This is a genomic window from Aeromonas sp. ASNIH1 (assembly GCF_002934285.1).
Taxonomy (GTDB): domain Bacteria; phylum Pseudomonadota; class Gammaproteobacteria; order Enterobacterales; family Aeromonadaceae; genus Aeromonas; species Aeromonas caviae.
Map to the genome: position 1 here is coordinate 2,234,561 of NZ_CP026228.1, position 56,579 is coordinate 2,291,139.

Consider the following 56,579-nt stretch of genomic DNA (forward strand, 5'->3'; position numbering starts at 1 on the left):
TGCGCCAGCAGCATCCCGATGCAAAAGTGGTGTTTGGCATCATCATGGGCACCGGGGTCGGGGCCGGCATCGTCATCAACGGCCAGATCCTCAACGGTCACCACGGCATCGCCGGGGAGTGGGGGCACAACGTCCTGTTGCCGGAGGGGCCAGAGTGCTACTGCGGCAAGCGCGGCTGCGTCGAAACCCTCATCAGCGGCCCGGCGCTGGAGGCCTGGTACGAGGCCAGGACCAAACGCCGTCTCTCGCTCGCCCAGATTGCTGCGGCCAGTGCCCATGATCATGTCGCCAGGCTCACCATGGACAGGTTGCACCTGCTGTTCGGCCAGGCCCTCGCCAACGTGATCAATATTCTCGATCCGGACGTCATCGTCATCGGTGGCGGCGTGGGCAATGTGCAGAGCCTCTATCGCGCCGGGCGCGAAACGGTATTGCCCTTCCTGTTCAACCCCCGTTTCGCCACCCCCATGATAGCGCCGGCCCTGGGGGACAGCGCCGGGGTATTCGGTGCCGCACTGCTGGCCCGCGGCGTCTTTCGCGAGGCACTGCTCTCGTGAGTCGCCCCTTCCTCCCATCCCTTTGTCGCAGCTAAGGACACAACGTTTCCATGATCAAGATTGCCATCAACGGCTATGGCCGCATCGGCCGCAACGTGCTGCGGGCCCTCTACGAGAGCGGCCGCGACAAGACCATCAAGATAGTGGCCATCAACGAGCTGGCGGCCCCCGAGGCCATGGTGCACCTGACCCGCTTCGACACCAGCCACGGCCGCTTCCGCTATCCGGTGCAGCTGGCGGGCAACAGCATGCAGGTGGGGGAGGATCTCATCGCCCTGTTTGCCGAGCGGGATCCGTCGAACTTGCCGTGGCGGGCGCTGGGGGTGGACGTGGTGCTGGACTGCACCGGGGTGTTTGGCTCCCGGGCCGATGCCGAGCTGCATCTGGGGGCGGGAGCGGGCAAGGTGCTCTTCTCCCATCCGGCGGACGCGGATGTGGACGCCACCATCGTCTACGGGGTCAACCACCAGGTGCTGACCGGGCGGGAGCGGATCGTCTCCAACGCCTCCTGCACCACCAACTGCGTGGTCCCCGTCATCGAAACATTGCATCGAGAATTCGAGATAAATTGTGGTACTATTACGACAATTCATTCGGCCATGCACGATCAGCAAGTCATCGATGCCTATCACGGCGACTTGCGTCGAACCCGGGCCGCCAGCCAGTCCATCATCCCGGTGGATACCAAGCTGGCCAAGGGGTTGGAGCGGATTCTGCCGCACTTTGCCGGCAAGTTCGAGGCGATCGCGGTGCGTGTTCCTACCATCAATGTAACCGCCATGGATCTGAGCATTACTGTTCGTAAAAAAGTGACAGTTAGTGACGTAAATCAAGCCCTGCAACGGGCATCCAGAGGTACATTACACGGTATTCTGGACTACACGGAAGAGCCACTGGTCTCCGTAGACTTTAATCATGATGCACACTCCTGCATCATTGATGGTACCCAGACCCGGGTCAGCGATGCCAACCTCGTCAAGATGTTGATGTGGTGCGATAACGAATGGGGCTTCGCCAACCGGATGCTGGATACCACCCGGGCCATGATGGCCGCAGGCTGAGAGCCTGCACGGGTGCAAGGTTACTGTTTTTTTAACATTACCTGAAAATATAGAGGACTGAATATGTCTGTTATCAAGATGACCGACCTGGATCTGGCGGGCAAACGCGTTCTGATCCGTGCTGACCTGAACGTGCCGGTAAAAGACGGCAAGGTCACTTCCGATGCACGTATCGTCGCCACCCTGCCGACCATCAAGCTGGCTCTGGAAAAGGGCGCCAAGCTGATGATCACCTCCCACCTGGGTCGTCCGACCGAAGGTGAATACAACGAAGAATTCTCCCTGGCTCCGGTTGTCAACTATCTGAAAGACGCACTGTCCTGCCCGGTTCGTCTGGCCAAAGACTACCTGGATGGCGTAGACGTCGCCGCCGGTGAGCTGGTCGTGCTGGAAAACTGCCGCTTCAACAAGGGCGAGAAGAAGAACACCATCGATCTGGCCAAAAAATACGCCGCCCTGTGTGACGTCTTTGTAATGGATGCGTTCGGTACTGCTCACCGCGCCGAAGGTTCTACCTACGGTGTGGCCCAGTTCGCGCCGGTTGCCTGTGCAGGCCCCCTGCTGGCCGGTGAACTGGAAGCCCTGGGCAAAGCCATGCTGAAGCCCGAGCGCCCCATGGTTGCCATCGTGGGTGGCTCCAAGGTCTCCACCAAGCTGACCGTACTCGAATCCCTCTCCAAGATCGCTGACCAGCTGGTGGTCGGTGGTGGCATCGCCAACACCTTCATCGCTGCTGCCGGTCACAACGTCGGCAAGTCCCTGTGCGAGCACGACCTGATCGACACCGCCAAGAAGCTGGCTGCCGAAACCAACATTCCGGTGACCACCGACGTGGTTGTGGGTAGCGAATTCTCCGAATCCACCCCGGCCACCATCAAGTCCGTGTCCGACGTGACTGACGGCGACATGATCTTCGACATCGGTCCGGATTCCGCCAAGGCCCTGGCCGACATCATCATGAACGCCAAGACCATCCTGTGGAACGGCCCGGTCGGCGTGTTCGAGTTCGACCAGTTCGCTGAAGGCACCAAGGTGATCGCCGAAGCCATCGCCGCTTCCCCGGCCTTCTCCATCGCTGGCGGTGGTGACACCCTGGCTGCCATCGACAAGTTCGGCATCGCCGACAAGGTCTCCTACATCTCCACCGGCGGCGGCGCCTTCCTGGAGTTCGTAGAAGGCAAGGTACTGCCGGCTGTCGCGATTCTCGAAGAGCGCGCCAAAGCCTAATTGACCCGGGACGGGGGGCAAAAGCCTCCCGTTTCGTTTATCATGTGGCCGCTGTGCCGGTTCATGATGAACCCCCCACTTTTTATTAACGGCATACGAGACAGGACGATTAAACATGTCTAAGAAAATTTTCGACTTCGTAAAACCCGGCGTGATCACTGGTGATGACGTTCAGAAAGTGTTCGCCATCGCCAAGGAAAACGGCTTCGCTCTGCCGGCCGTCAACTGCGTCGGTACCGACTCCGTGAACGCCGTGCTGGAAGCTGCTGCCAAGGTCAAAGCCCCGGTTATCGTACAGTTCTCCAACGGTGGTGCCGTGTTCACCGCCGGCAAGGGTCTGAAGCTGGAAGGCCAGCAAGCTGCCATCCTGGGTGCCATCTCCGGTGCCAAGCACGTGCACGCCGTTGCCGAAGCCTACGGTGTACCGGTGATCCTGCACACCGACCACGCCGCCAAGAAGCTGCTGCCGTGGATCGACGGTCTGCTGGACGCGGGCGAGAAGCACTTTGCCGAAACCGGCAAGCCGCTGTTCTCCTCCCACATGCTGGATCTGTCCGAAGAGTCTCTGGAAGAGAACATCGACATCTGCTGCGAGTACCTGACCCGCATGGCCAAGATGAACATGACTCTGGAGCTGGAACTGGGCTGCACCGGCGGTGAAGAAGACGGCGTGGACAACAGCCACCTGGACCAATCCTCCCTGTACACCCAGCCGGAAGACGTGGCCTACGCCTACGAGCGTCTGTCCAAGATCAGCCCGCGCTTCACCATCGCTGCCTCCTTCGGCAACGTGCACGGTGTGTACAAGCCGGGTAACGTCAAGCTGACTCCGAAGATCCTGGACAACTCCCAGAAGTACGTCTCCGAGAAGTTCGGTCTGCCTGCCAAGTCCCTGGACTTCGTGTTCCACGGTGGCTCCGGCTCTACCCTGGAAGAGATCCGCGAATCCATCTCCTACGGCGTGGTGAAGATGAACATCGACACCGACACCCAGTGGGCGACCTGGGAAGGCGTGCTGAACTTCTACAAGTCCAATGAAGCCTACCTGCAAGGCCAGCTGGGCAACCCGGAAGGTGCCGACAAGCCGAACAAGAAGTTCTACGATCCGCGCGTATGGCTGCGTGCCGGTCAGACTTCCATGATCGCGCGTCTGGAGAAGGCCTTCTCCGACCTGAATGCCATCGACGTACTGTAATTCGCAGCACCTTGATTGCATGAAAAGGCGCTCTTCGGGGCGCCTTTTGCATTTCTGTGATCCTGACGGGCTGGATTGGGGATGGGGGGCTGGGTATTATCGATGACACCCGTTTAATTTAGTAAACGAATGCAACCAGGCAGGATGCTGAGCATGCAGACAGGAAGACAGGGACATCAGGAACACACGGCCTCCTATTACGCGGCCACTCGCAACGACCATCGGCAGTGGCCCGAGCTCAGTGGTGAGCTGGATGCGGACGTTTGCGTCATTGGTGGCGGTTTCACCGGCCTCAACACCACCATCAACCTGGCCGATGCCGGTTACAAGGTGGTGCTGCTGGAGGCGAACCGCATCGGCTGGGGAGCGTCGGGACGCAACGGCGGCCAGCTGATCCGCGGCATCGGCCACGATACCAGCCAGTTTTCCCGCTGGATTGGCGAGGCGGGCGTGCGGGAGCTGGATCTGATGGGGATCGAAGCGGTGCAGCTGGTGCGCGAGCGGGTCGAGCGTTTCAATATCGAGTGCGATCTCACCTGGGGCTATTGCGATCTCGCCACCAAGGCGCGCCACCTGAAGGGGTTCGAGGAGGATGCCGAGCACCTGGCTAGCCTGGGTTACCGGCACGCACTGAAAATGGTGGCACGGGAGGAGATGCACACCGTGGTCGGGTCGGATCGCTATATCGGCGGGATGATCGACATGGGCTCCGGTCACCTGCATCCTCTCAACCTTGCCCTCGGCGAAGCGCGTGCGGCAGCCAGTCTCGGGGTCTCCCTGTTCGAACACTCAAGGGTGACCCACATCGATTACGGCGAGCGGGTCGAGGTGACCACGGCCCACGGCCGGGTCAGCGCGGACTACCTGGTGATCGGCTGCAACGCTTATCTGGGCGACCTCCAGCCCGATCTCGGGGGTAAGGTGCTGCCGGCGGGTTCCTACATTCTCGCTACCCAGGTACTGGAGAAGCGCCTGCGCCAACGCTTGCTGCCACAGAATATGGCGGTGTGTGATCAGAATGTGGCGCTCGACTACTATCGGCTGTCGGCGGACGGTCGCCTGCTGTTTGGCGGGGCCTGCAACTATTCGGGCCGTGACCCCCGCGATATCAAGGCCTTCATGCTGCCCAAGCTGCTGCGGGTTTTCCCCGAGCTCGCGGGTACCGCCATCGAGTTCCAGTGGGGGGGCATGATAGGCATAGGCGCCAACCGGCTGCCCCAGATAGGCCGCCTCGAGCAGCATCCCAACGTCTTCTATGCCCAGGCCTATTCGGGCCATGGCCTCAATGCCACCCACATGGCGGGCAAGCTGGTGGCGGAGGCGATCAAGGGGGAGAGCCGGGGCTTCGATCTCTTCAGCCGCGTCCCCCACATGACCTTCCCGGGTGGCCCGGCGCTGCGCTCTCCGTTGCTGGCGCTCGGGATGCTCTGGTATCGGCTGAAGGATCTGCTCTAGGGGGAGGGGGGCTCGGGATTATCCCTGCTGCGTCGCGTCTGGCTCGGCCAGGCGCCAGCCCTGCTCCGTCTTCATCATCCAGACCTGGGTCTCCTGCGCCAGGGCCTGGCCTGCCTCGAAGTCGCCATATTTGCGCTCGAGCTCCATCAGCCCCATCTCCTGCTGGAAGGGGCCGACCCTGTCATAGACGAGATCCTCGTCGTGCAGCACCTGCAACTGATCCAGTCCCTGCTTGAAGTGGAGCTGGTAGCTCACCTTGACCAGATAGACCCCCTCCATCCGCTCCTCCTTGCCGAGCACGGCGAAGTCGCGGATGTCGAACAGGTCAGCATCCGTGCCCGCCTGCAACCTGGCGGTGACCTGGCTCTGGATGGTCTCTTCACCGGGACCTGCGTTGCAGCCATAAAGCCAGAGGGCCAGCAGGGGGATGAACCACTTTTTCATCAAAACTCCGGATGATGCGAGACAGGAGGGGCAAAGTTTGCCACGGTACGGGCCAGATACAAGGGATAGCCAGAAAAATCAGCAGTCTATGGCAGGTCCGAGGTAAGGGGACGGCGAACGATGCAGGTCATGATCAGGGTATCGCCGCTGAACCCGGCGATCTGTTTGCGATCTACTTGCTGGAAGCCGTGCTTGGTCCAAAAATGCAGGGCTGGCAGGTTGGTTTCTATGACCCCGAGCCGCATGTTGGTGCAACCCCAGTTTGCCGCCATCTCCATGAGCCGTAGGACGACTTGGCTGCCGATGCCACGGCCTTGCCTGCACTCCTTCAACAGCAGCAGACCGAGATAGGCGGTATCCGGTGTGGGATAGCCACGGATGAGATCGACGCAGCCAAGCAATTCTTCCCCCTCCAGCACGGCCAGCACAAACTTGTCCTCTTGCCCCATCCCCGGTGGACAGACCTTGAGTATCTCTTCGGCATCCGCAGGGACAGGCCCCTTGCTTTCGGTCAGCCAGCTGTAGGCTGGGGCTGCCATGACAACTTCCTCCAGCCAGCCCCTGTGCTCTGGGTGAAACGCTGACAGACGCCGGAGCTCCATCTAGCGCAGCTTGTCCAGCTGGCCGAGAAATTCGACAGGCCCCATGAAGCCGGTCACCCGCTGGCCGTTCACCTCGTTGCCATCGCGATCGAAGAAGATGAGGGTCGGCAATCCCAGCACGTTGAGGCCGTTGAGCAGATCCACGTCGGCGTCGTCGTTGGCGGTGACGTCCGCCTGCAGCAGCACCATCTCGCTGAAGCGCGCCTGCACATCGGGGTCGCTGAAGGTCTTGTGCTCGAACTCCTTGCAGGCCACGCACCAGTCGGCGTAGAGATCCAGCAGCACCGGCTTGCCGCGGGCGGCGGCAAGCTGCACCTTGAGATCGTCAAGGGTCTTGATGCGGATGAATCGGGGGGCCTGGGTCTGGGCGGCGGCATTGGCCCCCTCGGGTGGCAGCAGCAGATCCTTGCCCACCACCACGAGGCCCATCATCGCCAGCAACAGGACGAAGCCGCCAAGGCTCTTGCCCACCGAATGGGCGCGATGCTGGTTGTGGTGATAGAGATAACCGCACAGCACCAGCCCCCAGCCGAGCCAGAGCAGGGTGGCCACCTGATCGCTCAGGAGCCTTGAGAGCAGCAGGATGGGTACCGCCAGCAGCGCAAACCCGAAGAGTTGCTTGATCACATCCATCCAGGCGCCGGCCCTGGGCAGCAGCTTGCCGCCAGAGGTGCCGAGCAAGAGCAGCGGCAGCCCCATGCCCAGGGAGAGGGCATAGAGGGCCGCACCGCCGAGCCAGAGGTCGCCACTCTGGGCCACGTAGATAAGGGCCCCGGAGAGCGGCGCCGTGGTGCAGGGGGAGCAGACCAGTCCCGAGATCATGCCCATGATGGCGACGCCGGCCACGGATCCGCCCTGCTGGCGGTTGGAGAAGCCCGAGAGACGGGTTTGCAGGCTGCTCGGCAGTTGCAGGGTGTAGAGCCCGAACATGGAGAGGGCGAGCAGCACGAACATCACCGAGAGGCCGATGAGCACATAGGGGTGCTGCAGGGCCGCCTGGAATTGCAGGCCCGCCGAGGCAACGACGAGCCCGAGCAGGGTATAGGTGACCGCCATCCCCTGCACATAGACAAAGGAGAGCAGGAAGGCGCGACGGGTGGAGAGGCGATGCCCGGCCCCGGCGATGATCCCGGTCAGGATGGGATACATGGGGAAGACGCAGGGGGTGAAGGCGAGGCCGAGACCCAGGGCGAAGAAGGCGGCGACGCTGATCCAGAACCCCTGGCTGCCGAGGGCGGCCGCCAGCCTGTCCTGCTGGCTGCCCGGCACGTCGGTGCCCTGAAGGGGGGCCACCGCTTCCGCCTGGGCGGGGGCGGTGAGGGGCTCGACGGCGATCCGCTTGTCGGTGGGTGGGTAGCAGAGTCCCTCGGTACAGCCCTGGTAACTCAGGGTGAGGCTCGCCGTGTCCCCGACCCGGGTCAGTGCCACGGGGATCTGCACCTCCTGGTAATAGACCCGGCTCTTGCCGAAGAAGTCATCCTCGTGCTCGGTGCCGGGGGGCAGGACGGGCTCGTCAAAGGCGAGGTTCTCTCCCTTCACACGGATGCTGTGGCGATAGAGGTAGTAGCCGTCGGCGATGCGTATCCGGAGCAGCAGCCGATCACCCTGTTGTTCGCTCTCGAGGGCGAAGGCCTGATCCACCTTGAGGAATCTTGGCTGGGTCTCGATGCCGAGGCTGCCGAGCAGATCCTGGCTGCTGGCCCGGGCGGGGGCCATCGTCAGGACGCAGAGCAGGCCCAGCAGCATCAGCAGGAAGGAGAGGGGGCGAGAGGCGGTCATGAAGTCTCCTGTGTCAACCAGTCGAGATAGGCAGGGTGGCCCTGGCTTGCCGGGAGCGCCAGGATCTCCGGTACCTCGTAGGGATGGTGGGCGAGAATGCACTGGCGCAGGGGCTCGAACAGAGTGGCCCGACTCTTGATGACGAGCTGGATCTCCCGGGTTCGCTCCGTCTTGCCCTGCCAGCGATAGACGGAGGTGACCCCGGGCAGCTGGTTGATGCAGGCGGCGAGGCGCTGGTCGAGCAGTTGCTCGCAGAGGCGGTCTGCACTGGTCTCGTCGGGGCAGGTGCAGAGCACCAGAATGGCGTCGGTCATAGGGATGGACGGTCTCGGCAACGGGGCGCACGGGCCCCCTGGATCAGCCGTTACTATACCGGGCCGGGGGGCAAATAGCACCCGGCCCCCCGCACCCGGAATAAGTCATGCGCCCGAGATGGACGCTGTGAAAAGGACAGGGCAGAATGAGCGGGCTTGTTCCAATTCTACGTAAGGAAATGTATGACCCAACAGAATGAGCAGCAGAGAAACCGCATGTTGAGCCTGTTGCGTGAAGGGGAGCGCCGCATGCTGGTGCAACTGGCCGGTCTGCTGCGTACCAGTGTCGACGAGATCAATGCGGAGCTGGAAAAAGAGGAGCTGTTGTCGGCGTTGGAGCAACCCATCACGGTGGAGTACCTCAACGGCGTGGTGCAGCATCATCTGTTCGAGCGCCTGCACAAGGGGGACATGGTGGCGGCCCAGCGTATGCTGAACCAGTACCAGAGCGACCTCGAAGCCATGATGCGCCAGGAAACCAGGCAGGACGATACCCCGCCGGAAGAGGTCAAGGCCCAGGCCTGACCCCGCGAGGCCCTCTTCAGCACCATCATGCCATCGCATGATGGTGCCTCGCCCTTACCCCTCGAATCGCTTATCCCAGCGCCTTGTGCACCTGTCCCATGGGAATGGGGAACACCTTGTCGTAGCTCCAGTTGTAGACGAAGGCATAGACCAGGTAGAAGAGCACGAAGCCCATATCCAGCACCAGCGCCTCCAGCAGGCCGATGTCGAGCCACCAGGACATCACCGGCAGGGCCACGATCAGCAGGCCCCCCTCGAACCCCAGGGTATGCAGCACCCGCTGCCACAGCGCCTTGTGGGTGTGGCCCTGATAGCGCAGCAGCAGCTTGTCCACCCCGATGTTGTAGACATAGTTCCAGACGGTGGCGACCACCGAGAAGAACAGGGCCAGGGGGCCCATGTGGTTGAGCCCGACGCCGGTCACCCAGCTGGCCAGCGGGGCGGCGATCAGCAGGCCAATCAATTCGAAGCCGATGGCGTGGCGCAGGCGGTCACGGGTCGTACGCATGGTCTGTCTCTCTCTTTGGTCAGGGAATGGCGGCAATGTATCGCCAAAACCGGATAGATTCACGTTGGTATCTATCGCTAAAATAGATAGATGTGACGACACAACAGCACGGCGGAGCAGGCTCATGACCCCTTCACTGGAACACTTCAAGGCATTGCTGGCGACGGCCGAGACCGGGTCGTTCTCGGCGGCGGCGCGCAGGCTGGGCAAGGCCCAGTCGGTGGTGAGTGCCGCCATCGCCAACCTGGAGATCGATCTCGGCCTTGCGCTGTTCGATCGCAGCGGCCGCTATCCCGTGCTGACCGAGGCGGGTGCCCGCATCTGTCAGGAGGCGGGGGTGCTGCTGGCCCAGAGCGAGCGACTGCAGGCCATCGCCGGCGAGCTGGCCAACGGCGTCGAGTCGCGCCTCACCCTGGCCATCGACGATGACTCCCACCTGCCCTGGCTTGGCTCCCTGCTGGAGGAGTTCGCCAGCCGCTACCCGGCGGTGGAGCTGGAGCTGTTGTTCCCGCTGATGGAGGACGTGACCGAGCTGCTCAAGAGCGGCCGTGCCCAGCTCGGCATCAGCTATCAGAAGGCGCACCCCGAGCGGGAGCTGGTCTCCCGCTCCCTGGGGACGGTCACCATGCCCCTGGTGGTCTCTCCGGATCACCCCCTGGCCCACAAGACGCCGTTGAAGGAGAGTGACCTGCAAGGGGCACGCCAGTTGATGGTGACCGGACGGCGGGAGGGGACGGAGCGCCATCGCTTCCGCCTCTCGGCGCAAGTGTGGTGGGTGGAGGGGGATCTCGGGATCCTGGAGCTGGTGAAACTGGGGCTGGGATGGGCGGCGGTGCCCGAGTTTCTGCTGCACCGGCCCCTGGCGCGGGGGGAGCTGGTGGTGCTCAAGCCGGATTTCATCGCCGAGGCGGAACTGGCGCTGGAGTTGCAATGGTATCGCGCCCGCCCGCTCGGGCAGGCGGGGCGCTGGTTGCAGGAGGCACTGCTGGCGCGGGTGCCTCGCTAGGGGGATTCAGTCGATCAACGCATAGGGCAGGGGCTGCAGACTGAGGCTGGAGCCCTCTTCCAGCTTGAGGCGGAAGCGGGCGTCGGCCTCGGTGTCCTTGGGCAGCACGGCGGTGAGCCACACCTGACCCTGCTGCTGCCAGGCGTTGAGCACCAGACCGCTGCGGCGCCAGTTGTCACCGAGCTGGATCTCCAGGGTGTCACCGCTGGCCACCTGCGTTGCGGCAGTGCCGCTCAGCACGAAGAGGGCGCGGTTGTTGGCGCCGCGATACTTGGCGCGTGCCACTGTCTCCTGCCCCATGTAGCAGCCCTTGTTGAAGCTGATGCCATCAAGGGCTTGCAGGTTCAGCATCTGGGGGATGTATTCCCCCTGATGGACCGCTTCCAGATGGGGGAGACCGGCTTTGATTTCCAGCCCCCACCAGAGTCCTTCGTCGCCCACCGGCAGGTTCAGGGCCTGCGGGGATGTGCTCGCCAGCAGCCAGCGGTCCGCCTCCACCCTGACTGCCATGCCGCCCTCCACCAGACCGGTGCCGGTCAGCGCGAAGTGCTGTGCCATCCAGTCGTCCGTCCCCTGACCGGCCAGTCCGGTCAGGCTGCCCTGAAACTCGCCAATCTCGACCTTGGCAAAGATCGCAAACTTCTTGAGCTCCGGCAGCTGGCGTGCCAGCACTGACGGCTTGGTCAGCATCAGCAGGCTGTCTTCCAGGCAGAGCAGGCGAAAATCGCTCCACAGCTTGCCCTTGGGATCGCAGTGGCCGCCGAGGGTGCTCTGGCCCGGTTGCAGGGCATTGACGTCGCAGGTGACCTGACCTTGCAGATACTTGGCGCGATCCGGGCCGCCGAGGCGGGTGATGGCCAGGTTGGTCAGGGAAAACAGGGTCGGCTCGGCAGGAAGAAGAGGGGTCGGCAGGCTCACGATGGGATTCCAGAGACAGAAAGTATGTGACCTGCATGGTAAAGACGTAAGGAATGTTTGTCAGCCGGAAAATCCTGCTGCTACCATTCCCCGGTCTTTGTAAGGAGAGTTCCATGTTGAACCCAAGTGAGAAGTCCCGCCTGAAGTGGGCCTGCCGTCGCGGCATGCTCGAGCTGGATGTGATCTTTATGCCCTTCTTTGAGCACGAGTTCGATGGCCTCGGCGAGGCCGAACAGCTCACCTTCATCCGCCTGCTGGAGTGCGAGGATCCCGAGCTGTTCCGCTGGTGCATGGGTCACGGCGTGCCCGAGGATCCCGCTTTTGCCGCCATGATCCCCCTGATCCTCGAGCGCAACCAGGCCCGCCACGACAGCCTGCGCTGAGCCCGACTCGCGACCGCCACCCCTCATGGCCAGCCTCGCGTCTTCCCAGCGGGTAGTGATGCCCGTGATCGCCTCCCGCCAGCAGCGTCTGCTGCTGTGCATCCTGTTTCTGTTGCTGCTCTTGCCCGTCGCCAGCCTGATCCAGGGCTGGCAATGGGGGCTGTTCCTCCCAGTCTGGGGGCTGAGTCTGTGGCGCGCGTTGCGCCGCCATCCGGCGGCGAGCGGCGTGCTCGTCTGGGATGGGGAGTGGCTCGAGTGGCAAGGGGGGCGCCATCGGCTGGATCCCCGCAGCCGCATCCTGCCCGGGGTGCTCTGGTTGCGGCTGAAGACGGTGGAGGGCTCCGAGGGGCAGCTCTGGCTCTTCTCCGATGCCCTGGCCCCTGCACACTACCGCGCCCTGGCCCGCGCCATCCACCTCGCTGTCCGCTAGGGGCGTCTCTCTCTACCTGCCACATCTGCCGCTCATAGCAGATGACCCCGCCTGGGCGGGGTCATCTGGGAGAGGGCATACGCCCGAATCGAACGCAACGACCTTATTCCTGATCCGGCGTCATTCCCGATCCGGGGTCAGCACGGTTGGCTTGGAGTCCGGCTGCATGTCCGGATAATCCAGGTTGTAGTGCAGACCGCGTGACTCCTTGCGCTCCAAGGCGCAGTTGACGATGAGCTCGGCCACCTGCAACAGGTTGCGCAGCTCCAGCAGGTTGTTGGAGACCCGGAAGTTGGCGTAGTACTCCTGCACCTCCTGCTTGAGCAGATCGATGCGACGCTTGGCCCGGGCCAGGCGCTTGTTGGTGCGCACTATGCCCACGTAGTCCCACATCATCAGCCGCAGCTCGTGCCAGTTGTGCTGGATCACCACCTGCTCGTCCGAGTCATCCACCTGGCTCTCGTCCCAGGCCGGCAGGCTGGGGGGCGCCACGCTGGTGGGCAGCTTGGCCAGGATGTCGGCTCCCGCCTGGTGGGCATAGACCACGCATTCGAGCAGGGAGTTGGAGGCCATGCGATTGGCGCCGTGCAACCCGGTATAGGTCACCTCGCCGATGGCGTAGAGGCCGGGGATGTCGGTCTGACCGTTGTTGTCGATCATCACGCCGCCACAGGTGTAGTGGGCCGCCGGGACGATGGGCATCGCCTCCCTGGTGATGTCGATACCGACCGCGAGGCAGCGCTCATAAATGGTCGGGAAGTGCTTGATGATGAAATCCGCCGGCTTGTGGCTGATGTCCAGATACATGCAATCCGCCCCGAGGCGCTTCATCTCGTGGTCGATGGCGCGGGCGACGATGTCCCGCGGGGCCAGCTCGGCCCGCTCGTCAAACTCCGGCATGAAGCGGCTGCCGTCGGGACGGCGCAGGTAGGCCCCTTCGCCGCGCAGCGCCTCGGTCAGCAGGAAGTTGGGGTCGTCCGGGTGGAACAGGCTGGTGGGGTGGAACTGGTTGAACTCCAGATTTGCCACCCGGCAGCCGGCCCGCCATGCCATGGCGATGCCGTCGCCAGAGCTCACGTCCGGGTTGGAGGTGTACTGGTACACCTTGGAGGCCCCGCCGGTGGCCAGCGCCACGAAGCGGGCGCGGATCACCTCGACCTGCTCGGCGTTGCGATTCCAGACATAGGCTCCCAGTACCTTGTTGCCCGGCAGACCCAGCTTGCGGGTGGTGATGAGATCGACCGCGTTGAAGCGCTCCATCAGCTGGATGTTGGGGTGGGCGCGCACCTGGTCGATCAGGGTGAGCTGCACCGCCTTGCCGGTGGCGTCGGCCGCGTGGAAGATGCGGCGATGGCTGTGGCCCCCTTCCCGGGTCAGGTGATAGTGGGATTCCCCCTCGGCATCCTCTTCCTGATCGAAGGGGACCCCCTGCTGAATGAGCCACTGGATGGAGTCGCGGGCGTTGCGGGCGGTGAACTCCACCACTGCCGGGTCGCACAACCCGGCGCCGGCGTTGAGCGTGTCGCTCACGTGGGATTCGATGCTGTCGGTCTCGTCGAACACGGCAGCGATGCCTCCTTGCGCATAGAGAGTGGCCCCCTCACTGATGGGCCCCTTGCTCAGAACCAGGACTTTGGCCTGGTCTGCCAATCGCAACGCGAGGGACAGACCGGCGGCACCGCTGCCAATGATGAGTACGTCGCAAAGGTATTCAACACTTGCTTTCATAAGTATCATTGGCCTGGATTAAGAACTGGCCCCATGGTAGCCCAAGGGGGGTTGTGATGCAGCCCGCATCACATTTTTTTCAATGCAAGCGAACTTTCCCTGATTCCTCCTGTCTGAACTTGTGCGCTTAGAAGGGGCCGGAAAAGAAAAACGATAACCTGATGGGGGTTTTACGGCTCTGATGAGCGACCAGAATCTACTGGACGAACAGCTGGTTGAACGGGTCCAGCGTGGCGATAAAAATGCATTCAACCTGTTGGTACGCAAGTACCAGCACAAGGTGGTCAACCTGGTGGCCAGGTATGTCAACAATCCGGGCGATGTACCGGATGTGGCGCAGGAGGCATTCATCAAGGCCTACCGTGCGTTGCCGACATTCCGTGGCGAGAGCGCGTTTTACACCTGGTTGTACCGGATCGCCGTCAACACGGCCAAAAACTACCTGACGTCACAGGGGCGCAGACCGCCCAGCAGTGATGTCGAAGCGGACGAGGCTGAATATTATGGTGGTGGTGAAGCCCTGCAAGAGGTGGCCACCCCGGAAAACCTGGCGCTGACCGACGAGATCAAGCGCACCGTGTTTACCGCCATAGAAGCCTTGCCAGAAGATTTGAGAACGGCGATCACCCTTCGTGAAATGGAAGGGCTGAGCTACGAGGAGATTGCGGAGATCATGGATTGCCCGGTGGGTACGGTGAGATCCCGCATCTTCCGGGCGAGGGAAGCAATCGATAAAAAGCTGCAACCTCTGATCGAGCATTAACTGGGGAAAGACAGGCAAACTTATGGCAAATAAAGAGCAACTTTCAGCCCTGATGGATGGCGACCTCAGCGAAATCGAGGTACTGAACGAGCTGGGAACGGATCCCGCTCTGCAGGATACCTGGTCGCGTTACCATCTGATCGGTGATGCCATGCGGGGTGACCTGCCGGTCAATCTGCAACTGGATCTCAGCGACAGCATCATGCTGGCGCTGGAGGATGAACCCGCCATACTGGCGCCCAAGCCGGCACAGCCTGCTGCGCCCCAGGTGCAGCCCGCCGGCAAGGTGATCCCCTTCGTTCGCCGCTTTGGCCAGCAAGTGGGGCAGTATGCCATTGCCGCCTCCGTGGCTGCCGCCGTCATCTTCGGCGTGCAGCAGTACCAGGGCAAGGATGGTGTGCCGACCAGCCCGGTGCTCAATACCATACCCGTGGGTGGCAGTGCTGCGCCGGTGAGCGTGCACTATCCCCAGGATGGCAGCCGGACCGGTGTGCGTCAGCAAGGTCTGAGCGAGCAGCAGATGCAGGAGCAGCGCGAGCGCATCAATGCCTTCCTGCGCGACCATCAACTGCAACAGCGTCTGCTGCAAGACAAGCAGATTCAGGAATAACGCATTTTTAGGGATCAGATCGTGCGCCAGTCCAGCCGTATCCTGCTGGCCTCTCTCCTGTTGATTTGTGCCAAGGCCTCGGCCGACGATCTGTCGGCCGAGGCCTTGTTGCAGCAGATGCAGAGTGCCGTTTCGCAACAAAACTTCGAATTGTCCATGGTCAAGGCCCGCCAGGGGCGCCTCGAGCCTATCCGTTTCAGCCACGGGATCATCGATGGCAAGGAGGTGGCTCACCTGAGCTATCTCGACGGCAAGGCCGTGGAGTTCCTGCAACGCCAGAACGAATACACCTTCTTCGAAAACACCCATGAACCCTACACCCTCAAGGGGGCGCGTTTCCCCGGGGTCTGGTCGAGCCTGGTGAGGATGCCGCTGCCCCGGGTGATGGAGAGCTATGACCCCGTGCTGGCGGGCCGCAGCCGGGTGGCCGGCCTGGTGGCACAAGTGGTGCGGCTGGTGCCCAAGGAGGCGGACAAGTACGGCTTCGTGCTCTGGATTGACGAACAGAGCCATCTGCTGCTGCGGGTGGACATGGTGGATCGAGAGGGCAATCTGGTGGAGCAGGTGCTGGGGGTGGATCTGGACAGGCAATCTGCGCCGGCCCCCTGGCTGGTCACCCTGGCACGCAGCAAGCTGCCGGATGCGCTGGCGCTGGAAGATGCCTATCCCGCTCCCCAGCAGACCCTCAACTGGCACCTGACCTGGTTGCCCGATGGCTTCAAGGTGCTCTCTCAGGATCGGCATCAGCTGGTCAGCACCAGTCTGCCGGTGGATTACATGATGCTCTCCGACGGGCTGGTGGATCTCTCCGTCTACGTCTCCCGGGTCGATCCCAAGCAGGCGGTGCGCCAGCAGTTGATTCGCCAGGGGGCTACCTCGCTGGTGAGCTTCGTCAACGAGGTCGGGGTGGAGATCACCGTGGTGGGCGAGGTGCCCGCCGAAACCGCCAAGCGCATCGCCGAGGCAGTGCAGCCCCTGGCCCGCAACGAGGCGGTGCAGTGAGTCTTTGCCGTGAGACTTGCCCTGAGGGTGCCGCCGTGTTGAGATCCGGAGCATCCACCGTCCCCTGTGAGGTGTCATCAGGTGAGTAACATGAGTGAAGAGCTGGCCACAGTAGTGGCCATCGACGGCAATCACGCCTGGGTGGAGTGCGAGCGGCGATCCGCCTGCAGCGGTTGCCACCAACAATCCAGCTGCGGGACCGGCACCGTCGCCAAGGCCTTTCCCATGAAGGCGCAGCGGCTGCGGGTCGCCCTCACCGGCGACGTGGCGGTGGGTCAGCAGATCCGCCTGGGCATCCCTCAGGCCAGCATCCTGCGCGGTGCGGCTCTGGTGTACGTGCTGCCGCTCTTCTGTCTGCTGCTGGGCGCCCTGCTCGGCCAGCTCTGGCTGGCGCCGCTCTTGTCGGCGGGAGAGGGGGTGACCATCCTCTGCTGTCTGCTGGGCGGCGCCATCGGATTTTTACTGGTTCGTTACTTTTCTGACCGGCTCGAGCAGGGGGAATACGGTCCCCGCATGCTCGGGGTGGTGCTCAATACCCGTCATCTCTCTTGAGGAGCCGGGTCTGGCGGAGGGCATCCAGGTGCCCAACGCCCGCCAGACAAGGCGCTATTTGTGGGGCCCGCCGACTAAAGATTGGCCGTCGACCGGGTTATCCAGTAAAATCCTGCCCTCATATCCGACCCTAACTTAATTTTGAGTGATTCTTGCTCGATGAAACACATTCGTAACTTTTCGATTATTGCGCACATCGACCACGGTAAGTCGACCCTGTCGGACCGTCTGATCCAGACTTGCGGCGGCCTGTCCGATCGCGAGATGCAGGCCCAGGTGCTGGACTCCATGGATCTGGAGCGCGAGCGCGGCATTACCATCAAGGCACAGAGTGTGACCCTGAACTACCAGGCACAAGACGGTAACACCTATCAGCTGAACTTTATCGACACCCCGGGCCACGTGGATTTCTCCTACGAGGTTTCTCGCTCCCTGGCTGCCTGTGAAGGGGCACTGCTGGTGGTGGATGCCGGTCAGGGGGTTGAGGCACAGACTCTGGCCAACTGCTACACCGCCATGGAAATGGAGCTGGAAGTGGTGCCGGTGCTGAACAAGATTGACCTGCCGGCCGCAGAGCCCGAGCGGGTTGCCGAGGAGATCGAGGACATCGTCGGCATCGATGCGGTGGACGCGGTGCGCTGCTCCGCCAAGACCGGCCTCGGTGTCGATCTGGTGCTGGAAGAGATCGTCGCCAAGATCCCGTCCCCGGAAGGGGATCCGGAGGCGCCGCTGCAGGCGCTGATCATCGACTCCTGGTTCGACTCCTATCTCGGGGTCGTGTCGCTCGTGCGGATCAAGAACGGTTCCCTGAAGAAGAACGACAAGATCAAGGTGATGAGCACCGGTCAGGTATGGGGTGTGGATCGCATCGGTATCTTCACGCCGAAGCAGGTGGACACCGACGGCCTGGGTTGTGGCGAGGTAGGTTGGGTCGTCTGCGGCATCAAGGATATCCACGGTGCGCCGGTGGGGGATACCCTGACCCTGGCCAAGCACGGTGCCGAGAAGGCGCTGGCCGGCTTCAAGAAGGTGAAGCCCCAGGTCTATGCGGGCCTGTTCCCCATCTCCAGCGATGACTACGAGTCCTTCCGCGATGCGCTGGAGAAGCTCTCCCTCAACGACGCCTCCCTGTTCTACGAACCGGAGAGCTCCACGGCGCTGGGCTTCGGCTTCCGCTGCGGCTTCCTCGGGATGCTGCACATGGAGATCATCCAGGAGCGTCTGGAGCGTGAATACGATCTGGATCTCATCACCACAGCGCCGACCGTGGTCTACGAGATCGAGCTGAACGATGGCTCCACCATCCACATCGACAGCCCGGCCCAGATGCCCGCCATCAACAACATCAAGGAGATGCGCGAGCCCATCGCCGAGTGTCACATCCTGCTGCCGCAGGAGTACATGGGCAACGTCATCACCCTCTGCATCGAGAAGCGCGGCGTACAGACCAACATGGTCTACCACGGCAAGCAGGTGGCGCTGACCTACGAGATCCCGATGGCGGAAGTGGTGCTCGACTTCTTCGACCGTCTGAAGTCCACCAGTCGCGGCTACGCCTCCCTGGACTACGGCTTCAAGCGCTTCGAAACCTCCGACATGGTCCGTCTGGACATCATGATCAATGGCGAGCGGGTCGACGCCCTGGCCATCATCACCCACAAGGAGAACGCCCAGTATCGCGGTCGCCAGGTGGTGGAGAAGATGCGCGAGCTGATCCCGCGCCAGATGTTCGACATCGCCATCCAGGCCGCCATCGGCAACCAGATCATCGCCCGCAGCACCGTCAAGGCATTGCGTAAAGACGTCACCGCCAAGTGCTACGGTGGTGACGTGAGCCGGAAGAAGAAGCTGCTGAACAAGCAGAAAGAAGGCAAGAAGCGGATGAAGTCCCTGGGCCGTGTGGACGTGCCGCAAGAGGCCTTCCTCGCCATTCTCCACGTCGGAAAGGATTAATCGATGGCAAGCACCTTTTCCCTGATCCTCGTCGTCGTCACCCTGCTGACCGGCATCATCTGGACGCTCGACAAGCTGGTCTGGGCCAAGCAGCGGGCGGCCAAGATTGCCGCCGCCCGTGCCAATGCCGGTCCGGATGTGGACGAGAAGACACTGGCCAAGGTGGCCCCCATGCCGGTCTGGATCGAACAGACCGGCGGGGTTTTCCCGGTGATCGCGCTGGTGCTGATCCTGCGCTCCTTCATCTTCGAGCCGTTCCAGATCCCGTCCGGCTCCATGATGCCGACCCTGCTGGTGGGCGACTTCATCCTGGTGGAGAAGTTTGCCTACGGCCTCAAGGACCCGGTGACCAACACCAAGTTCCTCGAGACCGGCGAGCCGAAGCGCGGTGATGTGGTGGTCTTCAAGTATCCGCTGGATACCCGGGTGGACTACATCAAACGGGTGGTCGGCATGCCCGGCGATCGGGTCATCTATCGCAACAAGGAGCTGATGATCCGGCCCAAGTGCGATGAGCAGGAAGGGAAAACGTGCCCCGGCTTCCAGAAGCTGGATGTCAAGTTCGAGCAGCGCGGCGAGTTCAGCCAGATGGGGATCCCGCTGGATCGCTACACCGAACAGCTGGGTGATGTCTCCCACGAGACCTTGCGCAACCCGCTAATGCCGGACCTGGTGGACCGCTACTATCGCCAGCCCGGCACCTACCCCGACGAGTGGGTGGTGCCGGAAGGCCACTATTTCGTGATGGGTGACAACCGCGACAACAGCACCGACAGCCGTTTCTGGGGCTTCGTGCCCGAGCAGAACCTGGTGGGCAAGGCGGTCGCCATCTGGATCAGTTTCGAATTCGAGCGTGAGGAAGGGTCCAGCTTGCCGAGCTGGGTGCCGACCGGTGTGCGCTTCAACCGCATTGGCGGAATCAAGTAAATGAATATCAAGATGAACAGACTGCAGTCCCGTCTCGGGCATGTCTTTCAGGATCCTGAGCTGCTGACCCGGGCTCTGACCCATCGCAGCGCAGGGTCCCGTCACAACGAGCGCCTGGAATTTCTGGGGGACTCCATCCTGAGTCTGGTGATTGCCGATGACCTCTTCCACCGCTTCCCGCAGGCAGCGGAAGGGGATCTCAGCCGGATGCGCGCCACCCTGGTGCGCGAGAAGACGCTGGCCGAGCTGGGCCGGGAATTCGACCTCGGGGATCACCTGATCCTGGGGCCGGGGGAGCTGAAAAGCGGCGGTTTTCGCCGCGAGTCCATCCTGGCCGACACCGTCGAGGCGGTGATCGGCGCCGTCTATCTGGACACGGATCTGGAGCGGGTGCGCAGCCTCCTGCTCTGCTGGTATGCCAGCCGCCTTGGCGAGATCAAGCCCGGGATCGAACAGAAGGATCCCAAGACCCGTCTGCAAGAGATCCTGCAGGGCAGCCGCAAATCCCTGCCGACCTACACGGTGACCAACGTCAAGGGCGAGGCCCACAACCAGGAGTTCACCGTCCAGTGCGAAGTGGATGGCCTGGATGGCCCCCTGGTCGGGATCGGCTCCAGCCGCCGCAAGGCCGAACAGGCCGCGGCGCAGCAAGCACTGGAACGGCTGTCATGAGCACCATGACGGATCCGGCACTGTGCGCTCTTTTCACTCCATCAGCATTGGGAACGCGGTCATGACAGATACCACCTATTGCGGCTTTGTCGCCATCGTGGGCCGCCCCAACGTGGGCAAGTCCACCCTGCTCAACAAGTTGCTCGGCCAGAAGGTCAGCATCACCTCGAAGAAGCCCCAGACTACCCGTCACCGGATCCTGGGGATCGACACCGAGGAGAACCATCAGACCATCTATGTGGATACCCCGGGTCTGCACATCGAGGAGAAGCGGGCCATCAACCGCCTGATGAACCGCGCCGCCACCAGTTCCCTGGGGGACGTGGCCATGGTGGTGTTCGTGGTGGACGGCACTCACTGGACCAAGGATGACGAGATGGTGCTGGGCAAGCTGCGCCACCTCAAGTGCCCCGTGGTGCTGGCGGTCAACAAGATCGACAACGTCAAGGAGAAAGAGGATCTGCTGCCGCACCTCGAGTGGCTGGGTCAGCAGATGAACTTTGCCCACATCCTGCCCATCAGCGCCGAGAAGGGTACCAACGTGGAGAAGATCCGCGAGTGGGCCAAGGATCTGCTGCCGGAGAACGTCCACTTCTTCCCGGAAGATTACGTGACCGACCGCTCTTCCCGCTTCATGGCCTCCGAGATCATCCGCGAGAAGCTGATGCGCTTCACCGGCGAGGAGCTGCCCTATTCGGTGACGGTGGAGATCGAGCGCTTCAAGGTGGAGGATACCGGTCTCTACCACATCCACGGGCTCATCCTGGTGGAGCGCGAAGGCCAGAAAAAGATGGTCATCGGCAACAAGGGCGAGAAGATCAAGACCATCGGCACAGAGGCGCGCATCGACATGGAACGGCTGTTCCAGAACAAGGTGCATCTCGAGCTGTGGGTCAAGGTCAAGTCCGGCTGGGCCGACGACGAGCGGGCCCTGCGCAGCCTCGGGTATGGCGACGACTGATTGCTGACCCCGGCTTTCGTCATCCACAGTCGGCCCTATCGGGAGACCAGCCAGCTGGTCGAGGTCTTCACCCAGGATAGCGGTCGATTCACCCTGGTGGCTCGCGGTTCCCGCGGGCCACGCTCCTCTCTGAAGGGGCTGCTTCAGCCCTTCACCCTGCTCACCATTGCCTGGCGCGGCAAGGGGGATCTCAAGAACCTCACCCAGGTGGAGTGCCCGGATCACTCGTTGCGCCTCGGCGGGGATCGTCTCTTCTACGGCCTCTATCTCAACGAGCTGGTCTACTACCTGCTGGAAGCGCACACCCCCTTCCCCGAGGTGTTCGACGCCTATGCCCGTGCCATCATGGCCCTGGCGGACGGCGAGACCCCGGAGCTGCCCCTGCGCCGCTTCGAGTTCCTGCTGCTGCAGGCCCTGGGCTACGCGGTGGACTTCGAATATGCCGCGGACGACGACTCCCCCATCGACCCCACCCTGCTTTACGGCTTCGAGCGGGAGCTCGGCTTTGTCGCTTGCGAGCGGGCGCCGGATCCCCGTACCCTGTTCCTCGGTGCCCACCTGCTGGCCTTCGCCGAGGGGCGTTTCGACACGCCTCCCTTGCTGCAGGCGGCCAAGCGTTTCAGCCGGCTGGCGCTGCAGCCCTATCTCGGCAAGCGTCAACTGAAGAGCAGGGAGCTCTTTTTGAAGCGAAAAGGCAGTGTTTCAAGCTGATTTTTATTATCTGGTGATGTTTTGTGTTTATGACATCGCTTTTGATGAACAATAATGCTGTCGCCGTGGCCATAACCGGGCTGCGGCGGCACATGGACAGAGGGGCGGGCTCCACCCGCTCCGGCATTCACAGATGACCTGTATCAAGGAGTAAGCAATGAGCGAGATCTACCTGGGTGTGAACATCGACCATATCGCCACCCTGCGCAACGCCCGCGGCACCCAGTATCCGGATCCGGTACAGGCCGCCTTCGTGGCCGAGCAGGCCGGTGCCGATGGCATCACGGTCCACCTGCGGGAAGATCGCCGCCACATCACCGACCGGGACGTGGAGATCCTGCGCCAGACCATCCAGACCAGGATGAACCTGGAGATGGCGGTGACCGAGGAGATGATCGGCATCGCCTGCCGCATCAAGCCCCACTTCGTCTGCCTGGTACCGGAGAAGCGCACCGAGGTGACCACCGAGGGTGGTCTGGACGTGGCGGGCCAGCTGGACAAGGTGACCGATGCGGTGACCCGTCTTGCGGCCGTCGGTGCTCAGGTATCCCTCTTCATCGATGCGGATCCGTTGCAGATCGATGCGGCCGCCGCGAGCGGTGCTCCCTTCATCGAGATCCACACCGGCCGCTACGCCGATGCCACCACGGATGCCGAGCGCAACGCCGAGTTCAAGCGCATCGCAGCCGGAGCTTCCTACGCCGCTGGCAAGGGCCTGAAGGTCAATGCGGGCCACGGCCTGCACTACCACAACGTCAAGGCTATCGCCGCGATCCCCGAGCTCTATGAGCTCAACATCGGTCATGCCATCATCGGTCGCGCCGCCTTCGACGGTCTGGCCAAGGCGGTCAGCGACATGCGTGCGCTGATGCAGGAAGCCCGTCAGGGGATCTGATGCCGCTTCGCAGGTATGAAAACCACAAGGGACGCTTCGGCGTCCCTTGTGGTTTTCAGGAATGGAGGGAGGGGTGAACCCCGTGCTCATCTGGCATGGGGCCGGGCATCCGTGTGCAGAGGGCGAAAGGGAAGGGGCGTCTCAGCCTGGTTCCGGGAAGTAGCGCTCCAGCAGGGCGGTGAGGATGGCCTGGCACTCGGCATCCGGCTCGCCGGTGACCAGGGCGGGGCGAAAGTGAAGCTGGAAGGCGCGCAGGACGGCGCGGCTCTGCTCATCCCAGGCGCCGTGCTGGGGTAGGCCGTAGCCGTAACGGGCAAGCTGCTGCTGCCATTGCAGCGCATCCCAGGGGATGAGCTGCGTCTGGCGCAGCTCGGCCACCCGGGCCTGGTCGGGCCAGGCGCCGACACCGTAGCGCAGGGCGAGCTCGCGCCAGGGGAACCGGGGGCCGGGATCCTGCTTGCGCTCGGGGGCGACGTCGCTGTGGGCCAGCACCTGGGTGGGGGGGATCTGGTAGCGTTCGACCAGATCCCGGGCGAGTGCGCCGAGGGCGGCGGTCTGGGCAGGAGGATAGGGTTGCCAGTGTCTCAGATGGGTGGGCAGGGCCGCGTCTTTCTCGTCATACCCGAGATTCACTATCTCGATGCCGAGCGAACTGGCGTTGAGCCCGGCGTAGTGATGCCAGCGACTGCGTCCGGCGTGCCAGGCCCGCTGGCTGTCGGGCACCAGCTGGTAGACCGGGAACGGTTGCTCGTCGGTGTCGCGGGGGATCAGGTAGTGGGCGCTCACCTTGTGCTCCGGCTCGGTCAGCAGGTGCAGGGAGCGGGCATCCTCTTCATCCGTGTAGTGCAGGATGAGAAAGGCGATGCGCTCGTTCTGGCTAGCGCTCTGATGATCCTGGTTGAGCCGATAGGGTGCAGGCTGGCAGGCGCCGAGCAGCAGGATGAGGGGCAGTGACCAGAACCAGCGCGCCGCGAACCGACACGCACCGCCGCTCGCCGACGGGCGTGGAGCCAGCAGGCGGCGCCAGCCCATGGTCTAGCCTCGCACCTGGCCGGAGGCGGTCATCAGGGCCCGGGCCTGTATTTGGCGGTGAGGCCAATCAGGAAGTTGCGCAGGATCTGATCCCCGCAATCCTGATAGTGCTTGTGATCCCTGGCGCGGAACAGGGCGCTCAGCTCGGACTTGGAGAGGTTGAAGTTCGCGAGTTTGAGGGTGCCCAGCATCTCCTCTTCCTTGTAGTTGAGGCCGATGCGCAGCTTGCGCAGGATCAGGTTGTTGTTGATCCGGTTCGGGATCACCTGGGGCGGGGCATCTTCCCGCACACCGCGGCGCAGGGCGATGAAGCCGTCGAGGAACTGGCTCAGTGCCGAGTCCGGGCAGGCGGCGAAGCCCGCTTCCTGTGCCTCGCCCTCTTCGGCCTCTTTCATCAGCCAGCCGTGCAACTGGGCATGGGTGATGGCCAGATTGCCCTTGGCAAAGATCTCGACCATCTGGTCGTTGCTGATGCTGAGGGCATAGCGCAGGCGGCGCAGAATATCGTTGTTGGTCATGTTGACTCCTGTGGAAACGGCGCAGATGTTACCACCTGCCGCCTGTCCAGTCAGAAAAAGCGCCTCAGTCGGTCAGGGCCAGGTAGCGGGGTGCCTCTTGCCTCACCTGCTCCAGGGCATCCTGCAGCTCCAGCAACTCGGGTTCCAGATCGCTCACGGCGACCCCGTCGCGCAGCTGCTGCTCGAGCTGGGAGAGCAGGCGTTGCAGACCCGGCACCCCGGAGTAGGCGCAGCCACCGTTGAGGCGGTGGAGCTGGGCCAGCACGTCTGCATCGTCGGCACTCCCTTCCAGCGCCGCCGCCAGGATGGGCTCCACCTCGTCGAAGCTGGCCAGCAGCATGGTCAGCATCTCCCGGGCGAGGGCTGGCTTGCCGGCGGCCTGACGCACGGCGAGGGGCCAGTCTATCTGCTGATCCCCGTGATTCTGGTGCCGCCGGTGGGCGAAGTCGGTGATGAGCTGTGCCAGCATCCCCTCGTCGATGGGTTTGGCCAGGTAGTCGTCCATGCCCTGGCGAATGAGGCGCTCCCGCTCACCGGGAATGGCATGGGCGGTGACCGCGACGATGGGGGTCTCGGTGTTGAGGGAGTGGTGGCGGATCGCCTGGGTGGCGCTGATGCCGTCCATGACGGGCATCTGGATATCCATGAAGATGATGTCGAACGGCTGGCTCTGGGCCAGGTTGACCGCCTCCTTGCCGTTCTTGCACACCACCACCTCGGTCACCATCTCCTTGAGCATGGCGGCGATGAGCTTGAGGTTGGCGGCGTTGTCATCCACCGCCAGCACCTTGACCGCCTGCACGCTTCGCGGCGTCGGCGCGGGCAGGGGGGCACGGCGTACCGCCTCGGGGGAGAGCAGGGCGTGCAGCAACTTGCGATGGTTGATGGGCTTGGAGAGGCAGTGGACGGCGCCGTGGGCCAGCATGGCGTCGTAGAGGGCCGGCTCGTGGCTGCTGAGCAGCACTATGGTGTTCTGCTGGCCGTCCAGTCCGTCGAGACGGGCAATCACCTGCTGCGGGCTGTGCAGGGTGCTGCTGCCGATGAGCACCATGTCTTGGCTGCTCATCGGGGGCCACTCCTCGTCCACCGTCAGGGAGTGCACATCCAGGTGCCACTCTCCCAGCAGGGCGAGCAGGGAGGCGTGAGTGAAGGGATCCGGCTCCAGCAGCCAGACCCGCTTGCCCTGGATGCGATCCAGCGGAAGCCGCTCGCTCTGGGGCAGGGGCGAGACATCCAGATCGAGGTGGAACGAGAAGACCGACCCCTTGCCGAGTTCGGATTCGAAGCGGATCTGGCCCCCCATCTGCTGCACCAGCTTCTGGGTGATGACGAGCCCGAGCCCGGTGCCCCCATAGCGGCGGGAGATGGAGGAGTCTGCCTGGTTGAAGGCCTGGAACAACTGGCGCTGCTGCTCTTCCGAGATGCCGATGCCGGTATCGCGAATCAGCACCCGCAGGCGCACCTTGTTGCCGCTGGATTCCCCGGTCTGCTCGACACGCACGTCCACGTTGCCGCGCTCGGTGAACTTGATGGCGTTGCCGGTGAGGTTGGTGAGCACCTGCTGCAGGCGCATGGGGTCGCCGGTGAGGTAGTCCGGCACGGCGGCATCCACCTGGAGGGAGAGTTCGAGCTGCTTGTCGTGGGCGCTCGGCCCCAGCAGGTGCATGGTCTCGTTGAGGGTGTCCCGCAGGCTGAAGGGGATGTGCTCGAGCTGCAGCTTGCCCGCCTCCAGCTTGGAGAAGTCGAGGATGTCGTTGATGATTCCAAGGAGGTTGCGCGCCGACTTCTCGATGGTCTGCATGTAGTCAGTCTGGCTCGGGGTTAGGCTGGTCTTGAGCAGCTGGCGGGTGAAGCCGATGACCCCGTTGAGAGGGGTGCGCAGCTCGTGGGACATGTTGGCGAGGAACTCGGACTTGACCCTGGCCGCCTCCTGGGCGCGCTTCTTCGCCATGTCGAGCTCGACGTTCTGGATCTCGATCTGCTCGAGGGTCTCCCGCAGATCCGACGTCGCCTGATCGATGTTCTGCTGCATCTCCTCGTGATATTCGGAGAGCGCCTTGGCCATGGCGTTGATGCCGTTCTTGAGCATGTCCAGCTCGCCGGTGAGCTGGCCGCTGACCCGGGTATCGAGTCGCCCCTCCCTGATCCGGTGCACCGCCTGCACCATGTCGGTGATGGGCTGGGTCACGCTCTTGACCAGACGGAAGCCGAACAGGGCGCTGATGGCCAGCCCGATGAGCACGATGATGACCGCGAAGAAGGCGTCGCGGTACTGCAGGACGATGGCCCTGTCCGTGGCGAGCTGCATGGAGATGTAGCCGATGACCGGCGGCTCCAGATCGCTTGGCAGCGGGAAGCCGTCCAGGCTGGTCTCTGCCTGGATGGGGGTGCGCAGTATGATGTCATCGCCGTTGACGGAGACGCTGGTCAGGGCCGGGATGATGCTGCCGTCCGGCAGACGAAGCTGGCTGAAGTCCCTGTGGTAGTTGGACGTCACGAACAGCTGGTTCTCCTGGGTGAAGATGGCGATGGACTTGATGAAGGGCGAGTTTTTGCGATGGGTGAGCCCGATCAGCCGCTTGAGGGATTCGCGGCTGTGCTGTGTCATGCCGTATTCGCTGGCGATGGCCAGGGGCTCGATGATGTTGATGCCCTGATCGATGAGGTTGTTTTCCAGCTGCTGATAGCGGTGGAAGGTGAAATAGCCGGCGATGAGGCCGCCAATGATGAGGGTCGGCAAGATGGTGAAGGCCAGCACCCGGGCCCTGAGACCGTACTTGGTCATGCCGCCGACCCGCCTTTCGCAAGAGAAGCCATGATCCGGGGCGCATGCAGGCACTGGGGTCGGGCAGGCAATACAGTCATTGTCGCTGTACGGGGTCTCAGGCCGTATCCGGTCATATCAATGGGCCACTTTTGGTCAGAATGGACGATGGGGCGGATGCCGCGGCTGGGGCCCTCAGGCCGTATTTGGTCATACGATTATTCTTGTGGGACAATGGTCTGCCGCAGATTCCACAATCATGACATAGCCACCTATAGGCACCAAGTTTTATGGCCCAGTTTTTCAAGCCCCAAAAGAAATCCACCCAGCCCCAACGTATTGAATTTACGGTAGACAGTCTGGATCACCACTGTGTCGGCGTCGGCCGTCATCAGGGCAAGGCCATCTTCATCGAAGGGGCGCTGCCCGGCGAGGCCATCAAGGCCCGCATCATCGACGACAAGAAGCACTATGCCCACGCCGCCCTGCAACAGGTGGTGACCCCGGCGGCCAACCGGGTCGCCCCCTTCTGCGACCACTATCGCGAGTGTGGCGGTTGCAGTGCCCAGCACCTGGGAGAGGGAGATCAACTGGCGGCCAAGGAGGCGGGACTGGTCAGCCTGTTCGAGCGCCTTGGCAACATCCAGGCGCCTACGCTGGCACCTGCGCTGACGGGGGAGTCCCGCGCCTACCGCCGGGTCTGCCGTCTGGCCATCAAGTTTGACAAGAACGGTCGCTGTACCCGGGTGGGCTTTCGTCGTCGCCAGTCGAACGATCTGGTAGAGATTGCCGGCTGTCCTGTGCTGGCCGAGCCCCTCTCCGCCCTTATCGCCCCTCTGCGCGAATGCCTCAACCGGCTGAAGAGCCAGCGCGAACTGGGCCATGCGGAACTCATTCAGGGGGAGCAGGGCATTCTGATGCTGCTGCGCCACACCGGTCGCCCCACCGAGGCGGACCGGGCGCACTTGACTGAGTTTGCCACCGCCCAGGGGATAGACCTCTATCTGCAGGCGGCGGACGAGCAGATCGAACCTCTGCGTCAACAGTCTCAACCAAGTTACACGCTGGATGGCCTGTCTCTTGCATTCGCTCCCGGCGACTTCATCCAGGTCAACGGGCCCGTCAACCAGCGCATGGTGGAGCAGGCATTGAGCTGGCTCGACGCAGGCAAGGATGACAAGGTGCTGGACCTCTTCTGCGGCATCGGCAACTTCACCCTGCCGCTGGCCCGTCAGGCCCGCGAAGTGGTGGGGGTGGAAGGGGAGTTCGCCATGGTGACGCGTGCACAGGAGAATGCCCGCCGCAACGGTATCGACAACGCCCGCTTCTACAAGGCGGACTTGAGCGGCGACATCGTGGGCATGTCCTGGGCCCGGGAAGGGTTCGATCTGGTACTGCTGGATCCGGCCAGACCCGGGGCGCTGGAGGTGATGAGCCACGTGGTGGCACTTTCCCCCAAACGGGTGGTCTATGTTTCCTGTAACCCGGTCACCCTGGCCCGTGACAGTCAGGTGCTGGTGCAGGGGGGCTACAAGCTGACCCGTCTGGGGATGCTGGACATGTTCCCCCACACCGGTCATCTGGAGTCCATGGCGCTGTTCGAACGGGGCTGAGTCGAGGCGACCGCATTATTCTGGATGAATCAAGATGCGGTCGTGATGACTTTTCGATGTGCATGATGCTGCCAGAGTGAGGTAAAACAGGTGTTTCTCGCTGCCTTCAACGGGCAGGGCAGCATGCGGTTATCTTGGTTTTCCAGCGGCGGCAGCGCTGTTTGAGCGGGAGTGATTAGGGTAATCTAGGTCGTCGATAATGGATCGGATGCGGGGAAGAGCCCTGTCACCTTGCGCGGTGACATGCCTTGAAAACTCTTTCATGCATCCCCATTTGAGGCAGTCATCAGTTGATGAGGGGATGAGGAGAGCATCGGCTTTCGACCCCACACTTTTAAGGATTGATACCATGGTTGCGGTGCGCGATATTCATTTGAAAGACAATTTCACTCTGGATGAGTGGGTCAGTTCCCTTACCCTGAGTGAAAGTGACAAGAATCAGCTGCGAACCGTCTACCAGTATTGCCTGACCCTGGGTGACGAAGCGCTCACCAACCGCCTGCTGGTGCGCGGGGTCGAGATGGTGGGCATCCTGCTGATGCTCAGCATGGATCTCGCCACCCTCAAGGCCGCCATTCTCTATCCCTTCGTCGAAGCCGGTCTCATCAGCCAGGAAAAGGTGAACGAGGACTTCGGCCCCAAGATCGCCAAGCTGGTGGAAGGGGTGCTGGAGATGGAGGCCATCCGCTCCCTGCAAACCCTTCACCGCAGCGAAACCTCGCCGGAGCAGGTGGACAACGTGCGCCGCATGCTGCTCGCCATGGTCGAGGACGTGCGCGCCGTGGTCATCAAGCTGGCGGAGCGCATCGCCTGCCTGCGTGAGGCGAAGAAGGCGGATGAGGAGACCCGGGTGCTGATGGCCCAGGAGATCACCAACATCTATGCTCCCCTTGCGAACCGCCTCGGTATCGGTCAGCTCAAGTGGGAGCTCGAGGATCTCGCCTTCCGCTACCTGCACCCGGACACCTACAAGCAGATCGCCAAACAGCTGGATGAGAAACGGCTCGACCGCGAGCGCTACATCCGTGAATTCGTGCAGTCCCTGCGCGATGCCCTGGCCGAGGCCGGCGTCGAGGCCGAGGTCTATGGCCGACCGAAACACATCTACAGCATCTGGCGCAAGATGCAGAAGAAGCACCTCGAATTCAACGAGCTGTTCGATGTGCGCGCGGTGCGGGTGATCACCAAGCGGCTGCAGGATTGCTACGCGGCGCTCGGTATCGTTCACACCCATTTCCACCATATTCCCCGCGAATTTGACGACTATGTCGCCAACCCCAAGCCCAATGGCTACCAGTCCATCCACACCGTGGTGGTGGGGGAGGAGGGCAAGACGGTGGAGATCCAGATCCGTACCGAGCAGATGCATCAGGATGCGGAGCTCGGTGTGGCTGCGCACTGGCGCTACAAGGAAGGGGCACAGGCCGCTGCCAAGACCAGCACCTTCGAAGACAAGATCGAATGGCTGCGCAAACTCCTCGCCTGGCAGGAGGATCTCTCGGAGAGCGGCTCCTTGCTGGACGATCTGCGCAGTCAGGTGTTCGAGGACAGGGTTTATGTCTTCACTCCCAAGGGCGATGTCATCGACCTGCCGGCAGGGGCGACGCCGCTCGACTTCGCCTATCACGTGCACAGCATGATCGGTCACCGCTGCATCGGCACCAAGATCGACGGCCGCATCGTGCCCTTCACCTATACGCTGCAGACCGGCGACCAGGTGGAGGTGATCACCCAGAAGGAGCCGAACCCGAGCCGCGACTGGATGAACCCGAACGCCGGCTTCCTGCGCTCCAGCCGGGCGCGGGCCAAGGTGGCCACCTGGTTCAGAAAGCTGGACCGGGACAAGAACATCGCCGCCGGCAAGGAGCTGCTGGAGAAAGAGCTGGACAGACACAACCTCACCCTCTCCAAGGTGGACAAGGTGGTGCTGGAGCGCTTCCATGCGGAGGAGCTGGAAGATTTGCTGGCCGGTATCGGCAGCGGCGACATCCGCATCAACCAGCTGCTCAATTATCTGGACACCCGCTACAACAAGCCGACGGCGGAAGAAGAAGATCGTCGTCTGCTGGAGAAGCTAGAGCAGAAGGCCAATGTGCCCTTCCGCCCCAAACCCAAGGATCACATCGTGGTGGAAGGGGTGGGCAACCTGATGACTCACATCGCCCGCTGCTGTCAGCCCATCCCGGGGGACGCCATCCAGGGCTTCATCACCATGGGACGGGGGGTTTCCATCCACCGGGAAGATTGCGAGCAGCTCAAGGAGCTGTCGCGTCGCAACCCGGAGCGCCTGATCGATGCGGTATGGGGGGAGAACTACTCCGGCGGTTACGGTCTCACCATCCGCATTCTCTCCAACGACAGATCCGGCCTGCTGCGTGACATCACCACCGTGCTCGCCAACGAGAAGATCAACGTGATGGGAGTGCGTTCGCGCTCCAACGTGCGCGAGCAGACCGCCGAAATAGACATGGAGCTGGAGATTTACAACATCAACGCCTTCAACCGGGCGTTGGCCAAGCTCAGTCAGCTCAACGACGTGATCAGCGCCAAGCGGCTGTAATGCTCAACCGACCGGCCCCAGTGGCCGGTCTGCATTTTCTCCCTCCTTGCAGAGCATTGAAGACGGATATCACGCGCCCCATCTCCGTCCGCCATGGCTCCACATCATGTGGAACAGTGGCGTGAGCGGATATTCATGAACCCCATTTACCGAATCGAAAGTGAGTTGCCCATGTCCCAACGCTACGACCTTCCCCAACTGCTCGACATCATGGCCAGATTGCGTGACCCGAACGGGGGCTGCCCCTGGGATCTCAAGCAGAGCTTCCAGACCATAGTGCCGCACACCCTGGAGGAGGCCTACGAGGTGGCGGATGCCATCGAGAGCGAAGATTGGCAAGGGCTGAAGGGGGAGCTCGGTGATCTGCTGTTCCAGGTCGTGTTCTATGCCCAGCTCGGCAAGGAGCAGGGGGTGTTCGACTTTGCCGACATCGTCGATACCGTGAGCGAGAAGCTCATTCGCCGCCACCCCCATGTCTTCTCCGATGCCGACCTGGGTGACGAGCAGGCGGTCAAAGCGAACTGGGAGGCGGAAAAGGCGAAAGAGCGGGCCGCGCTCGACAAGGAGAGCGTGCTGGACGATATCCCCCTCTCCCTGCCTGCCCTGACCCGGGCAGCCAAGATCCAGAAGCGCTGCGCCACCGTCGGTTTCGACTGGAAGACGCTGGGGCCCGTGGTGGACAAGATCCACGAGGAGATCGAGGAGGTGATGGAAGAGGCGCTGATGGTTGACGTGGACGAGGCTCGGGTGAGCGACGAGCTCGGCGATCTCTTGTTTGCCACCGTCAATCTGGTGCGTCATCTGGGCAAGGATCCCGAGCAGGTGCTGAGGGCTGCCAACACCAAGTTTGAGCGTCGTTTTCGTCAGGTTGAACACTTTATTGCCGCAGAAGGTCTGAAAATGACGGATTGCTCCCTGGAGAAGCTGGACGAGGCCTGGAACAGGGCCAAGGAAACCGAGCAAAGTTGATTTGGCGCAAGACGGGGCGGCGGGGAGCCTGATAGATTTTTGTTCATTGTTTGGGAGTGGGGGTTTTGGTATACTGTTTCCCCGTCCTGCTTCATCCCCGAAGCACCCCTTAAAATTCCCTAAAATTCTTTCAGGTTCAGCATGACGACCAAATATATTTTTGTGACTGGTGGCGTTGTTTCATCCCTCGGCAAAGGCATTGCCGCAGCTTCTCTGGCAGCCATTCTGGAAGCCCGTGGTCTGGATGTGACCATCATGAAACTGGACCCGTACATCAACGTGGATCCGGGCACCATGAGCCCGACCCAGCATGGTGAAGTGTTCGTAACCGAGGACGGGGCCGAAACCGATCTGGATTTGGGCCACTACGAGCGTTTCATCCGCACCAAGATGACCCGCCGCAACAACTTCACCACCGGCCGCATCTATGCGGACGTGCTGCGCAAGGAGCGTCGTGGTGACTATCTGGGCGCCACCATCCAGGTGATCCCGCACATCACCAACGCCATCAAGGAGCGGGTGATTGCCGGTGCCGAAGGCCATCAGGTTGCCATCGTCGAAGTGGGCGGTACCGTGGGCGACATCGAGTCCCTGCCGTTCCTTGAAGCCATTCGTCAGCTGGCGGCCATCGTGGGTCGCAACAATGCCATGTTCATGCACCTGACCCTGGTTCCTTACCTGGCCGCCGCCGGCGAGGTGAAGACCAAGCCGACCCAGCACTCCGTCAAAGAGCTGCTCTCCATCGGTATCCAGCCGGATGTGCTGATCTGCCGCTCCGACCGCGCCATTCCGGCCAACGAGCGTGCCAAGATCGCCCTGTTCTGCAACGTGCCCGAGCGCGCCGTCATCTCTATGAAGGATGTCGACTCCATCTACAAGATCCCGGCGCTGCTGAAATCCCAGGGGCTGGACGGCTACATCACCGAGCGCTTCGGCATCGAGTGCAAAGAAGCCGACCTGGCCGAGTGGGAACAGGTCATCTATGAAGAGGCCAACCCGACTGCCGAAGTCACCATCGGCATGGTGGGCAAGTATGTCTCCCTGCCGGATGCCTACAAGTCCGTCAACGAAGCACTCAAGCACGGTGGCCTGAAGACCCGTCTCTCCGTCAACATCAAGTACATTGACTCCCAGGACATCGAGACCCGTGGCGCCGAGCTGCTGGAAGGTCTGGATGCGATCCTGGTACCGGGTGGCTTCGGCGAACGCGGCGTGGAAGGCAAGATCCTGGCCGCCAAATATGCCCGCGAGAACAAGATCCCGTACCTCGGTATCTGCCTGGGCATGCAGGTCGCCTTGATCGAATACGCCCGCAACGTGGCGGGCATGGAAGGGGCTCACTCCTCCGAGTTCAAGAAAGACAGCCCGTACCCCGTGGTCGGTCTCATCACCGAGTGGGTGGATGACGAAGGCAACGTCGAGACCCGGACCGAGAAGTCCGATCTGGGCGGTACCATGCGTCTGGGCTCCCAGCTCTGCCACCTGGTGGAAGATTCCAAGGTGCGTCAGATGTACGGCAGCCCGACCATTTACGAGCGCCACCGTCACCGTTATGAAGTGAACAACAAGCTGCTGCCGCAGATTGAAGCGGCAGGTCTGAAGGTGACCGGTCTCTCCGCCGACAAGAAGCTGGTGGAAATCATCGAGATCCCGGATCACCCCTGGTTCGTGGCCGCGCAGTTCCACCCGGAGTTCACCTCGACTCCCCGTGATGGCCACGCCCTGTTCGCCGGTTTTGTGAAGGCGGCGGGCGAGTATCAGAAGCGTAATTTGAAGTAATTGAAAATAAATGCGGTTGGGGCTCTGTGCCACAGCCGCTTTTTTTGGCATATTTTTGTTGTTTTTTTACGAAACCTGAGGAAATACACATGTCCAAGATCGTTAAAGTGATCGGTCGTGAAATCATCGACTCCCGTGGTAACCCGACCGTTGAGGCCGAAGTTCACCTGGAAGGTGGTTTTGTTGGTATGGCAGCCGCTCCGTCTGGCGCGTCCACCGGTTCCCGCGAAGCGCTGGAACTGCGTGACGGCGACAAGAGCCGTTTCCTGGGTAAAGGCGTGCTGAAAGCCATCGAAGCTGTCAACGGCCCGATCGCTCAGGCTCTGCTGGGTAAAGATGCCAAGGACCAGGCCACTGTCGACCAGATCATGATCGACCTCGACGGTACCGAGAACAAATCCAAGTTCGGCGCCAACGCCATCCTGGCTGTTTCCCTGGCCAACGCCAAAGCTGCCGCTGCTGCCAAAGGCATGCCGCTGTACGCCCACATCGCCGAGCTGAATGGCACCCCGGGTGTCTACTCCATGCCGCTGCCCATGATGAACATCATCAACGGTGGTGAGCACGCCGACAACAACGTCGACATCCAGGAGTTCATGATCCAGCCGGTTGGCGCCAAGACCCTGAAAGAAGCCGTTCGCATGGGCGCAGAAGTGTTCCACAACCTGGCCAAAGTGCTGAAGTCCAAGGGCTACAACACTGCCGTCGGTGACGAAGGTGGTTTCGCTCCGAACCTGAAATCCAACGCCGAAGCGCTGGAAGTGATCGCTGAAGCCGTTGCCGCTGCCGGTTACAAACTGGGCACCGACATCACCCTGGCCATGGACTGCGCTGCGTCCGAGTTCTACGACGCAGAGAAGAAAGAGTACAACCTGAAGGGCGAAGGTCGTATCTTCACCTCCAACGGTTTCTCCGACTTCCTGGCTGACCTGACCACCAAGTTCCCGATCGTCTCCATCGAAGATGGCCTGGACGAATCCGACTGGGAAGGCTTCGCCTACCAGACCGCCGAACTGGGCAAGAAAATCCAGATCGTGGGTGACGACCTGTTCGTAACCAACACCAAGATCCTGAAGCGCGGTATCGACAACGGCATCGCCAACTCCATCCTGATCAAGTTCAACCAGATCGGTTCCCTGACCGAAACTCTGGCTGCCATCAAGATGGCCAAAGACGCTGGCTACACTGCCGTCATCTCCCACCGCTCCGGTGAGACCGAAGACGCGACCATCGCCGACCTGGCTGTGGGTACCGCTGCTGGCCAGATCAAGACCGGTTCCATGAGCCGTTCTGACCGTGTTGCCAAGTACAACCAGCTGATCCGTATCGAAGAAGCCCTGGGTGCCAAGGCTCCGTTCCGTGGTCTGAAAGAAGTGAAGAACCAGGCTTAATTTTCGCCTGCGTTCATGCTTCACAAAGCCCCGCCATCTGGCGGGGCTTTTTCGTTCTGCGCTTATGGGCGTGTGTGACCTGCATTTTTTATTCCGACCAACCCATCCGGCACACAGGCTTTCTTTTGTCTTGCCTGCGAATATGGGAAACTAGGCCGCTTGAAGGAGACTCAGTGCATGCGGCTACTCACTCTTATCCTGCTCCTCCTGTTGGGAGGGCTGCAATATGACCTCTGGCTGGGGAAAAACGGCCTCTCCGACTATCGGGAACTCTCCACCGCCATCGAGCGGCAGCAACAGGACAACCTGGTACTCAAGGACCGCAACAGCCTGATTTACCGGGAAATCGACGATCTTACCTCTGGCCTTGAGGCCATCGAGGAGTTGTCGCGCAACGATCTTGGCTACATCAAGCAGGGCGAGACCTTCTACCGAATCATTCCCAAAGAAAAGGATCAGGTGACGGAGCCTGATGGTGCCCCCTACGATGACTGATAGCCTGAGCGGCCTGACCGCCATCGTCCCGGCTGCCGGTATTGGTAGTCGCATGGGGGCCAGTTGCCCCAAGCAGTACCTGTCCCTGGCAGGGAAATGCATTCTGGAGCACACCCTGGAGCGTTTGCTCTCCCATCCCGCCATCGCCCGTGTGATCGTGGCGCTGGCGCCCCACGACCGCTGGTTTGAGACCTTGACCGTGGCAACCGATCCGCGGGTGCTGCGAGTGGAAGGGGGAAGCGAGCGCGCCTTCTCCGTGCTCAATGCGTTGCACATGGCAGAAGGGGAGTGGGCACTGGTGCATGACGCCGCCCGGCCCTGTCTGACCCACGAGGATCTCGATGCGCTCATTGCTGCCGCCATGGCCTCTGGCGGTGCCATCCTCGGCAGCCGGGTGCGCGATACCATGAAGCGCACCGATGCGGCCGGCAATATCCTCGCCACCGTGGATCGCGAGCAGCTCTGGCATGCCCTGACGCCCCAGATGTTTTTGGTCCGCCCCCTCAAGCGGGCGCTGGAGGAGGGGCTGGCGCTCGGCGCTGCCATCACCGATGAAGCCTCCGCCATGGAGCGCGCCGGTTTCCCCGTGCGGATGGTGGAAGGGCGGGCCGACAACATCAAGGTGACCCGGCCGGAAGATCTCTCCCTGGCGGGGCTCTATTTACAGCAACAACGTGCGTGCCGGTCGGCACGACCCGATTCATCCCCAGAGGAGCAGGCATGATCCGCACCGGACATGGTTTTGATGAGACAGATTTCCGTGTATTGAGGAGGGCGCAGGCATGATGCGGATCGGACATGGTTTTGATGTTCACAAGTTTGGTGGGGTCGGCCCCTGCATGCTGGGCGGGGTGGCGGTGCCCTATGAACAGGGCCTGCTGGCCCACTCCGATGGCGACGTGGTGTTGCATGCGGTGAGCGATGCCCTGCTGGGGGCCATCGGCGCCGGCGACATCGGCCGCCACTTCCCCGATACCGCCGCCGAATTCAAGGGCATCGACAGCCGCATCCTGCTGCGGGATGTCTTTGCCCGCGTGCAGCTCGCAGGTTATGCCATCGGCAACCTGGATGTGACCATCATCGCCCAGGCCCCCAAGATGGCCCCCCATATCGACGCCATGTGCGCCGTGCTGGCCGCGGATCTGCAATGTGATTTGAACCGGGTGAACGTCAAGGCGACCACCACCGAACAACTCGGATTCACGGGGCGCAAGGAAGGGATCGCCACCGAAGCCGTCGTCTTGCTGGTGAAACAATGATGCTTGAACAACTTGCCTATCTGCACGGGACGCCCACTGCTCGCGGCATCCTCAAGGCCGAGGCCGCCGACTTCGTGGTCAATGAAGATCTCGGGTTTGCACCTTGCGGCGAGGGGGAACACATCTTCGTCCGGGTACGCAAAACCGGCGAGAATACCGCCTGGGTGGCTGGCCTGCTGGCCGATGCGGCCGGGGTTGCCCGCAATGCGGTGACCTGGGCTGGTCTGAAAGATCGCCATGCGGTGACCGAACAGTGGTTCGGCATCCATCTACCGGGCAAGGGCGAGCCGGATCTCTCGGTCATCGAGAACGACAACATCCGGATCCTTGAGGTGAAGCGCCACAACAAGAAGCTGCGGGTCGGCTATCTCAAGGGCAACCACTTCACCCTGCGCCTCACCGGGCTGGAGCAGGCCGACGGACTGGAATCCCGTCTGCAGGCGATTGCAACCCAGGGGGTGCCCAACTACTACGGCGAGCAGCGTTTCGGCCGCGGTGGCAACAACCTGGAGGCCGCCAAGGCGATGTTCGCCGGCAAGCGGGTCAAGGATCGCAACAAGCGCTCCCTCTATCTGTCCGCCGCCCGTAGCATGCTGTTCAATGCCATCGTCAGCGCCCGCATCGAGCAGGGGCTGGCCCATCAGCTGCTGGCCGGCGACTGCGTGATGCTCAAGGGCAGCCACTCCATCTTCAGTGAAGAGAGCGTGACGCCCGAGCTCGAGGCGCGCCTTGCCTCCGGAGACGTGCAACTGACCGCTCCCCAGTGGGGCCGTGGCCGTCTGGCGAGCCAGGGGGCAGCCGCCGAGTTCGAGCAAGGAGTGCTGGCCTCTTATGGCGACTGGTGCGAAGGACTGGAAAAAGCCGGGCTGGATCAGGACAGGCGCCCGCTGCTGCTCAAGCCGGAGCAGATGAGCTGGCAACGGGAGGACGAGGTGCTGACCCTGTCGTTCTTCCTGCCTGCCGGCGCCTTTGCCACCAGCGTGGTACGCGAATTAATGCAGGCCGAAGAGGCCGATCACGGTTTCAGGAACTCAACCGATGCGAATTCTGGTCAGTAATGACGATGGGGTACACGCCGAGGGCATTCGCGCCCTCAGCGAGGCGTTGCGTGCCTGTGGCGAGGTCGTGGTGGTGGCGCCGGATCGCAACCGCAGCGGTGCCAGCCACTCCCTGACGCTGGAAGTACCGCTGCGGGTCACCCGCCTCGATGCGTCCAGTTTTCACGGCATCAAGAGTTATGCGGTCAAGGGGACGCCGACCGACTGCGTTCATCTGGCGGTCAACGAACTGCTGCGCCCTGAGCCCGACATGGTGGTGGCCGGTATCAATCACGGGGCCAACCTGGGGGATGACGTCATCTACTCGGGGACGGTGGCGGCCGCGACGGAAGGGCGTCATCTTGGTTTCCCCTCCATCGCCGTATCGCTGGTGGGCAAGACTCATTTCTCCAGTGCAGCCCACTACGCCGCCCAGCTGGTGCGGGGGCTGATGGTGCATCCGTTGCCTGCGGATCAGATCCTCAACGTGAATGTGCCGGACCTGCCGCTCGAGCAGATCAAGGGGATCAGGGTGACCCGCCTTGGCAATCGCCACCGGGCGGAGTCGGTGATCCGCACCGAGGATCCCCGTGGTCAGCCGGTCTACTGGATTGGTCCCCCCGGCAACCAGCAGGATGCGGGAGAGGGAACGGACTTTGCCGCCATCGAGCAGGGTTATGTCTCCATCACTCCCCTGACCATCGACATGACGGCCTACGGCAGTCTGTCGACCCTGGGCGCGTGGCTGGATCTGCAGGGATGACGTTGTGATAGTACAGCGCCTGTTGAATCAACTGATTGCCCAGGATGTCCGCGATTTCCGCGTATTGGCGGCGATCGCGAAGGTGCCGCGCCAGCTGTTTGTGGACGAGGCCATGGCCCACAAGGCCTGGGACAATACGGCCCTGCCCATCGGCCATGGGCAGACCATCTCCCAGCCTTACATCGTGGCGCGCATGACCGAGCTGCTGATCCAGAACGATCCGGCCCATGTGCTGGAGATCGGGACGGGATCGGGCTACCAGACGGCGGTACTGGCCCACCTGGTGGAGCATGTCTACACCATGGAGCGGATCAAGTCGCTGCAGTTTCAGGCCAGGCGCAGATTGCGCCAGCTCGATCTGCACAATGTGTCGGCCAAGCACGGCAATGGGTGGCTAGGTTGGCCCAACAAGGGCCCTTTCGACGCCATTCTGGTGACGGCGGCGGCCAGTGAGGTCCCCAAGGCCCTGACCGATCAGCTGGCTGACGGTGGTCGTCTGGTGTTGCCGGTGGGTGATGGCCAGCAGACCCTGCAGCTCATCGAGCGATCGGGCTCCCAGCTCACCAGCCGGATTCTGGAGCCGGTACGTTTCGTTCCCCTGATTGACGGAGATGTCGAGTGAAGTTGTTTTCCCGCCTTTATGTTCTGGTGATGCAGTGGGCACGCCACAAGTATGCCCCCTGGTATCTGGCCATCACCGCCTTTATTGAATCCATCTTCTGGCCCATCCCGGTGGATGTGATGCTGGCGCCCATGGCGCTCGGCAAACCTCATCGCGCCTGGCACTATGCCGCGCTGGCTACCCTCTTTTCGGTGCTGGGCGCCCTGTTTGGTTATCTGCTCGGCTATGCCCTGTGGGAGCCAGTGGTGCAGCCGCTGGTGACCTCGGTTGGCTATGAGGACAAGATTGCCCTGGCCGAGCAGTGGTTCGCGCAGTGGGGCATCTGGGTTATTTTTATTGCCAGCTTCACGCCGATCCCCTACAAGGTGTTTACCGTCACGGCTGGCTTGCTCCACATGGCACTGTTGCCTTTCATCCTGACCTCGCTGATCGGTCGTGGCATGCGCTTCTTCCTGGTTGCAGGTCTGATGCGCTGGGGCGGCGAGAAGATGGAGCGCAAGCTGATGCACTATGTGGATGTGCTGGGCTGGCTCTGTATTGGTTTGGCCGTTGCTGCCTATTTCTGGTTTAGTCGTTAAGGATCCACTATGTGTTCGCGTGTTTGGCAAGGTAGCGGTGTCGTCGTGTTGTCATGGCTGCTGCTTGCCTGTTCCTCCAGCAAGACTGCGGCTCCGGTGCACAGCCTGGGCAATGATCAGGTCGCTTCGACCATCCCCGTGCGTCAAGGTATGACCAAGCCCGGCATTGCAGGCAACGGGTACACCGTGGTCAAAGGAGACACTCTCTACTCCATTGCATTTCGTTCTGGCATGGATGTGGCTTCGCTTATCAGCATCAATGGCATCACTCCCCCCTATAACATTTATCCCGGCCAGCAGCTCAGGCTCGATGGCGCTTCCGCCCCCATGGCGGTGGCAACCGTCGGCAGCCCTGTCAGTCGTGGCAGCGTGACGGGGTCTGGCAGTTACGAGGTGCGCCGTGGCGATACATTGAGCAGCATCGGTCGCCAGTTCGGTCTTTCCAACCAGGCCTTGGCCCAGCGCAACAACCTCCAGGCTCCTTATGCATTGCACGTGGGTCAGGTGCTCAATGTGGGGGGCTCGGGTTCCTCGGGTGGTCAGATGGTGGCAGCAACCACACCGGTTGTGACCAGCACGGGGCCCAAACCCCTGGCCACGGCTCCGGCAGGTACGACCACACCATTTATTGCTCAGAAAACGATTGCTCCTGCCTCGTCAACAGCATACGCTCAGGCGAAAGAACAAAAAACCGTCAGTTCCTCGTCAACACTCTCCTGGCATTGGCCGACCAAAGGGCGGATCGTTGAAGGCTTCTCCGTTGCGGAACAAGGCAACAAGGGCATCGACATTTCCGGCCAGAAGGGCCAACCCATTTACGCTGCGAGCAGCGGCAAAGTGGTCTATGCGGGCAGTGCACTGCGAGGTTATGGCAAGCTGATAATTCTCAAGCACAACGATGACTACCTCTCCGCCTACGCTCACAACGATGAGTTGAGGGTCAAGGAGGGAGACACCGTGAAGGGCGGAGCGGTTATCGCCAATATGGGTAGCACGGATGCGCCGGATGTGCGCTTGCACTTTGAAATCCGGTACAAAGGCAAGTCGATCAACCCGATGGGCTATTTGCCAAAGCGTTAACTCAGAGAGCTGAGTCTTACTCTGGTGTAGGTCAGGGAGAGATATCATGAGCCAAGAACAACTGGTAATGCAGGATGCAGAGTTAGAGTTCGACGAGGAGCTGGAGGTTCAGGAGGAAGAAGAGGTTCAGGAAGTGGCGGCCGAAGCCGAAGAGACCATTTCCGATGAACTGATGGCGCCCGAGCTGAACAAGGTAATGGATGCCACCCAGCTCTATCTGGGGGAGATAGGCTTCTCCCCCTTGCTCACGGCCGAAGAGGAAGTCTACTACGCCCGCCGTGCCCTGCGTGGCGACAAAGCGGCGCGTAAGCGCATGATCGAATCCAACCTGCGCCTGGTGGTCAAGATTGCCCGGCGCTACAACAACCGCGGCCTGGTGCTGCTGGATCTCATCGAAGAGGGCAACCTCGGCCTTATCCGCGCAGTCGAGAAGTTCGACCCCGAGCGAGGCTTCCGTTTCTCTACCTATGCCACCTGGTGGATCCGCCAGACCATAGAGCGGGCCATCATGAACCAGACCCGTACCATTCGTCTGCCCATCCATGTGGTCAAGGAGCTGAACGTCTATCTGCGCACTGCGCGCGAGCTTTCTCATCGTCTCGACCATGAGCCGACCGCCGAGGATATCGCCTCTGCACTGGATCGCTCTGTGGACGATGTGAATCGCATGCTCAAGCTCAACGAGAAGATCACCTCGGTGGATACTCCCATCGGTGGCGATCGCGACAAGGCGCTGCTGGATGTACTTTCCGACGAGCGCGGCATGGGGCCCGAGCTGGAGTCCCAGGAAGATGACATGCGCAGCAGCATAGTGCACTGGCTGGAGGAGCTGAATCCCAAGCAGCGCGAAGTGCTGGCCCGCCGTTTCGGTCTGCTCGGCTATGAACCGGCCACCCTGGAAGACGTGGGCGCCGAGATTGGTTTGACCCGCGAGCGGGTGCGTCAGATCCAGGTGGAAGGGTTACGCCGTCTGCGGGAAATCCTGCTAGGGCAGGGGCTTTCCATTGAGGCGCTGTTCCGCACCAACTAAACGGGTATGAATATTGTCATCAAGATGAAAAAAGGGGCCGCAGGCCCCTTTCTTTTTGTCGTGGATCTTCCGGATCACACCGGATCCAGAGTGTCCAGCGGCCAGCGCGGCACGGCCTTGACGACGAGGGGTTCGAAGACTCCCGCCTTCAGGCGTTGCATGCCGGCATAGGCGATCATGGCGCCGTTGTCGGTGCAGTATTCGGTGCGCGGGTAGAAGACTTCACCTTTGAGGCTCTCCATCAGCTCGGCCAGCTGGGCGCGCAGATGACGGTTGGCACTGACGCCACCTGCCACGACCAGACGATTGAGACCGGTCTCTTTCAGGGCACGACGGCACTTGATGGCCAGGGTGTCGACCACCGCATCCTCAAACGCCCGGGCGATGTCGGCACGGGTCTGCTCGTCGTCGCCATTGGCTGCTATGGTATTGGCGGCAAAGGTCTTGAGGCCGGAGAAGCTCATGTCGAGCCCGGGACGGTCGGTCATGGGACGCGGGAAGGTGAAGCGCCCAGTGGTGCCCTTTTCTGCCAGCCGGGAGAGCAGCGGGCCACCGGGGTAGTCCAGACCCATCAGCTTGGCGGTCTTGTCGAACGCCTCACCGGCGGCATCGTCGATCGATTCGCCCAGCAGCTGGTAGCTGCCGATGCCATCGACCCGGACCAGCATGGAGTGGCCGCCGGAAACCAAGAGCGCTACGAAGGGAAACTCGGGGGCTCGCTCTTCCAGCATGGGGGCCAGCAGGTGGCCTTCCATGTGGTGTACGGCGATGGCCGGCTTGTCCCAGGCCATGGCCAGCGAGCGGCCTATGGTCGCCCCGACCAGGATGGCGCCAACCAGACCTGGCCCCGCGGTATAGGCGATGCCATCGATGTCATCCTTGCCAAGTCCGGCCTCTTTCAAGGCGGCCTGGATCAAGGGGATCGTCTTGCGTACATGGTCCCGGCTGGCGAGCTCGGGAACGACGCCGCCGTAGTCCGCATGCAGCTTGACCTGGCTGTACAACTGGTGGGAAAGGATCCCTTTTTGATCATCGAAGATCGCGATCCCGGTTTCGTCACAGGATGTCTCTATGCCCAATACACGCATTGCTAAAAAATTTCACTGCTAAAATGAGACGGCTATGGTAACCTTCGCGGGTTTTTTAAACCAGAGCGATCTCTGCGGGTTTACTTTCATTCCCTGTCCAGAGTATAATTTCGCACCATTTTAAGACATGCTGATCGATTGAAGGTCAGCTAACAATTTATCACTGAGGTGAAAGGCACATGCCAGTAATCAAAGTCCGTGAAAATGAGCCGTTTGACGTTGCTCTGCGTCGCTTCAAGCGTTCTTGCGAAAAGGCCGGTATCCTGTCCGAAGTTCGTAGCCGTGAGTTCTACGAGAAGCCGACTACCATTCGCAAGCGCGCCAAAGCGTCCGCTGTCAAGCGTCACGCCAAGAAGCTGTCCCGCGAAAACGCACGTCGTATCCGCCTGTACTAATCAAGGGATCATGCCGTGTCTCTGAAGGATCAACTCAAGGATCAGCAAAAGCTCGCCATGCTTGCCAAAGACAAGCCTCGGTTGGGTGCTATCCGCTTGTTGATGGCAGAAATCAAGCAGCGTGAAGTCGATACCCGTGTCGAGCTCAATGATGAAGAGATCCTCGCTGTCGTGACCAAAATGGTCAAACAGCGTCGCGATTCCATCAGCCAGTTTGAAGCTGCCGGTCGCCAGGATCTCGCCGACAAAGAGTCCGCCGAGATCGTTGTGCTGCAGGAGTTCCTGCCACAACAGCTGACCGCAGACGAAATTGCCGCCCTGATCGAGCAAGCCATCACTGAAAGTGGTGCTTCCTTCATGGCTGACATGGGTAAAGTCATGGCTGTCTTGAAGCCAAAAATTCAGGGGCGTGCCGATGTCGGCGCCGTCAGTGCTCAGGTGAAAACCCGCTTGGCGTAACAGGCAACTCTCTTGTTTGGTCGAAGAAGCCGTGCTTCCCATTGGAATGCGCGGCTTTTTTATTTCCTATGCAATGAAACAGGACGGTTATGGCTGGCAGGATCCCGCAATCCTTTATCGATGATCTGCTCGTACGCACGGACATAGTCGAGTTGATCGACTCCCGTGTGCGGTTGAAGAAAGCCGGTAAGAACTACCAGGCTTGCTGCCCTTTTCATAACGAAAAAAGCCCCTCCTTTACCGTCAGCCAGGAGAAGCAGTTCTATCACTGTTTCGGTTGTGGTGCCCACGGCAATGCCATCGGCTTTGTCATGGAGTACGACGGCCTGGAATTCCCCGATGCCATCGAAGAGCTGGCAAGCCTGCACGGTATGCAGGTCCCCCGTGAGCAAACGGCGGGTGGATCAAGCCATAGCCAACCAGCCGTCAGCAAGGATCTGTTCGAGCTGATGAACCAGATTGCGCGCTTCTACGAGAGTAATCTCAAGAACGCGCCTCAGGCGGTGGAGTATCTGAAAGGCCGGGGCCTGACTGGCGAGGTGGTCAAGCGCTTCAACATCGGTTATGCCCCTGGGGACTGGGATCAGGTGCGTCGCCGCTTTGGCGCCAGTCGGGATCACGAACAACTGTTGATTTCGGGCGGTATGCTGATCCCCCGTGACAACGGCCCGGGCAGCTACGATCGTTTCCGCGATCGCATCATGTTTCCGATCCGGGACAAACGCGGCCGGGTCATCGGCTTCGGTGGCCGAGTGCTGGGGGATGGCACGCCCAAGTACTTGAACTCCCCGGAAACCCCCATCTTCCACAAGGGGCGAGAGCTGTTCGGCCTTTATGAGGTCAAGCAGGCACACAAGGATCCGCGCCGGATCCTGGTGGTGGAAGGCTACATGGATGTGGTGGCGCTCGGCCAGTACGACATCGACTATGCGGTGGCGGCACTGGGGACTGCGACCACCAGCGATCACATCCACACCCTGTTCCGTACCACGGCAGAGGTGGTCTGTTGTTACGACGGCGACAACGCCGGTCGGGAAGCGGCCTGGCGGGCGCTGGATAACGCGCTCTCCCACCTGCAGGATGGCCGTGAACTCAAGTTCGTCTTTTTGCCGGATGGCGAGGATCCCGACTCGCTGGTACGCCAGATCGGCAAGGAGGGGTTCGAATCGCTGCTCGACAAGGCCCAGTCGTTTGCGGATTTCATGTTTGAACGCCTCGGGCGCGATGCGGCTCTTTCCGGTGAGGCAGGCAAGTTTGAAGTGGCCAACAAAGCCGCTGAGCTGATTCGTCGGGTACCGGAAGGTTTCACTCGCGAGGGGTTGATTACCCGACTCTCCAGCATGATGCGCTGGGGAGAAAACAAGCAGCGGATTGCCGAGCTGTTTGCCCGCAACAGCCAGCCCAAGGTGGAAGTCAACAAACCCAAGGCGACCAAACTGACGCCGATCCGCAGGGCTCTGGCCCTGATGGTGCAGTATCCGGCGATCACCGCCGAGCTGCCGGCCATGCCCGAGTTGGCCGGGCTGCGCCTGCAGGGGATCCCTTTCCTGCTGCAACTGCACCAGCAGATCCTGATCCAGCCGGGAGTGACAACGGGTATCCTGCTGGAGCATTGGCGTGGCACAAAAGAGGGAGAAATACTTGCCCAACTGGCGATGCATGACCTGTTTGAAGAGGTAAAGCTCGACCAGGAGCCCGATATTCTGGGAGAATTGCAGGATACCTTTGTCGGTTTCATCAACCTTTTCCTGAAGCAACGGATCGAAGAATTGCAGGCCAAGGTGGCGCAGGAAGGGCTAAGCTCTGAGGAAACTCAGGAGCTGATGATGCTGATCAGAGAGGTGCAGATTGAGAAAAGAAATGAGAGTGGGGCTTGATATTTGAGTGAGCAGTCCCAATATGAATAGCGTTGCCCGAATCGACGGGATTGAAAGCAAACACTTTATAACCACCTGGCCCCGACAACACTGCGGGCAGGGGTTTCTCATGACCGACGCCGCAACCAGACATAGCATGTCTGGCGGTTTTCTATTAGAATTGGCTATTTGCGCAGCAGCGCACTGTACGCGCAACCTAGCAACACCAACCGGATGAGTTCTATGGAGCAAACCCCGCAGTCTCAGCTTAAACTCCTCGTTGCCAAAGGTAAAGAACAGGGCTACCTGACCTATGCCGAGGTGAACGATCACCTCCCTCAAGACATTGTCGATTCAGACCAGATCGAAGACATCATCCAGATGATCAACGATATGGGCATTCAAGTGGTTGAAAACGCTCCGGATGCCGATGACCTTATCATGGCTGAAGGTGGTACCGCCGATGAGGACGCTGCCGAAGCAGCGGCCCAGGCTCTGGCATCTGTTGAATCTGAGATTGGTCGCACGACCGATCCCGTCCGCATGTACATGCGGGAAATGGGTACCGTCGAACTGCTGACCCGCGAAGGCGAGATCGACATCGCCAAGCGGATTGAAGACGGTATCAACCAGGTACAAAGCTCCGTCGCCGAGTACCCTGAAGCCATCACCTATCTGCTCGAACAGTACGACAAGTACGAAGCCGAGCAGCTTCGCCTGTCCGACATCATCTCCGGCTTCATCGATCCGAACGAAGTGGATGACGTGGCACCGACCGCCACTCATATCGGCTCGGAGCTCAGCGAGGACGACCTCGCCGACGAAGACGAAGATGAGGACGAAGACGAAGACGAAGACGGTGACAACTCCGACGATGATGGCGACGGTGGCCCGGATCCGGAAGTCGCTCGCGAGAAATTCGGCGAACTGCGTGCCCAGTACGAGGTGACTCGTCTCTCCATTCAGCAGAATGGCCGTGCCCACGACGACACCCAGAATGCCATCGCCCAGCTGGCCGATGTCTTCCGTCAATTCCGCCTGATGCCCAAGCAGTTCGATCGCCTGGTCAACAACATGCGGGAGATGATGGAGCGTGTCCGCGTGCAGGAACGCATCATCATGAAGCTCTGCGTTGAGCAGGCCAAGATGCCGAAGAAGACCTTCGTCGCAGCCTTCACCAACAACGAGTGCGAAACTGCCTGGTTCGAATACCAGAAGCAGGCCGGCAAGGCGTGGTCTCCCCGTCTGCTCGAGATGGACGAAGAAGTACTGCGTTCCATCGGCAAGCTGCAGCAGATCGAAGAAGAGACCGGTCTGTCCATCGCCCAGATCAAGGATATCAACCGCCGCATGAGCATTGGTGAGGCCAAAGCCCGCCGTGCGAAGAAAGAGATGGTTGAGGCCAACCTGCGTCTGGTTATCTCCATCGCCAAGAAGTACACCAACCGCGGTCTGCAGTTCCTGGATCTGATCCAGGAGGGCAACATCGGTCTGATGAAGGCGGTCGACAAGTTCGAATATCGTCGCGGCTACAAGTTCTCGACCTATGCCACCTGGTGGATCCGTCAGGCCATTACCCGCTCCATCGCGGATCAGGCCCGTACTATCCGTATCCCGGTGCACATGATCGAGACCATCAACAAGCTCAACCGCATCTCCCGCCAGATGCTGCAGGAGATGGGTCGTGAACCGAACCCGGAAGAGCTGGCCATGCGCATGGGCATGCCGGAAGACAAGATCCGCAAGGTACTGAAAATCGCCAAGGAGCCCATCTCCATGGAGACGCCCATCGGTGATGACGAAGACTCCCACTTGGGCGACTTCATCGAAGATACCACCCTGGCTCTGCCAGCGGATGCGGCCACCAGCGAGAGCCTGCGCAACGCGACCCGCGAAGTGCTGGCCGGGCTGACCGCACGGGAAGCCAAGGTACTGCGCATGCGCTTCGGTATCGACATGAACACCGACCACACCCTCGAGGAAGTGGGCAAGCAGTTCGACGTCACCCGTGAGCGTATCCGTCAGATCGAAGCCAAGGCCCTGCGCAAACTGCGCCATCCGAGCCGCTCGGAAGTGCTGCGCAGCTTCCTGGACGAGTAGTCCCGGGTTCTGTCAGCCTGACATTGCAACAAAAAGCCCCGCCATGCGGGGCTTTGTTTTATCCGTGCTGGCATGGGCGTGAAGAGGGGTCATGGAACCGCTTGAATATGGATGAAATCTCGCCAAGTGGTTGATCTGACTATGGACGGGGTATCCGCCATCCCCTATAATCCACGCCGCTAACCAGCATCAATGGCCCCTTAGCTCAGTTGGTCAGAGCAGTCGACTCATAATCGATTGGTCGTGGGTTCAAGTCCCCCAGGGGCCACCATTTTCAGACAAGGCGTAGCAGGTTAGTAACTGCTGCGCCTTTTCTATTTCTGGCGTTTTGAAGTGTACTTGTGAGTGTACTTAGCTAACTGCTAGGGGCGGAATGATGACGGCATTCCAAGCCCTATCAATTGCCCAGTGATGTGTTGACACAATTACAGTGGGTTAGGGGACAGGAAGAAAAAGCTGTGTGGGGAGTGCATAGAGGCATCGTCGATTTGCTGGGGAGATTGCATGGAGGGGAGCAGGGGGTAAGGGGGGGCTTCTTATATATGCAATGAGGCTTGAAAAAATCTCACAGAAAATATGACAAATGGCCCCCTCTGCAAGAGTCAATACAACCCCATGAGCATACTGGCTATAGGGGATAGTAATCAGATGGGGGCTGCATGTCTTGAGAGGCGTGAGGGGTAAAGTACCTATCCTCTATCACCGGATTACTTCATCTTTCACGGCTTCATAGTAGGAATAGTGGGAGTGTCGAGCGCATAAGGGGCAAGAAATCCGCTCCTCTTGCCAATCTCTCTTCTGAATGAGCGTTACGCCCTTACAAGCTGGACACCGATGGTTGATATTCAGCGCCCTTAGTTCTTCTTGGCGTTCACTGTCAACGTTCAGAAGGGCCAAATCAAGCGCCCCTTGTAGCGAACGAGTATCGGTATAGACACCATCACACAAAGCCATATCAAAGCCTTTAAGTTTGGGTGGCGTAATACGGTAAGTGTTCTTGTTACGCTCAATGACAACGCCCTTGTAAGAGAATCTAGTAATTTCTGATTTGTATTCATGGAAGCGGACAGGCTTATCAGCCTGCCCTCCGAACTTGTAATTTGCAGCCTTTGGCGTCTTGATGAGGGACATTAACCACCTCTCAACTTCTTGAAAAAGTCAGCAGCATCTTGGCTGTTGGTGAGTGGGCTAGGCTTGTAACCAGCTTTCACACGTCTAGGGAAGGTGCGAACAAGTCCCTGATATGAGATCATGTTTGTCATCTGGAGCCATGAAAAAGGGTTCATCATGAGTCATCAGCTCACCTTCGCCGACAGTGAATTCAGCAGTAAGCGCCGTCAGACCAGAAAAGAGATTTTCTTGTCCCGCATGGAGCAGATTCTGCCATGGCAAAACATGGTGGAAGTCATCGAGCCGTTTTATCCCAAGGCTGGTAATGGCCGGCGACCTTATCCGCTGGAAACCATGCTACGCATTCACTGCATGCAGCATTGGTACAACCTGAGCGATGGCGCGATGGAAGATGCTCTGTACGAAATCGCCTCCATGCGTCTGTTTGCCCGGTTATCCCTGGATAGCGCCTTGCCGGACCGCACCACCATCATGAATTTCCGCCACCTGCTGGAGCAGCATCAACTGGCCCGCCAATTGTTCAAGACCATCAATCGCTGGCTGGCCGAAGCAGGCGTCATGATGACTCAAGGCACCTTGGTCGATGCCACCATCATTGAGGCACCCAGCTCGACCAAGAACAAAGAGCAGCAACGCGATCCGCAGATGCATCAGACCAAGAAAGGCAATCAGTGGCACTTTGGCATGAAGGCCCACATTGGTGTCGATGCCAAGAGTGGCCTGACCCACAGCCTAGTCACCACCGCGGCCAACGAGCATGACCTCAATCAGCTGGGTAATCTGCTGCATGGAGAGGAGCAATTTGTCTCAGCCGATGCCGGCTACCAAGGGGCGCCACAGCGCGAGGAGCTGGCCGAGGTGGATGTGGACTGGCTGATCGCCGAGCGCCCCGGCAAGGTAAGAACCTTGAAACAGCATCCACGCAAGAACAAAACGGCCATCAACATCGAATACATGAAAGCCAGCATCCGGGCCAAGGTGGAGCACCCGTTTCGCATCATCAAGCGACAGTTCGGCTTCGTGAAAGCCAGATACAAGGGGTTGCTGAAAAACGATAACCAACTGGCGATGTTATTCACGCTGGCCAACCTGTTTCGGGCGGACCAAATGATACGTCAGTGGGAGAGATCTCACTAAAAACTGGGAATAACGCCTTAAATGGCGAAGAAACGGTCTAAATAGGCTGATTCAAGGCATTTACGGGAGAAAAGATCGGCTCAAACTGAAAAAATGAAATGACTGAGTCAGCCGAGAAGAATTTCCCCGCTTATTCGCACCTTCCCTAAGTAGCGCTCTAACAAACGCTTCAAGAGGGACAGCCAACGCATGGTATTTTTATCATGCGCTAGTTTTCAGTGCTTCTGTATTATGCGAAAAGTTAGGGCCGTAGGTTGGGCTGAGTTTTACTAAGCCCAACACTCGAAAGCTTATTCGCGGTTAAGGTTGTGCTTCGCAAGCTCAGCCACAACCTACGCCGGAATGTGGATATCCATGGTGTTAACCGCCGTATAGCAGCTTGAAGAATTATTTTTTCTTATTACTTTTTGAAGCTGAATGAGAATAAATAAGGGGGCAAACACCCCCTTATTTATCAATATTCGACACTGACAACCGACCTTAGTCAATCAACCCCCGCTGCCGCAGTGCGGTCAGCAACTCATCCACCAGCGCTTCCACCGGCTTGCCGGCGTTGAGCAGATGGATCTCCGGCTGCTCCGGTGCCTCGTAGGCGGAGTCGATACCGGTAAAGTTGCGAATTTCCCCTGCCCGCGCCTTCTTGTAGAGCCCCTTGGGATCGCGCTCTTCGCAGACGGCGAGCGGCGCATCCACAAACACCTCGACAAATTCCCCTTCACCCACGAGATTGCGCACCAGTTGTCGCTCGGCACGGAACGGCGAGATAAAGGCGGTGAGGACGATCAGGCCCGCATCCACCATCAGTTTTGCCACTTCGCCGACCCGGCGGATATTCTCCTGGCGGGCGGCGTCATCGAAGCCGAGATCGCCGCACAGGCCGTGGCGCACATTGTCCCCATCCAGCAGATAGGTGTGCTTGCCCGAGGCGGCCAGCGCCTGCTCCAGCGCCCCCGCCAGGGTGGACTTGCCCGCCCCGGAGAGCCCGGTAAACCAGATCACCAGCGGCTTTTGCCCCTTCTGCTCGGCCCGGCTCTGTTTGTCGACGGCATGGGCATGCCACACGATATTGCTCATCCAACACTCCTTGATTGGCGCTCACGCCTCAAAACTTAAACTGTCCGGCACCGCGGGGAGCCGCCTCGGACTATCAGCCGACAACGTGCTGATGCCATGGCATTGCTCATCCAACACTCCTTGATTGGCGCTCACGCCTCAATACTGACACTGTCCGCTACCGCGGGGAGCCGCCTCGCGATGAGGCGGCAAGGTGCTGATGCCCTGATATTGCGCATGCCCCCCCTGATTGGCGCTCACGCCTGGATGCCAGTGCCCTGGCACTCCCCTGCATCATAAGCAGCCTTGATAAAAGCTGCGTTAACATAAGCAGCCCTTAACACATCCCCCGGTATCAGACCTTAAAACGGAAACAGCAGGGGCACCATGACGATCACCCCGATGCTGTAGGCCAGGGAGACCGGCACCGCCAGCCTGAGGTAATCCGGCATCTTGTAGTTGCCCGCCGCATAGACCATCAGGTTGGTCTGGTAGCCGTAGGGCAGGATAAAGCTGGAGCTCGCCCCGAACAGCACCGCCAGAATGAACGGCATGGTGGAGACGTCCATGCTGAGCGCCAGCTGGAATCCCATGGGGAAGGCCAGCGCCGCCGCCGCGTTGTTGCTCATCAGCTCCGTCAGCACCAGGGTAAACAGATAGATCCCCACGAAGGCGATAAAGGGACTGGCCCCGTTGAACTCCCCCATCAGCCAGTCGGCGATGAGCTTGGCCAGGCCGCTCTTCTCCAGCTGATCGGCGATGGCGAGGGCCCCGCCCACCACCAGCCAGATATCCAGCGGAAAACGGCGGCGGATCTCGTCCAGGGTCAGGATGCGGGAGAACAGCAGCACCACCAACATCACCAGCAAGCCCTTGAACAGCGGCACCAGATCGAGCACCGACAGGGTCAGCACCCCGAGGAACCCCACCACCACGGCGGCGCTGCGCGTGGCATCGAGCCGGGTGGAGGCCTCCAGCCCGCTCACCACCACGAACTCGCGGGAGAGGGACTTGTTGCCCGCAAACTTGGGGCCGGGGGCCAGCAGCAAGGTATCCCCTGCGTGCAATTCAATCTGGCCGAGGCCGCCGGTGAGCTGGGTCTCGCCCCGGCGCACCGCCAGCACCACCGCATCGAAGTGGGTACGAAACTCCGCATCCTTGATGGTCTGACCCACCAGGCGCGAGCTGTGGCTGACGATCACCTCCACCAGGTGCTGGCCGTTGAGGCGGTGCTGGCCGTAGAGATCCAGCCCCTTGAGCTCCTGCAACACGCCGACGCTCTCCACGTCGCCGCAGAACAGCAGCATGTCCCCCTCGTGCAGCTCGTGTTCCGGCTGCACCGGGCAGATCACCTGGTTGCCCCGAATGATCTCGGCAAGATAGAGGCTTTTCAGGCTGCGCAGGCCGTTCTCCTTGACGCTGCGCCCGGCCATCGGCGAGCCGGGGCCCACCTTGGCCTCGAGAAAATAGCCGGATTCCCGGCTCATCTCGGTGTCCTGCTCCGGCAGATGGCGGGCAAACAGCAGCACGGCGATAAGGCCAGTCAGCAGGGTCCCCGCCCCCACCATGAAGAAGTCGAACATGCCGAGCGGCTTGGCCCCCATCTTGATGAGGAAGCTGTTGACGATGAGGTTGGTGGAGGTGCCGATCAGGGTCAGCACACCGCCAAAGGTCGCCGCGAAGCACATGGGCAACAGCAGCCGGGAGGGCGCATGGTTGGGGTTGCGCTTGACCGCCCCCAGCATGGACGCCACCACGGCGGTGTTGTTGACGAACGCCGACAGGAAGGCGGTGGAAAACCACACCTTCACCAGCACCTTGTTGAAGGAGCCGGTGCCCACCAGGTTGGCAAACCAGCTCATGACCCGGGTCTTCTCCACCGCGAGCGATACCAGCAGCAGCAACACCAGGGTCAGCAGGGCGCTGTTGGTGTAGCCCGCCACCACGGCGTTGATGTCCGCCAGGCCGCTCAGGTAGGTGATGAGCACGGCGCCCGAGAAGAGCAGCGCCGGCCGGAGTTTGCCCTGGATCAGCAGGGCGACGAGGGCAGCCAGCAGACCCAGCACCAGGGATTGTTGCCAGGTCATGGGCTTACTCCTTGCCGGAATCGTTGCTGATGGTCAGCGCCTGCCAGTGGGGGAAGTGCTTGCGCACCAGGGCGTTGAGCTCGACTTCGAACTCGCTGTATTGCCCTGCCACCGCCTTGGCCGCCAGCCCTTCCACTATCATGCCGGCACCGACGGTGACGTTGGTCAGCCGGTCGATGAGGATAAAGCTGCCGGTGTCGCGGATCTCCTGGTAGGGGTCGAACGCCACCGGGTCGGTGAGGCTGAATTCACACAGGCCGATCTCGTTGAGCTTGAGCTCGGAGGCGGGCAGCTCGTCGAGCTTGTTGATCTCGATGCGGTGGCGGATGGCCTCCACCTGGCCGCGGCTCTTCTTGGTGGCAAGCTTGACGTCATAGACCCGGCCCGGTTGCAGGGACTCTTCCCCCATCCAGACGATGTGAGCCAGCACGTTCTGGGTCACCTGGGGCTTGTTCGCCGCATCCACCAGCAGGTCGCCCCGGCTGATGTCGATTTCGTCCGCGAAGGTGACCGTGATGGCCTGACCCGGCAGGGCGTACTCCAGATCCCCGTCGAAGGTGACGATGCGGGTCACCGTGCTCTCTTTGCCGGACGGCAACACGGCCAGCTTGTCGCCCACCCGCAGGATGCCGGAGGCGAGCGTCCCCGCGAAGCCGCGAAAATCGAGGTTGGGGCGGTTCACGTACTGCACCGGCAGGCGCACCGGGTGACGCTCCAGCTCGCGCTCCACTTCGGCAGACTCCAGCAAGGAGAGCAGGGTCTCGCCCTGATACCAGGCCAGCTTGTCGCTCGGGTTCACCACGTTGTCACCGTCCAGGGCCGAGACCGGCACGATGTGGATGGTGTCGACGCTGAGCTTCTTGGCGAATTCGCGGTAATCGGCGCTGATGCGATCGAACACCTCCTGGCTGAACTCCACCAGGTCCATCTTGTTCACTGCCACCACGAACTGCTTGATGCCGAGCAGGCTCGCGATAAAGCTGTGGCGGCGGGTCTGATCCAGCACCCCTTTGCGGGCGTCGATCAATATGATGGCCAGATCGCAGGTGGAGGCGCCGGTGGCCATGTTGCGGGTGTACTGCTCATGGCCCGGGGTGTCCGAGATGATGAATTTGCGCTTGGCGGTGGAGAAATAGCGGTAGGCCACGTCGATGGTGATGCCCTGCTCGCGCTCCGCCTGCAGGCCGTCCACCAGCAGGGCCAGGTCCAGCTTCTCGCCGGTGGTGCCGAGCTTCTGGCTGTCGGACTCCAGCGCTTTGAGCTGATCTTCATAGATCTGCTGGGAGTCGTGCAGCAGGCGGCCGATGAGGGTGCTCTTGCCGTCGTCCACGCTGCCGCAGGTGAGAAAACGCAGCAGGCTCTTGTGCTGCTGGGCGTGCAGGTAGGCTTCAATGCCCTGTTCGCTGATGGCGGTCTGAATGTGGTTGTTCATGATGCGATTCCTTAGAACATTTTTTTAGAAATAGCCCTGACGCTTCTTCTGCTCCATGGAGCCGGCCTGATCGTGGTCGATGAGCCGCCCTTGCCGCTCGCTCGAGGTGGTGATCAGCATCTCTTCGATGATCTCCGGCAGGGTGGTGGCATTGGATTCGATGGCCCCGGTCAGCGGGTAGCAGCCGAGGGTACGGAAGCGCACCAGCTCCTGCTTCACTTCGTCTTCCGGGCCGATGGGCATGCGCTCGTCATCCACCATGATCTTGATGCCGCCGCGATCCACCACGGGGCGCATGGCCGCGAAGTAGAGCGGGACTATGTCGATGTTCTCGAGATAGATGTATTGCCAGATGTCCAGCTCGGTCCAGTTGGAGAGCGGGAAGACACGGATGCTCTCCCCCTTGTTGACCTGGCTGTTGTAGACGCGCCACAGCTCCGGGCGCTGGTTCTTCGGATCCCAGCGGTGGGACTTGTCGCGGAAGGAGTAGACCCGCTCCTTGGCGCGGGATTTCTCCTCGTCGCGACGGGCACCACCGAAGGCGGCATCGAAGCCGTATTTGTTGAGCGCCTGCTTGAGCCCCTCGGTCTTCATGATGTCGGTGTGCTTGCTGCTGCCGTGCACGAAGGGGTTGATGTCCATGGCCAGACCATCCGGGTTCTTGTGGACGATGAGATCCAGCCCGTACTTCTTGGCGGTCTCGTCCCGGAACTTGATCATCTCCTTGAACTTCCAGTTGGTGTCCACGTGGAGCAGGGGGAAGGGGATCTTGCCCGGGTAGAAGGCCTTGCGGGCCAGGTGCAGCATGACGGAGGAGTCCTTGCCGATGGAGTACATCATCACCGGGTTTTCAAATTCGGCGGCCACCTCGCGGATGATATGGATGCTCTCGGCTTCCAGTTGCTGCAGGTGAGTCAGTCGCTCGCGGGTGACACCTGCACGGATGCTCTGTGCATCGGATGGCTGCAGTTGGGTCAGTCTTTCACGGTCCATGTCTGGGTCCTCGGTTCATTGCTAACGCACCTGCTCGGGGCGCGGTGTTGGTTCAGTTCGGTGCCGCCTTGGCCGCACCGTCAAATCGATTCGGGTCTCGCCTCTCAGGCCAGGCTCACCAGCTTGAGCTCGTGGCCGCTTTTTGCTTCCTGCCCTTGCCCCTGTTCGCCAAACCAGGCG

At 61.1% G+C, this 56,579-nt stretch carries 55 protein-coding genes and 1 tRNA gene (2 of these 56 running past the window's edge); 39 read left to right on the forward strand and 17 right to left on the reverse strand.

From position 1 onward, the window contains the following. From C2U37_RS10870 to C2U37_RS10890, 5 genes are all read left to right on the forward strand, one after another. Nucleotides 1–557, forward strand: partial view of an ROK family protein gene (locus C2U37_RS10870; protein WP_042881550.1) — the 3' portion only. Its footprint begins 373 nt before the window's first position; only the last 557 of its 930 coding nucleotides appear in the window; its start codon lies off the left edge, out of view; it ends in the stop codon at nt 555–557. 50 nt (nt 558–607) lie between these two features. Further along, nucleotides 608–1,618, forward strand: a complete 1,011-nt coding sequence (epd, locus tag C2U37_RS10875; protein ID WP_041211676.1) for an erythrose-4-phosphate dehydrogenase — start codon at nt 608–610, stop codon at nt 1,616–1,618. Between the two features lie 63 nt (nt 1,619–1,681). Further along, nucleotides 1,682–2,845 carry a phosphoglycerate kinase gene (locus C2U37_RS10880; protein WP_010675659.1) on the forward strand — a complete coding sequence of 388 codons (1,164 nt, stop codon included), beginning with the start codon at nt 1,682–1,684 and terminating at the stop codon, nt 2,843–2,845. Between the two features lie 115 nt (nt 2,846–2,960). Further along, the gene (fbaA, locus tag C2U37_RS10885) at nt 2,961–4,040 is read left to right on the forward strand and encodes a class II fructose-bisphosphate aldolase (protein WP_010675658.1); all 1,080 of its coding nucleotides are present in this window, start codon (nt 2,961–2,963) and stop codon (nt 4,038–4,040) included. A 153-nt stretch (nt 4,041–4,193) separates the two neighbouring features. Beyond that, complete coding sequence (locus C2U37_RS10890; RefSeq protein ID WP_104452271.1) at nt 4,194–5,495, forward strand: NAD(P)/FAD-dependent oxidoreductase; 1,302 nt, start codon at nt 4,194–4,196, stop codon at nt 5,493–5,495. 18 nt (nt 5,496–5,513) lie between these two features. Here C2U37_RS10890 and C2U37_RS10895 read toward each other — a convergent pair whose 3' ends face one another. The 4 genes from C2U37_RS10895 to cutA form a co-directional block, all read right to left on the reverse strand. Further along, the gene (locus C2U37_RS10895; protein ID WP_039040544.1) at nt 5,514–5,939 is read right to left on the reverse strand and encodes a hypothetical protein; all 426 of its coding nucleotides are present in this window, start codon (nt 5,937–5,939) and stop codon (nt 5,514–5,516) included. An 86-nt stretch (nt 5,940–6,025) separates the two neighbouring features. Next, the gene (locus tag C2U37_RS10900) at nt 6,026–6,478 is read right to left on the reverse strand and encodes a GNAT family N-acetyltransferase (RefSeq protein WP_158656243.1); all 453 of its coding nucleotides are present in this window, start codon (nt 6,476–6,478) and stop codon (nt 6,026–6,028) included. 63 nt (nt 6,479–6,541) lie between these two features. Beyond that, a complete protein-coding gene (locus tag C2U37_RS10905) occupies nt 6,542–8,320 on the reverse strand; it encodes a protein-disulfide reductase DsbD (RefSeq protein WP_104452273.1) in 1,779 nt (592 codons plus the stop codon). Continuing rightward, nucleotides 8,317–8,634 (reverse strand): divalent-cation tolerance protein CutA, encoded by a 318-nt coding sequence (gene cutA / locus C2U37_RS10910; protein ID WP_104452274.1) that lies wholly within the window; start codon nt 8,632–8,634, stop codon nt 8,317–8,319. The genes C2U37_RS10905 and cutA overlap by 4 nt, the downstream gene beginning before the upstream one ends. Nucleotides 8,635–8,817: 183 nt before the next feature. Here cutA and C2U37_RS10915 point away from each other — a divergent pair, with 183 nt between their 5' ends. Next, complete coding sequence (locus C2U37_RS10915; RefSeq protein WP_010675652.1) at nt 8,818–9,159, forward strand: hypothetical protein; 342 nt, start codon at nt 8,818–8,820, stop codon at nt 9,157–9,159. A 70-nt stretch (nt 9,160–9,229) separates the two neighbouring features. Here C2U37_RS10915 and C2U37_RS10920 read toward each other — a convergent pair whose 3' ends face one another. Beyond that, nucleotides 9,230–9,667 (reverse strand): PACE efflux transporter, encoded by a 438-nt coding sequence (locus C2U37_RS10920; RefSeq protein ID WP_104452275.1) that lies wholly within the window; start codon nt 9,665–9,667, stop codon nt 9,230–9,232. Between the two features lie 124 nt (nt 9,668–9,791). Here C2U37_RS10920 and C2U37_RS10925 point away from each other — a divergent pair, with 124 nt between their 5' ends. Further along, complete coding sequence (locus tag C2U37_RS10925; protein ID WP_010675650.1) at nt 9,792–10,673, forward strand: LysR family transcriptional regulator; 882 nt, start codon at nt 9,792–9,794, stop codon at nt 10,671–10,673. A 6-nt stretch (nt 10,674–10,679) separates the two neighbouring features. On the opposite strand, the gene ygfZ is transcribed toward C2U37_RS10925, so the two are convergent. After that, nucleotides 10,680–11,591, reverse strand: a complete 912-nt coding sequence (gene ygfZ, locus C2U37_RS10930) for a tRNA-modifying protein YgfZ (RefSeq protein ID WP_199770525.1) — start codon at nt 11,589–11,591, stop codon at nt 10,680–10,682. Nucleotides 11,592–11,704: 113 nt separating this feature from the next. Between ygfZ and C2U37_RS10935 the strand changes: the two genes are divergently transcribed. Both C2U37_RS10935 and C2U37_RS10940 read left to right on the forward strand, forming a co-directional pair. Continuing rightward, nucleotides 11,705–11,974, forward strand: coding sequence for an FAD assembly factor SdhE (locus tag C2U37_RS10935; protein WP_104452276.1), 270 nt, complete (start codon nt 11,705–11,707; stop codon nt 11,972–11,974). Nucleotides 11,975–12,032: 58 nt separating this feature from the next. Continuing rightward, nucleotides 12,033–12,404: a protein YgfX gene (locus C2U37_RS10940; RefSeq protein WP_010675647.1), complete on the forward strand. Its 372-nt coding sequence runs from the start codon at nt 12,033–12,035 to the stop codon at nt 12,402–12,404. 120 nt (nt 12,405–12,524) lie between these two features. Here the strand turns inward: C2U37_RS10940 and nadB are convergent, their stop codons facing one another. Further along, a complete protein-coding gene (nadB, locus tag C2U37_RS10945; protein WP_010675646.1) occupies nt 12,525–14,132 on the reverse strand; it encodes an L-aspartate oxidase in 1,608 nt (535 codons plus the stop codon). A 181-nt stretch (nt 14,133–14,313) separates the two neighbouring features. Here nadB and rpoE point away from each other — a divergent pair, with 181 nt between their 5' ends. The 10 genes from rpoE to pdxJ all read left to right on the forward strand — a co-directional run bounded on the left by rpoE (nt 14,314) and on the right by pdxJ (nt 23,178). Further along, nucleotides 14,314–14,895 (forward strand): RNA polymerase sigma factor RpoE, encoded by a 582-nt coding sequence (rpoE, locus tag C2U37_RS10950; RefSeq protein ID WP_010675645.1) that lies wholly within the window; start codon nt 14,314–14,316, stop codon nt 14,893–14,895. A gap of 22 nt (nt 14,896–14,917) precedes the next feature. Continuing rightward, nucleotides 14,918–15,505: a sigma-E factor negative regulatory protein gene (locus C2U37_RS10955; RefSeq protein ID WP_041211670.1), complete on the forward strand. Its 588-nt coding sequence runs from the start codon at nt 14,918–14,920 to the stop codon at nt 15,503–15,505. 21 nt (nt 15,506–15,526) lie between these two features. Further along, complete coding sequence (locus tag C2U37_RS10960) at nt 15,527–16,507, forward strand: MucB/RseB C-terminal domain-containing protein (protein ID WP_010675643.1); 981 nt, start codon at nt 15,527–15,529, stop codon at nt 16,505–16,507. A gap of 90 nt (nt 16,508–16,597) precedes the next feature. Further along, on the forward strand, nt 16,598–17,059 hold the full coding sequence (locus C2U37_RS10965; protein WP_010675642.1) for a SoxR reducing system RseC family protein: 462 nt from the start codon (nt 16,598–16,600) through the stop codon (nt 17,057–17,059). A gap of 159 nt (nt 17,060–17,218) precedes the next feature. Continuing rightward, a complete protein-coding gene (lepA, locus tag C2U37_RS10970) occupies nt 17,219–19,012 on the forward strand; it encodes a translation elongation factor 4 (protein WP_042016225.1) in 1,794 nt (597 codons plus the stop codon). Between the two features lie 3 nt (nt 19,013–19,015). After that, nucleotides 19,016–19,939 carry a signal peptidase I gene (gene lepB / locus C2U37_RS10975; protein WP_010675640.1) on the forward strand — a complete coding sequence of 308 codons (924 nt, stop codon included), beginning with the start codon at nt 19,016–19,018 and terminating at the stop codon, nt 19,937–19,939. Further along, a complete protein-coding gene (rnc, locus tag C2U37_RS10980) occupies nt 19,940–20,611 on the forward strand; it encodes a ribonuclease III (RefSeq protein WP_104452277.1) in 672 nt (223 codons plus the stop codon). Between the two features lie 61 nt (nt 20,612–20,672). Continuing rightward, nucleotides 20,673–21,572, forward strand: coding sequence for a GTPase Era (gene era / locus C2U37_RS10985; protein WP_103858336.1), 900 nt, complete (start codon nt 20,673–20,675; stop codon nt 21,570–21,572). Continuing rightward, nucleotides 21,573–22,283 carry a DNA repair protein RecO gene (gene recO, locus C2U37_RS10990; RefSeq protein ID WP_039040537.1) on the forward strand — a complete coding sequence of 237 codons (711 nt, stop codon included), beginning with the start codon at nt 21,573–21,575 and terminating at the stop codon, nt 22,281–22,283. Nucleotides 22,284–22,440: 157 nt separating this feature from the next. Continuing rightward, nucleotides 22,441–23,178: a pyridoxine 5'-phosphate synthase gene (pdxJ, locus tag C2U37_RS10995; RefSeq protein WP_010675636.1), complete on the forward strand. Its 738-nt coding sequence runs from the start codon at nt 22,441–22,443 to the stop codon at nt 23,176–23,178. 141 nt (nt 23,179–23,319) lie between these two features. Here pdxJ and C2U37_RS11000 read toward each other — a convergent pair whose 3' ends face one another. The 3 genes from C2U37_RS11000 to barA all read right to left on the reverse strand — a co-directional run bounded on the left by C2U37_RS11000 (nt 23,320) and on the right by barA (nt 27,513). Continuing rightward, complete coding sequence (locus tag C2U37_RS11000) at nt 23,320–24,210, reverse strand: N-acetylmuramoyl-L-alanine amidase (RefSeq protein WP_104452278.1); 891 nt, start codon at nt 24,208–24,210, stop codon at nt 23,320–23,322. Between the two features lie 32 nt (nt 24,211–24,242). Next, nucleotides 24,243–24,728, reverse strand: coding sequence for a DUF1456 family protein (locus C2U37_RS11005; RefSeq protein WP_010675634.1), 486 nt, complete (start codon nt 24,726–24,728; stop codon nt 24,243–24,245). A 64-nt stretch (nt 24,729–24,792) separates the two neighbouring features. Further along, on the reverse strand, nt 24,793–27,513 hold the full coding sequence (gene barA / locus C2U37_RS11010) for a two-component sensor histidine kinase BarA (RefSeq protein WP_104452279.1): 2,721 nt from the start codon (nt 27,511–27,513) through the stop codon (nt 24,793–24,795). Nucleotides 27,514–27,782: 269 nt separating this feature from the next. Between barA and rlmD the strand changes: the two genes are divergently transcribed. The 14 genes from rlmD (at nt 27,783) to rpoS (ending at nt 42,668) form a co-directional block, all read left to right on the forward strand. Further along, complete coding sequence (rlmD, locus tag C2U37_RS11015) at nt 27,783–29,105, forward strand: 23S rRNA (uracil(1939)-C(5))-methyltransferase RlmD (protein WP_104452280.1); 1,323 nt, start codon at nt 27,783–27,785, stop codon at nt 29,103–29,105. A gap of 349 nt (nt 29,106–29,454) precedes the next feature. After that, nucleotides 29,455–31,665: a GTP diphosphokinase gene (gene relA, locus C2U37_RS11020; protein WP_010675631.1), complete on the forward strand. Its 2,211-nt coding sequence runs from the start codon at nt 29,455–29,457 to the stop codon at nt 31,663–31,665. A 171-nt stretch (nt 31,666–31,836) separates the two neighbouring features. Beyond that, nucleotides 31,837–32,634: a nucleoside triphosphate pyrophosphohydrolase gene (gene mazG / locus C2U37_RS11025; RefSeq protein WP_104452281.1), complete on the forward strand. Its 798-nt coding sequence runs from the start codon at nt 31,837–31,839 to the stop codon at nt 32,632–32,634. A 141-nt stretch (nt 32,635–32,775) separates the two neighbouring features. Further along, nucleotides 32,776–34,413, forward strand: a complete 1,638-nt coding sequence (pyrG, locus tag C2U37_RS11030; protein WP_039041042.1) for a glutamine hydrolyzing CTP synthase — start codon at nt 32,776–32,778, stop codon at nt 34,411–34,413. Between the two features lie 89 nt (nt 34,414–34,502). Next, the gene (eno, locus tag C2U37_RS11035) at nt 34,503–35,804 is read left to right on the forward strand and encodes a phosphopyruvate hydratase (RefSeq protein ID WP_043154803.1); all 1,302 of its coding nucleotides are present in this window, start codon (nt 34,503–34,505) and stop codon (nt 35,802–35,804) included. Between the two features lie 177 nt (nt 35,805–35,981). Beyond that, nucleotides 35,982–36,299, forward strand: a complete 318-nt coding sequence (gene ftsB, locus C2U37_RS11040; protein WP_010675628.1) for a cell division protein FtsB — start codon at nt 35,982–35,984, stop codon at nt 36,297–36,299. After that, nucleotides 36,292–37,023, forward strand: coding sequence for a 2-C-methyl-D-erythritol 4-phosphate cytidylyltransferase (gene ispD, locus C2U37_RS11045; RefSeq protein ID WP_010675627.1), 732 nt, complete (start codon nt 36,292–36,294; stop codon nt 37,021–37,023). The genes ftsB and ispD overlap by 8 nt, the downstream gene beginning before the upstream one ends. 58 nt (nt 37,024–37,081) lie before the next feature. After that, nucleotides 37,082–37,558, forward strand: coding sequence for a 2-C-methyl-D-erythritol 2,4-cyclodiphosphate synthase (ispF, locus tag C2U37_RS11050; protein ID WP_010675626.1), 477 nt, complete (start codon nt 37,082–37,084; stop codon nt 37,556–37,558). After that, the gene (gene truD / locus C2U37_RS11055; protein ID WP_104453225.1) at nt 37,558–38,616 is read left to right on the forward strand and encodes a tRNA pseudouridine(13) synthase TruD; all 1,059 of its coding nucleotides are present in this window, start codon (nt 37,558–37,560) and stop codon (nt 38,614–38,616) included. The genes ispF and truD overlap by 1 nt, the downstream gene beginning before the upstream one ends. Further along, nucleotides 38,597–39,358, forward strand: coding sequence for a 5'/3'-nucleotidase SurE (gene surE, locus C2U37_RS11060; RefSeq protein ID WP_104452282.1), 762 nt, complete (start codon nt 38,597–38,599; stop codon nt 39,356–39,358). The genes truD and surE overlap by 20 nt, the downstream gene beginning before the upstream one ends. Before the next feature lie 4 nt (nt 39,359–39,362). Continuing rightward, the gene (locus tag C2U37_RS11065; protein ID WP_010675623.1) at nt 39,363–39,980 is read left to right on the forward strand and encodes a protein-L-isoaspartate(D-aspartate) O-methyltransferase; all 618 of its coding nucleotides are present in this window, start codon (nt 39,363–39,365) and stop codon (nt 39,978–39,980) included. Next, the gene (locus C2U37_RS11070) at nt 39,977–40,558 is read left to right on the forward strand and encodes a YqaA family protein (protein WP_010675622.1); all 582 of its coding nucleotides are present in this window, start codon (nt 39,977–39,979) and stop codon (nt 40,556–40,558) included. The genes C2U37_RS11065 and C2U37_RS11070 overlap by 4 nt, the downstream gene beginning before the upstream one ends. 9 nt (nt 40,559–40,567) lie before the next feature. After that, entirely contained in the window at nt 40,568–41,638 is a 1,071-nt protein-coding gene (locus C2U37_RS11075) for a LysM peptidoglycan-binding domain-containing protein (RefSeq protein ID WP_039041047.1), read from the forward strand. A 46-nt stretch (nt 41,639–41,684) separates the two neighbouring features. Beyond that, on the forward strand, nt 41,685–42,668 hold the full coding sequence (gene rpoS, locus C2U37_RS11080) for an RNA polymerase sigma factor RpoS (RefSeq protein ID WP_010675620.1): 984 nt from the start codon (nt 41,685–41,687) through the stop codon (nt 42,666–42,668). Between the two features lie 74 nt (nt 42,669–42,742). Here rpoS and tsaD read toward each other — a convergent pair whose 3' ends face one another. Continuing rightward, the gene (tsaD, locus tag C2U37_RS11085; RefSeq protein ID WP_010675619.1) at nt 42,743–43,756 is read right to left on the reverse strand and encodes a tRNA (adenosine(37)-N6)-threonylcarbamoyltransferase complex transferase subunit TsaD; all 1,014 of its coding nucleotides are present in this window, start codon (nt 43,754–43,756) and stop codon (nt 42,743–42,745) included. A 179-nt stretch (nt 43,757–43,935) separates the two neighbouring features. Between tsaD and rpsU the strand changes: the two genes are divergently transcribed. The 5 genes from rpsU (at nt 43,936) to C2U37_RS11110 (ending at nt 48,837) form a co-directional block, all read left to right on the forward strand. Further along, nucleotides 43,936–44,151: a 30S ribosomal protein S21 gene (gene rpsU / locus C2U37_RS11090; protein ID WP_005309452.1), complete on the forward strand. Its 216-nt coding sequence runs from the start codon at nt 43,936–43,938 to the stop codon at nt 44,149–44,151. 15 nt (nt 44,152–44,166) lie between these two features. After that, nucleotides 44,167–44,610, forward strand: a complete 444-nt coding sequence (locus C2U37_RS11095) for a GatB/YqeY domain-containing protein (protein ID WP_104452283.1) — start codon at nt 44,167–44,169, stop codon at nt 44,608–44,610. Between the two features lie 89 nt (nt 44,611–44,699). After that, the gene (dnaG, locus tag C2U37_RS11100) at nt 44,700–46,487 is read left to right on the forward strand and encodes a DNA primase (RefSeq protein ID WP_104452284.1); all 1,788 of its coding nucleotides are present in this window, start codon (nt 44,700–44,702) and stop codon (nt 46,485–46,487) included. Nucleotides 46,488–46,709: 222 nt separating this feature from the next. Further along, nucleotides 46,710–48,566: an RNA polymerase sigma factor RpoD gene (gene rpoD, locus C2U37_RS11105; RefSeq protein ID WP_010675616.1), complete on the forward strand. Its 1,857-nt coding sequence runs from the start codon at nt 46,710–46,712 to the stop codon at nt 48,564–48,566. A 194-nt stretch (nt 48,567–48,760) separates the two neighbouring features. Beyond that, nucleotides 48,761–48,837 (forward strand) — tRNA-Ile (locus tag C2U37_RS11110). A gap of 428 nt (nt 48,838–49,265) precedes the next feature. Here C2U37_RS11110 and C2U37_RS11115 read toward each other — a convergent pair. Continuing rightward, nucleotides 49,266–49,697 carry a hypothetical protein gene (locus C2U37_RS11115; RefSeq protein WP_104452285.1) on the reverse strand — a complete coding sequence of 144 codons (432 nt, stop codon included), beginning with the start codon at nt 49,695–49,697 and terminating at the stop codon, nt 49,266–49,268. 156 nt (nt 49,698–49,853) lie between these two features. On the opposite strand from C2U37_RS11115, the gene C2U37_RS11125 reads away from it, so the two are divergent. Continuing rightward, complete coding sequence (locus C2U37_RS11125; RefSeq protein ID WP_026141915.1) at nt 49,854–50,834, forward strand: IS5-like element IS5 family transposase; 981 nt, start codon at nt 49,854–49,856, stop codon at nt 50,832–50,834. A 480-nt stretch (nt 50,835–51,314) separates the two neighbouring features. Here the strand turns inward: C2U37_RS11125 and cysC are convergent, their stop codons facing one another. The 5 genes from cysC to cysG all read right to left on the reverse strand — a co-directional run. Further along, nucleotides 51,315–51,908 carry an adenylyl-sulfate kinase gene (cysC, locus tag C2U37_RS11135; RefSeq protein ID WP_104452286.1) on the reverse strand — a complete coding sequence of 198 codons (594 nt, stop codon included), beginning with the start codon at nt 51,906–51,908 and terminating at the stop codon, nt 51,315–51,317. A gap of 341 nt (nt 51,909–52,249) precedes the next feature. Continuing rightward, nucleotides 52,250–53,974, reverse strand: a complete 1,725-nt coding sequence (locus tag C2U37_RS11140; RefSeq protein ID WP_104452287.1) for an SLC13 family permease — start codon at nt 53,972–53,974, stop codon at nt 52,250–52,252. A 4-nt stretch (nt 53,975–53,978) separates the two neighbouring features. Then, nucleotides 53,979–55,406 carry a sulfate adenylyltransferase subunit CysN gene (gene cysN, locus C2U37_RS11145; RefSeq protein ID WP_104452288.1) on the reverse strand — a complete coding sequence of 476 codons (1,428 nt, stop codon included), beginning with the start codon at nt 55,404–55,406 and terminating at the stop codon, nt 53,979–53,981. A 24-nt stretch (nt 55,407–55,430) separates the two neighbouring features. Further along, nucleotides 55,431–56,399, reverse strand: a complete 969-nt coding sequence (cysD, locus tag C2U37_RS11150; RefSeq protein ID WP_050498204.1) for a sulfate adenylyltransferase subunit CysD — start codon at nt 56,397–56,399, stop codon at nt 55,431–55,433. A gap of 104 nt (nt 56,400–56,503) precedes the next feature. Then, nucleotides 56,504–56,579: the 3' portion of a siroheme synthase CysG gene (gene cysG, locus C2U37_RS11155; RefSeq protein WP_104452289.1), read on the reverse strand. Its footprint extends 1,349 nt past the window's final position; only the last 76 of its 1,425 coding nucleotides appear in the window; the start codon falls outside the window, past its right edge; the stop codon is at nt 56,504–56,506.

Bases quoted from the DNA above. Each gene is read 5' to 3' on its own strand.
- epd (WP_041211676.1), top strand. From the start codon at position 608: ATGATCAAGATTGCCATCAACGGCTATGGCCGCATCGGCCGCAACGTG.
- C2U37_RS10880 (WP_010675659.1), top strand. From the start codon at position 1,682: ATGTCTGTTATCAAGATGACCGACCTGGATCTGGCGGGCAAACGCGTT.
- fbaA (WP_010675658.1), top strand. From the start codon at position 2,961: ATGTCTAAGAAAATTTTCGACTTCGTAAAACCCGGCGTGATCACTGGT.
- C2U37_RS10890 (WP_104452271.1), top strand. From the start codon at position 4,194: ATGCAGACAGGAAGACAGGGACATCAGGAACACACGGCCTCCTATTAC.
- C2U37_RS10895 (WP_039040544.1), bottom strand. From the start codon at position 5,939: ATGAAAAAGTGGTTCATCCCCCTGCTGGCCCTCTGGCTTTATGGCTGC.
- C2U37_RS10900 (WP_158656243.1), bottom strand. From the start codon at position 6,478: ATGGCAGCCCCAGCCTACAGCTGGCTGACCGAAAGCAAGGGGCCTGTC.
- C2U37_RS10905 (WP_104452273.1), bottom strand. From the start codon at position 8,320: ATGACCGCCTCTCGCCCCCTCTCCTTCCTGCTGATGCTGCTGGGCCTG.
- cutA (WP_104452274.1), bottom strand. From the start codon at position 8,634: ATGACCGACGCCATTCTGGTGCTCTGCACCTGCCCCGACGAGACCAGT.
- C2U37_RS10915 (WP_010675652.1), top strand. From the start codon at position 8,818: ATGACCCAACAGAATGAGCAGCAGAGAAACCGCATGTTGAGCCTGTTG.
- C2U37_RS10920 (WP_104452275.1), bottom strand. From the start codon at position 9,667: ATGCGTACGACCCGTGACCGCCTGCGCCACGCCATCGGCTTCGAATTG.
- C2U37_RS10925 (WP_010675650.1), top strand. From the start codon at position 9,792: ATGACCCCTTCACTGGAACACTTCAAGGCATTGCTGGCGACGGCCGAG.
- C2U37_RS10935 (WP_104452276.1), top strand. From the start codon at position 11,705: ATGTTGAACCCAAGTGAGAAGTCCCGCCTGAAGTGGGCCTGCCGTCGC.
- C2U37_RS10940 (WP_010675647.1), top strand. From the start codon at position 12,033: ATGCCCGTGATCGCCTCCCGCCAGCAGCGTCTGCTGCTGTGCATCCTG.
- nadB (WP_010675646.1), bottom strand. From the start codon at position 14,132: ATGAAAGCAAGTGTTGAATACCTTTGCGACGTACTCATCATTGGCAGC.
- rpoE (WP_010675645.1), top strand. From the start codon at position 14,314: ATGAGCGACCAGAATCTACTGGACGAACAGCTGGTTGAACGGGTCCAG.
- C2U37_RS10955 (WP_041211670.1), top strand. From the start codon at position 14,918: ATGGCAAATAAAGAGCAACTTTCAGCCCTGATGGATGGCGACCTCAGC.
- C2U37_RS10965 (WP_010675642.1), top strand. From the start codon at position 16,598: ATGAGTGAAGAGCTGGCCACAGTAGTGGCCATCGACGGCAATCACGCC.
- lepA (WP_042016225.1), top strand. From the start codon at position 17,219: ATGAAACACATTCGTAACTTTTCGATTATTGCGCACATCGACCACGGT.
- lepB (WP_010675640.1), top strand. From the start codon at position 19,016: ATGGCAAGCACCTTTTCCCTGATCCTCGTCGTCGTCACCCTGCTGACC.
- rnc (WP_104452277.1), top strand. From the start codon at position 19,940: ATGAATATCAAGATGAACAGACTGCAGTCCCGTCTCGGGCATGTCTTT.
- era (WP_103858336.1), top strand. From the start codon at position 20,673: ATGACAGATACCACCTATTGCGGCTTTGTCGCCATCGTGGGCCGCCCC.
- pdxJ (WP_010675636.1), top strand. From the start codon at position 22,441: ATGAGCGAGATCTACCTGGGTGTGAACATCGACCATATCGCCACCCTG.
- C2U37_RS11000 (WP_104452278.1), bottom strand. From the start codon at position 24,210: ATGGGCTGGCGCCGCCTGCTGGCTCCACGCCCGTCGGCGAGCGGCGGT.
- C2U37_RS11005 (WP_010675634.1), bottom strand. From the start codon at position 24,728: ATGACCAACAACGATATTCTGCGCCGCCTGCGCTATGCCCTCAGCATC.
- barA (WP_104452279.1), bottom strand. From the start codon at position 27,513: ATGACCAAGTACGGTCTCAGGGCCCGGGTGCTGGCCTTCACCATCTTG.
- rlmD (WP_104452280.1), top strand. From the start codon at position 27,783: ATGGCCCAGTTTTTCAAGCCCCAAAAGAAATCCACCCAGCCCCAACGT.
- relA (WP_010675631.1), top strand. From the start codon at position 29,455: ATGGTTGCGGTGCGCGATATTCATTTGAAAGACAATTTCACTCTGGAT.
- mazG (WP_104452281.1), top strand. From the start codon at position 31,837: ATGTCCCAACGCTACGACCTTCCCCAACTGCTCGACATCATGGCCAGA.
- pyrG (WP_039041042.1), top strand. From the start codon at position 32,776: ATGACGACCAAATATATTTTTGTGACTGGTGGCGTTGTTTCATCCCTC.
- eno (WP_043154803.1), top strand. From the start codon at position 34,503: ATGTCCAAGATCGTTAAAGTGATCGGTCGTGAAATCATCGACTCCCGT.
- ftsB (WP_010675628.1), top strand. From the start codon at position 35,982: ATGCGGCTACTCACTCTTATCCTGCTCCTCCTGTTGGGAGGGCTGCAA.
- ispD (WP_010675627.1), top strand. From the start codon at position 36,292: ATGACTGATAGCCTGAGCGGCCTGACCGCCATCGTCCCGGCTGCCGGT.
- ispF (WP_010675626.1), top strand. From the start codon at position 37,082: ATGATGCGGATCGGACATGGTTTTGATGTTCACAAGTTTGGTGGGGTC.
- truD (WP_104453225.1), top strand. From the start codon at position 37,558: ATGCTTGAACAACTTGCCTATCTGCACGGGACGCCCACTGCTCGCGGC.
- surE (WP_104452282.1), top strand. From the start codon at position 38,597: ATGCGAATTCTGGTCAGTAATGACGATGGGGTACACGCCGAGGGCATT.
- C2U37_RS11075 (WP_039041047.1), top strand. From the start codon at position 40,568: ATGTGTTCGCGTGTTTGGCAAGGTAGCGGTGTCGTCGTGTTGTCATGG.
- rpoS (WP_010675620.1), top strand. From the start codon at position 41,685: ATGAGCCAAGAACAACTGGTAATGCAGGATGCAGAGTTAGAGTTCGAC.
- tsaD (WP_010675619.1), bottom strand. From the start codon at position 43,756: ATGCGTGTATTGGGCATAGAGACATCCTGTGACGAAACCGGGATCGCG.
- rpsU (WP_005309452.1), top strand. From the start codon at position 43,936: ATGCCAGTAATCAAAGTCCGTGAAAATGAGCCGTTTGACGTTGCTCTG.
- dnaG (WP_104452284.1), top strand. From the start codon at position 44,700: ATGGCTGGCAGGATCCCGCAATCCTTTATCGATGATCTGCTCGTACGC.
- rpoD (WP_010675616.1), top strand. From the start codon at position 46,710: ATGGAGCAAACCCCGCAGTCTCAGCTTAAACTCCTCGTTGCCAAAGGT.
- C2U37_RS11115 (WP_104452285.1), bottom strand. From the start codon at position 49,697: ATGTCCCTCATCAAGACGCCAAAGGCTGCAAATTACAAGTTCGGAGGG.
- C2U37_RS11125 (WP_026141915.1), top strand. From the start codon at position 49,854: ATGAGTCATCAGCTCACCTTCGCCGACAGTGAATTCAGCAGTAAGCGC.
- cysC (WP_104452286.1), bottom strand. From the start codon at position 51,908: ATGAGCAATATCGTGTGGCATGCCCATGCCGTCGACAAACAGAGCCGG.
- C2U37_RS11140 (WP_104452287.1), bottom strand. From the start codon at position 53,974: ATGACCTGGCAACAATCCCTGGTGCTGGGTCTGCTGGCTGCCCTCGTC.
- cysN (WP_104452288.1), bottom strand. From the start codon at position 55,406: ATGAACAACCACATTCAGACCGCCATCAGCGAACAGGGCATTGAAGCC.
- cysD (WP_050498204.1), bottom strand. From the start codon at position 56,399: ATGGACCGTGAAAGACTGACCCAACTGCAGCCATCCGATGCACAGAGC.